The 57,671-nt window shown below is 54.2% G+C and carries 50 protein-coding genes and 1 pseudogene (2 of these 51 cut by a window edge); 19 read left to right on the forward strand and 32 right to left on the reverse strand.

The genetic code is table 11. From position 1 onward, the window contains the following. Both RT120_RS04225 and RT120_RS04230 read left to right on the forward strand, forming a co-directional pair. On the forward strand, nucleotides 1-235 hold the final stretch of the coding sequence (locus tag RT120_RS04225) for a fimbrial protein (RefSeq protein ID WP_312979833.1). 287 nt of this gene lie to the left of the window's left edge; 235 of the gene's 522 nt are visible here — the last part of the coding sequence; its start codon lies off the left edge, out of view; its stop codon occupies nucleotides 233-235. A 44-nt stretch (nucleotides 236-279) separates the two neighbouring features. Then, nucleotides 280-903, forward strand: coding sequence for a LuxR C-terminal-related transcriptional regulator (locus RT120_RS04230; protein WP_312979836.1), 624 nt, complete (start codon nucleotides 280-282; stop codon nucleotides 901-903). Nucleotides 904-931: 28 nt separating this feature from the next. On the opposite strand, the gene RT120_RS04235 is transcribed toward RT120_RS04230, so the two are convergent. Genes RT120_RS04235 through RT120_RS04245 form a run of 3 tightly spaced genes read right to left on the reverse strand, consistent with a single transcriptional unit; the run spans nucleotide 932 to nucleotide 2,689 of the window. Next, nucleotides 932-1,213, reverse strand: coding sequence for a heavy-metal-associated domain-containing protein (locus RT120_RS04235; RefSeq protein WP_312979839.1), 282 nt, complete (start codon nucleotides 1,211-1,213; stop codon nucleotides 932-934). After that, entirely contained in the window at nucleotides 1,210-1,566 is a 357-nt protein-coding gene (locus RT120_RS04240) for a mercuric transporter MerT family protein (RefSeq protein WP_312979842.1), read from the reverse strand. Before RT120_RS04240 ends, RT120_RS04235 begins: the two co-directional genes overlap by 4 nt. Further along, nucleotides 1,544-2,689, reverse strand: coding sequence for a transglutaminase domain-containing protein (locus RT120_RS04245; protein ID WP_312979844.1), 1,146 nt, complete (start codon nucleotides 2,687-2,689; stop codon nucleotides 1,544-1,546). Before RT120_RS04245 ends, RT120_RS04240 begins: the two co-directional genes overlap by 23 nt. Nucleotides 2,690-3,096: 407 nt before the next feature. Here RT120_RS04245 and nikA point away from each other — a divergent pair, with 407 nt between their 5' ends. From nikA to fdhF (RT120_RS04275), 6 genes are all read left to right on the forward strand, one after another. Continuing rightward, a complete protein-coding gene (gene nikA, locus RT120_RS04250) occupies nucleotides 3,097-4,617 on the forward strand; it encodes a nickel ABC transporter substrate-binding protein (RefSeq protein ID WP_312980378.1) in 1,521 nt (506 codons plus the stop codon). Beyond that, nucleotides 4,617-5,561 carry a nickel ABC transporter permease subunit NikB gene (nikB, locus tag RT120_RS04255; protein WP_312979846.1) on the forward strand — a complete coding sequence of 315 codons (945 nt, stop codon included), beginning with the start codon at nucleotides 4,617-4,619 and terminating at the stop codon, nucleotides 5,559-5,561. Before nikA ends, nikB begins: the two co-directional genes overlap by 1 nt. Continuing rightward, the gene (nikC, locus tag RT120_RS04260; RefSeq protein WP_312979849.1) at nucleotides 5,558-6,391 is read left to right on the forward strand and encodes a nickel ABC transporter permease subunit NikC; all 834 of its coding nucleotides are present in this window, start codon (nucleotides 5,558-5,560) and stop codon (nucleotides 6,389-6,391) included. Before nikB ends, nikC begins: the two co-directional genes overlap by 4 nt. Then, nucleotides 6,388-7,152: a nickel import ATP-binding protein NikD gene (gene nikD, locus RT120_RS04265; RefSeq protein WP_312980381.1), complete on the forward strand. Its 765-nt coding sequence runs from the start codon at nucleotides 6,388-6,390 to the stop codon at nucleotides 7,150-7,152. Before nikC ends, nikD begins: the two co-directional genes overlap by 4 nt. Continuing rightward, nucleotides 7,149-8,009, forward strand: coding sequence for a nickel import ATP-binding protein NikE (nikE, locus tag RT120_RS04270; RefSeq protein WP_312979851.1), 861 nt, complete (start codon nucleotides 7,149-7,151; stop codon nucleotides 8,007-8,009). Before nikD ends, nikE begins: the two co-directional genes overlap by 4 nt. Nucleotides 8,010-8,321: 312 nt before the next feature. Then, nucleotides 8,322-10,469: a formate dehydrogenase subunit alpha gene (gene fdhF, locus RT120_RS04275; RefSeq protein ID WP_312979853.1), complete on the forward strand. Its 2,148-nt coding sequence runs from the start codon at nucleotides 8,322-8,324 to the stop codon at nucleotides 10,467-10,469. Nucleotides 10,470-10,538: 69 nt separating this feature from the next. Here fdhF (RT120_RS04275) and RT120_RS04280 read toward each other — a convergent pair whose 3' ends face one another. The 10 genes from RT120_RS04280 to gatZ form a co-directional block, all read right to left on the reverse strand. Then, nucleotides 10,539-11,336, reverse strand: a complete 798-nt coding sequence (locus RT120_RS04280) for a DeoR/GlpR family DNA-binding transcription regulator (RefSeq protein ID WP_312979855.1) — start codon at nucleotides 11,334-11,336, stop codon at nucleotides 10,539-10,541. 24 nt (nucleotides 11,337-11,360) lie between these two features. Beyond that, a complete protein-coding gene (xylB, locus tag RT120_RS04285) occupies nucleotides 11,361-12,848 on the reverse strand; it encodes a xylulokinase (RefSeq protein ID WP_312979857.1) in 1,488 nt (495 codons plus the stop codon). A gap of 36 nt (nucleotides 12,849-12,884) precedes the next feature. Continuing rightward, nucleotides 12,885-13,904 (reverse strand): aldo/keto reductase, encoded by a 1,020-nt coding sequence (locus RT120_RS04290; RefSeq protein ID WP_312979860.1) that lies wholly within the window; start codon nucleotides 13,902-13,904, stop codon nucleotides 12,885-12,887. A 76-nt stretch (nucleotides 13,905-13,980) separates the two neighbouring features. Then, a complete protein-coding gene (locus RT120_RS04295; protein WP_312979862.1) occupies nucleotides 13,981-14,937 on the reverse strand; it encodes an ABC transporter substrate-binding protein in 957 nt (318 codons plus the stop codon). A 41-nt stretch (nucleotides 14,938-14,978) separates the two neighbouring features. Then, on the reverse strand, nucleotides 14,979-16,028 hold the full coding sequence (locus RT120_RS04300) for an ABC transporter permease (protein ID WP_312979864.1): 1,050 nt from the start codon (nucleotides 16,026-16,028) through the stop codon (nucleotides 14,979-14,981). Then, complete coding sequence (locus RT120_RS04305; protein ID WP_312979866.1) at nucleotides 16,029-17,552, reverse strand: sugar ABC transporter ATP-binding protein; 1,524 nt, start codon at nucleotides 17,550-17,552, stop codon at nucleotides 16,029-16,031. 31 nt (nucleotides 17,553-17,583) lie between these two features. Beyond that, a complete protein-coding gene (gene fucU / locus RT120_RS04310; RefSeq protein ID WP_312979869.1) occupies nucleotides 17,584-18,009 on the reverse strand; it encodes an L-fucose mutarotase in 426 nt (141 codons plus the stop codon). 37 nt (nucleotides 18,010-18,046) lie between these two features. Further along, nucleotides 18,047-18,916, reverse strand: coding sequence for a tagatose-bisphosphate aldolase subunit GatY (gene gatY / locus RT120_RS04315; protein ID WP_312979871.1), 870 nt, complete (start codon nucleotides 18,914-18,916; stop codon nucleotides 18,047-18,049). A gap of 3 nt (nucleotides 18,917-18,919) precedes the next feature. Further along, nucleotides 18,920-19,960, reverse strand: coding sequence for a zinc-binding dehydrogenase (locus tag RT120_RS04320; protein WP_312980383.1), 1,041 nt, complete (start codon nucleotides 19,958-19,960; stop codon nucleotides 18,920-18,922). Nucleotides 19,961-19,979: 19 nt separating this feature from the next. Continuing rightward, nucleotides 19,980-21,245, reverse strand: coding sequence for a tagatose-bisphosphate aldolase subunit GatZ (gene gatZ, locus RT120_RS04325; RefSeq protein ID WP_312979874.1), 1,266 nt, complete (start codon nucleotides 21,243-21,245; stop codon nucleotides 19,980-19,982). Between the two features lie 346 nt (nucleotides 21,246-21,591). Between gatZ and RT120_RS04330 the strand changes: the two genes are divergently transcribed. After that, complete coding sequence (locus tag RT120_RS04330) at nucleotides 21,592-22,161, forward strand: hypothetical protein (RefSeq protein WP_312979877.1); 570 nt, start codon at nucleotides 21,592-21,594, stop codon at nucleotides 22,159-22,161. 56 nt (nucleotides 22,162-22,217) lie between these two features. Further along, nucleotides 22,218-22,397, forward strand: coding sequence for a hypothetical protein (locus tag RT120_RS04335; RefSeq protein ID WP_312979879.1), 180 nt, complete (start codon nucleotides 22,218-22,220; stop codon nucleotides 22,395-22,397). Between the two features lie 48 nt (nucleotides 22,398-22,445). On the opposite strand, the gene RT120_RS04340 is transcribed toward RT120_RS04335, so the two are convergent. Further along, nucleotides 22,446-23,468, reverse strand: a complete 1,023-nt coding sequence (locus RT120_RS04340) for a LacI family DNA-binding transcriptional regulator (protein WP_312979881.1) — start codon at nucleotides 23,466-23,468, stop codon at nucleotides 22,446-22,448. A 379-nt stretch (nucleotides 23,469-23,847) separates the two neighbouring features. On the opposite strand from RT120_RS04340, the gene RT120_RS04345 reads away from it, so the two are divergent. Both RT120_RS04345 and RT120_RS04350 read left to right on the forward strand, forming a co-directional pair. After that, nucleotides 23,848-25,044 carry an L-talarate/galactarate dehydratase gene (locus RT120_RS04345; RefSeq protein WP_312979883.1) on the forward strand — a complete coding sequence of 399 codons (1,197 nt, stop codon included), beginning with the start codon at nucleotides 23,848-23,850 and terminating at the stop codon, nucleotides 25,042-25,044. A 108-nt stretch (nucleotides 25,045-25,152) separates the two neighbouring features. After that, nucleotides 25,153-26,466: an MFS transporter gene (locus RT120_RS04350; RefSeq protein ID WP_312979885.1), complete on the forward strand. Its 1,314-nt coding sequence runs from the start codon at nucleotides 25,153-25,155 to the stop codon at nucleotides 26,464-26,466. A gap of 104 nt (nucleotides 26,467-26,570) precedes the next feature. On the opposite strand, the gene RT120_RS04355 is transcribed toward RT120_RS04350, so the two are convergent. Continuing rightward, the gene (locus RT120_RS04355; RefSeq protein WP_409515024.1) at nucleotides 26,571-27,710 is read right to left on the reverse strand and encodes an ROK family protein; all 1,140 of its coding nucleotides are present in this window, start codon (nucleotides 27,708-27,710) and stop codon (nucleotides 26,571-26,573) included. Between the two features lie 173 nt (nucleotides 27,711-27,883). On the opposite strand from RT120_RS04355, the gene RT120_RS04360 reads away from it, so the two are divergent. The 6 genes and pseudogenes from RT120_RS04360 (at nucleotide 27,884) to RT120_RS04385 (ending at nucleotide 36,742) form a co-directional block, all read left to right on the forward strand. Then, nucleotides 27,884-31,159, forward strand: coding sequence for a DUF5107 domain-containing protein (locus tag RT120_RS04360; protein WP_312979891.1), 3,276 nt, complete (start codon nucleotides 27,884-27,886; stop codon nucleotides 31,157-31,159). 51 nt (nucleotides 31,160-31,210) lie between these two features. Beyond that, nucleotides 31,211-32,659: pseudogene (locus tag RT120_RS04365) on the forward strand (sugar porter family MFS transporter); the annotation flags it as partial. Beyond that, nucleotides 32,659-33,513 (forward strand): aldose 1-epimerase, encoded by an 855-nt coding sequence (locus RT120_RS04370; RefSeq protein ID WP_312979896.1) that lies wholly within the window; start codon nucleotides 32,659-32,661, stop codon nucleotides 33,511-33,513. The pseudogene RT120_RS04365 and the gene RT120_RS04370, both read left to right, overlap by 1 nt. Nucleotides 33,514-33,886: 373 nt before the next feature. Further along, entirely contained in the window at nucleotides 33,887-34,753 is an 867-nt protein-coding gene (locus tag RT120_RS04375) for a hypothetical protein (RefSeq protein ID WP_312979898.1), read from the forward strand. A gap of 187 nt (nucleotides 34,754-34,940) precedes the next feature. Then, entirely contained in the window at nucleotides 34,941-35,633 is a 693-nt protein-coding gene (locus tag RT120_RS04380; RefSeq protein ID WP_312979901.1) for an RraA family protein, read from the forward strand. A 323-nt stretch (nucleotides 35,634-35,956) separates the two neighbouring features. Further along, nucleotides 35,957-36,742, forward strand: coding sequence for a helix-turn-helix domain-containing protein (locus RT120_RS04385; protein ID WP_312979903.1), 786 nt, complete (start codon nucleotides 35,957-35,959; stop codon nucleotides 36,740-36,742). 3 nt (nucleotides 36,743-36,745) lie between these two features. Here the strand turns inward: RT120_RS04385 and mtr are convergent, their stop codons facing one another. From mtr to focA, 11 genes are all read right to left on the reverse strand, one after another. After that, a complete protein-coding gene (mtr, locus tag RT120_RS04390; RefSeq protein ID WP_312979905.1) occupies nucleotides 36,746-37,990 on the reverse strand; it encodes a tryptophan permease in 1,245 nt (414 codons plus the stop codon). A 203-nt stretch (nucleotides 37,991-38,193) separates the two neighbouring features. Then, a complete protein-coding gene (gene tnaA, locus RT120_RS04395) occupies nucleotides 38,194-39,582 on the reverse strand; it encodes a tryptophanase (RefSeq protein WP_312979907.1) in 1,389 nt (462 codons plus the stop codon). Nucleotides 39,583-39,704: 122 nt separating this feature from the next. Then, nucleotides 39,705-39,833 (reverse strand): tryptophanase leader peptide, encoded by a 129-nt coding sequence (gene tnaC, locus RT120_RS04400; protein ID WP_312979910.1) that lies wholly within the window; start codon nucleotides 39,831-39,833, stop codon nucleotides 39,705-39,707. A 208-nt stretch (nucleotides 39,834-40,041) separates the two neighbouring features. Beyond that, nucleotides 40,042-40,680 carry a formate dehydrogenase-N subunit gamma gene (gene fdnI, locus RT120_RS04405; protein WP_312979913.1) on the reverse strand — a complete coding sequence of 213 codons (639 nt, stop codon included), beginning with the start codon at nucleotides 40,678-40,680 and terminating at the stop codon, nucleotides 40,042-40,044. Then, a complete protein-coding gene (fdxH, locus tag RT120_RS04410) occupies nucleotides 40,673-41,560 on the reverse strand; it encodes a formate dehydrogenase subunit beta (protein ID WP_312979916.1) in 888 nt (295 codons plus the stop codon). The genes fdnI and fdxH overlap by 8 nt, the downstream gene beginning before the upstream one ends. A gap of 9 nt (nucleotides 41,561-41,569) precedes the next feature. Continuing rightward, complete coding sequence (gene fdnG / locus RT120_RS04415) at nucleotides 41,570-44,620, reverse strand: formate dehydrogenase-N subunit alpha (RefSeq protein ID WP_312979919.1); 3,051 nt, start codon at nucleotides 44,618-44,620, stop codon at nucleotides 41,570-41,572. A 165-nt stretch (nucleotides 44,621-44,785) separates the two neighbouring features. Beyond that, complete coding sequence (locus RT120_RS04420) at nucleotides 44,786-45,124, reverse strand: nitrous oxide-stimulated promoter family protein (RefSeq protein WP_409515021.1); 339 nt, start codon at nucleotides 45,122-45,124, stop codon at nucleotides 44,786-44,788. Nucleotides 45,125-45,136: 12 nt separating this feature from the next. Further along, the gene (locus RT120_RS04425; protein ID WP_312979922.1) at nucleotides 45,137-45,496 is read right to left on the reverse strand and encodes a DUF1971 domain-containing protein; all 360 of its coding nucleotides are present in this window, start codon (nucleotides 45,494-45,496) and stop codon (nucleotides 45,137-45,139) included. Between the two features lie 290 nt (nucleotides 45,497-45,786). After that, nucleotides 45,787-47,955 (reverse strand): formate dehydrogenase subunit alpha, encoded by a 2,169-nt coding sequence (gene fdhF, locus RT120_RS04430; protein ID WP_312979925.1) that lies wholly within the window; start codon nucleotides 47,953-47,955, stop codon nucleotides 45,787-45,789. A gap of 28 nt (nucleotides 47,956-47,983) precedes the next feature. Further along, nucleotides 47,984-48,535 (reverse strand): electron transport protein HydN, encoded by a 552-nt coding sequence (hydN, locus tag RT120_RS04435; protein WP_312979927.1) that lies wholly within the window; start codon nucleotides 48,533-48,535, stop codon nucleotides 47,984-47,986. A 423-nt stretch (nucleotides 48,536-48,958) separates the two neighbouring features. Then, nucleotides 48,959-49,813 (reverse strand): formate transporter FocA, encoded by an 855-nt coding sequence (gene focA, locus RT120_RS04440; RefSeq protein ID WP_312979929.1) that lies wholly within the window; start codon nucleotides 49,811-49,813, stop codon nucleotides 48,959-48,961. A gap of 267 nt (nucleotides 49,814-50,080) precedes the next feature. Here focA and RT120_RS04445 point away from each other — a divergent pair, with 267 nt between their 5' ends. Next, the gene (locus tag RT120_RS04445) at nucleotides 50,081-52,084 is read left to right on the forward strand and encodes a sigma 54-interacting transcriptional regulator (protein ID WP_312980388.1); all 2,004 of its coding nucleotides are present in this window, start codon (nucleotides 50,081-50,083) and stop codon (nucleotides 52,082-52,084) included. Nucleotides 52,085-52,150: 66 nt separating this feature from the next. Here RT120_RS04445 and hycI read toward each other — a convergent pair whose 3' ends face one another. The 6 genes in view from hycI to RT120_RS04475 are tightly spaced (at most 28 nt apart) and all read right to left on the reverse strand, a layout consistent with a single transcriptional unit that may run on beyond the window. Then, nucleotides 52,151-52,648, reverse strand: a complete 498-nt coding sequence (gene hycI, locus RT120_RS04450) for a hydrogenase maturation peptidase HycI (protein WP_312979932.1) — start codon at nucleotides 52,646-52,648, stop codon at nucleotides 52,151-52,153. Continuing rightward, complete coding sequence (locus tag RT120_RS04455) at nucleotides 52,645-53,061, reverse strand: formate hydrogenlyase maturation HycH family protein (RefSeq protein ID WP_312979938.1); 417 nt, start codon at nucleotides 53,059-53,061, stop codon at nucleotides 52,645-52,647. Before RT120_RS04455 ends, hycI begins: the two co-directional genes overlap by 4 nt. Next, a complete protein-coding gene (locus RT120_RS04460; RefSeq protein ID WP_312979940.1) occupies nucleotides 53,054-53,836 on the reverse strand; it encodes an NADH-quinone oxidoreductase subunit B family protein in 783 nt (260 codons plus the stop codon). The genes RT120_RS04455 and RT120_RS04460 overlap by 8 nt, the downstream gene beginning before the upstream one ends. Beyond that, entirely contained in the window at nucleotides 53,833-54,384 is a 552-nt protein-coding gene (gene hyfH / locus RT120_RS04465) for a hydrogenase 4 subunit H (protein WP_312979943.1), read from the reverse strand. The genes RT120_RS04460 and hyfH overlap by 4 nt, the downstream gene beginning before the upstream one ends. Before the next feature lie 10 nt (nucleotides 54,385-54,394). Continuing rightward, the gene (locus RT120_RS04470; protein ID WP_409515025.1) at nucleotides 54,395-56,104 is read right to left on the reverse strand and encodes an NADH-quinone oxidoreductase subunit C; all 1,710 of its coding nucleotides are present in this window, start codon (nucleotides 56,102-56,104) and stop codon (nucleotides 54,395-54,397) included. Nucleotides 56,105-56,132: 28 nt separating this feature from the next. Next, a protein-coding gene (locus RT120_RS04475) for a hydrogenase 4 subunit F (protein ID WP_312979947.1) crosses the window boundary here: on the reverse strand, nucleotides 56,133-57,671 show its 3' portion. 36 nt of this gene lie beyond the right edge of the window; only the last 1,539 of its 1,575 coding nucleotides appear in the window; the start codon falls outside the window, past its right edge; its stop codon occupies nucleotides 56,133-56,135.

The raw sequence follows: 57,671 nt of genomic DNA on the forward strand, positions 1-57,671 counted from the left end.
CGCAGATGATAACCAGCCCGAAGATGCGTATCAGAATAGCGGGACCGCAAAGAACGTCGCTGTGCAATTACGCAATATGCAGGGCGGACCGTTGGGCAATAATAAAACCCTGACGACAGATATTGTTAACCGCCAGGCCAATATTTATTTACTCGCTCGCGCCTTCAGTAAATATGGAAAAGTCACGCCAGGAACGGTGAGCAGCGTGGTGGTTGTGACGCTGACCTGGCAATAAATACCGGGTTTTGTTTCTTATCTTTATATTTATAGGTTTTATCTATGCTGCAAATAATCATTAACGATGACGACGCCATGTTTTATGCTGGAATGACCCATTTACTCAATGACCTGTTTCGGCGTGGTGGCAAAACGCCTTGTTATTCCCGTGAACTGAATAAATTTACGGTGGCGAAGGCAGATATCATTATTCAGCCCTTGCGACCCGGGGAAGCGTTTCTTTGCTATCCCGAATTATATTATCGTAAGCCCGGCCTGATTATTGGCCTGGTAGAATATGATGATATTACCGACCCTTATCCGCTGCCGTTATGCGTAAATGACCGGGTATTTATCAATCGCAAAGCGAAAACAGCCGTCATTCGACAAACGATAAAAAACGCCTGGGACAGGTTGCAGGCCAGTGCGAATCCATCGCGTCACCCGCACTGCTACGGCTGCAAACACCGCACGCTGACCTCTCAGCAGAAAAGAGTGGCTGCCGCCTTTATTAATGGCGAGTCGGTGGGCAGCACAGCCACAAAATTGGCGTTAAACAGTAAATCCGTTTTTGCCCATAAGCATTCGCTGATGCGCAAATTTCACCTGAAAAACGACCATCAACTGGTCATGTTTTTAACCATTCAGCAGGTCAAACAACAAATCGTCAGGCATGTTGGAGAATAACCGGGGTAAGCCCCGGTCGACATTCACCTTACTGCGCTTCGGTATGGTTGACCGTGGCGGTATAACCGGTTTTCTCCACCGCTTTTAATAGCGACTCGGTGGGGAAACCTTGCGGGACGATAACTTCGGTCTGGCGGGTTTTCAGGGACGATTTAGCTTTGATCACCCCGTCGGTTTCCCGCAACGCCTGATTCACGGAAATGACGCACAGCGAACAGGTCATATTTTCCACATCCAGCACCACTTTTTCATTTGCAGCCTGCGCCCACAGCGGGAGCATCAGGCACGCGGCGAGCGCGAGTCGTTTCATTCAAATACCTCATAAAACCAGCCGACAACTGTCGGGTAAAACAGGACAAGCAGCATAAACGGCAGCGCCAGCCAGTAAAGCAAACGCATCTGGCCCAGCGTCAGCCGCCCGGTACACCACAGCCGTTTCGAAAAATAAAGCCGCCAGAAGCCGCGCGCGATAAGCGCGAGAGAAATCACGATCATCGGGACGCGCAGAAATTCCAGCTTCGCCAGCCCGGCAAACCCCGCCGCCGAGATGCCAAACAACAGATACAACAGCGGGCCGATGCAACACAGACCGGCGGTAACGGCAGCCGCCGCTGCCGTCAGAAGCGTAAAGCCCGCGCTTTTAGCGCTGTTCGGTTGAGACATAGTGGTAAGAGAACACTTTCGGATCGTAGAAGTTAATCGGGTCGCCATCCACTTCGGCATACGGATAGCCAAAGTTGTTCATCGCGCCCTGCTCCGTCGCCGGATAAAGCTCAAAGTCGCGCCCGTAGTTAAAGCCGACCCAGTTCATTTCCCAGTTGCCAAACAGGTAAGAGTTAACCGCCTGCACATCGGCGTCTTCGTGGGCTTTTTTCTCCGCCAGACGCATTTTGGTGACGTCCGCCGGATCGCACGGCAGCCATCCGTAGCCCGCCAGATAAAACTCCGCGCGGCAATGCTGGCCGCCACTGACGTCCGCCACGCCCTGCTCATCAGCCTTGCCGAAAGCGCTTTTTGAGTAGCGTTCCAGCTTATTCGCTTTACCCAGGCGGATACCGAACAGCTCACGCGCCGGAATGCCGCTGGCGCGCGCCAGGGCCACGAACACCGAACTCATATCGGTGCATTTGCCGCTCAGTTTGCCACTTTTCAGGATCGCCGCCACATCGCCAGTACCGCAGCCGATCACGTCGTTGTCGCGCTCCATATTGCGGCTGACCCACTGGTAAATCAGGCGCACTTTTTTCAGCGGATCTTGCTCGCCGTGAGTGATTTTCTGGGCGGTTTCCCGTACCTGCCCGTCAACCGGCGTATGGGTGGTCGGCAGCAGGTACGGTTTCACGTCCAGCGGATAGATTATTTGTTCCGGCACCTGCCAGGTTTTCAGCGCGTCGTGCTTCAGCGGCTCCCAGTCGGCGGTTTCGATTTCAATGTCCACCTGCATCTGCAAATCACCTTCCGATTTCGGCCAGCTTGCGAACAGCGTTTTCGCGCCGTAAGCGTTATTGGTGGTGATGTACGCCTGCTGATAATTGCCGCTAAAGGCCAGATTAGTCATTTGCTGAAACGCGGTATCCACCGGCAGCGGGATCCACAGTTTCACCACGCCGCTGGAGCCCTGCGGCGGGTTCAGCTTATAGGTTTGCGATAACACAAAACGGCGGCGCGCAACCGGGGCCGGGGCGGCAGGTTCAGCGGCCTGCACCGTCTGGCTGACAACCGAAGGGCCGACGAGGCCGGCAGCAGAAAGAAGCACACTATTTTTGAGGAATTGTCGACGTTGCATAGTTATCTGTCTTTTATGAGGTAAGTGAAGCGGCGGCAGCGCGGGCCAAAACCGCAGAGGATCATCACAGCAGACAGGAACTGGCGGAGAAAGGCGGGTCGACAACTATTCATCAATAACAGACCTGTTAACTGTGAATGAAAACGCCGTTATTAAGCCGCGAACGATGACCTGTGTAAACCAGGGATATCAAAAAACCGCCAAATAAATATAAAAAACTGATGGCTTGCCGCTAAAAACGCCGACTAATTATCAGTTTGCCTAAGGTTGATCCAGAACAACGCCCGCGTATGCAGTTTTCATAAAATCATCATACTCATTTTGGGTCCCCCCCTTATTCCGCAAGGAGTAGTCCTTTGTTCACTTTACGGCGCTGTTTAACGGTATTGCTGGCGTGTGTTTCATTGATGGCTGGCGCGGCAACACCGCATGAAATCACCACCGCCTGGCCGGTCAACGTGGGGCCGTTAAATCCCCATTTGTATACGCCCAATCAAATGTTCGCCCAGAGCATGGTGTATGAACCGTTAGTGAAATATCAGGCTGACGGCAGCATTGCGCCGTGGCTGGCCACCGCATGGACCCATTCCGCCGACGGCAAACAGTGGATCTTTACCCTGCGCGATAACGTGACCTTTTCTAACGGTGAGCCGTTTAACGCCCGGGCCGCAGAAGCCAACTTCCGCGCGGTGCTGGATAATCGCCCGCGCCACGCCTGGCTGGAGCTGGCGAACCAGATAACCGGCGTGAAAGCGCTGGATGAACATCGCCTGCAAATCAATTTAAAAGACGCCTATTACCCGTTCCTGCAAGAGCTGGCATTGCCGCGCCCGTTCCGCTTTATCGCCCCGTCGCAGTTTAAAAACGGCGGAACCAAAGACGGTATTAACGCGCCGATTGGCACCGGGCCGTGGGTCTTAAAAGAAACCAAACTCAATCAGCACGATGTGTTTGTGCGTAACGACCATTACTGGGGCGAGAAACCGGCGGTTGATAAGGTCACCATTAACGTGATTGCCGACCCCACCAGCCGCGCGGTGGCGTTTGAAACCGGCGAAATCGACCTGATGTATGGCGACGAAGGGCTGCTACCGCTGGATACCTTTGAGCGGTTCAGCCATAACCCGCAGTGGAAAACTCAGCTTTCCGCCCCGGTAGAAACCGTGATGCTGGCGCTCAATTCCGCCAAATCCCCCACCCGCGAACAGGCGGTGCGGGAAGCGTTAAATTACGCGGTGGATAAAAAGACGCTGATCGACAGCGTGCTGTACGGCACCCAGCAGGTGGCGGATACCCTGTTCGCCCCGGGCGTACCCTACGCCAATATCGGGCTGACGCCGCGCCACTACGATCCGCAAAAGGCCAGGACGCTGCTGGAAAACGCAGGCTGGATGCTGCCTGCGGGCCAGCACATCCGCGAAAAAGCGGGCCAGCCGCTGCATCTGGAATTGGCGTTTATCGGCACCGACGCGCTGAATAAATCGATGGCGGAAGTGATTCAGGCCAACCTGCGCCAGGTGGGCGTTGACGTAAAACTGGTGGGCGAAGAAGAGAGCAGCATTGATGCCCGCCAGCGCGATGGCCGCTTCGATATGATTTTCAACCGTACCTGGGGCGCGCCGTTCGATCCCCACGCCTTTATGAGTTCGATGCGCGTGCCGTCCCACGCGGATTATCAGGCCCAGCTCGGCCTGCCGGACAAAGCGCAGATCGACGCAGAAATCGGCCAGCTTCTCACCGGCACCGATGAAACCCAGCGCAAAGCGCTGTACCGCGATGTACTAACCCGCCTGCATCAAAGCGCGGTCTACCTGCCGCTGAGCTACGTTTCCCTGATGACCGTGTCCCAGCCGCAGTGGGATGTGCTGCCCTTCGCACCGATGTCGTCGGATATTCCGTTTGAACAGATCAAACCGGTAACGCCCTGATGCTACGTTATATTTTGTGGCGCATCGCGCTGCTGGTCCCGATGCTGCTGGCCGCGTCGCTGATTATTTTCCTGCTGCTGCGCCTCGGCAGCGGCGACCCGGCAATGGATTACCTGAGGCTCTCTAACCTGCCGCCGACGCCGGAGCTGGTCGCCTCAACCCACGCGATGCTTGGGCTCGATCGGCCCCTGCCGGTGCAGTACGTCCACTGGCTGTGGAACGCGCTGCATCTTGATTTCGGCGTATCGTTCGCCACCCAGCGCCCGGTGCTGGACGATTTACTGCACTTTTTCCCGGCGACCTTCCAACTGGCGGGTTTTGCGCTGATGTTGATCCTGGCGACCTCGGTGCCGCTTGGCATCTGGGCGGCGCGCTACCGCGACCGGCTGCCGGATTACCTCGTGCGGCTGATTGCCTTTCTGGGCGTGTCGATGCCCAACTTCTGGCTCGCCTTTTTGCTGGTGATGCTCTTTTCCGTGCATCTGCAATGGCTGCCCGCGCTGGGTTACGGCGGCTGGCAGCACATCATTTTACCGGCGGTGTCTATCGCCTTTATGTCGCTGGCGATCAATGCGCGCCTGTTGCGCGCCAGCATGCTGGATGCGGCAGGCCAGCGCCATGTGACCTGGGCGAAACTGCGCGGGCTCAGCGACCGGCAAACCGAGCGGCGGCACGTGCTGCGCAACGCCACGCTGCCGATGGTGACGGCGGTCGGCATGCATATCGGCGAGCTGATCGGCGGCACCATGATTATCGAAAATATCTTTGCCTGGCCGGGCGTCGGGCGTTATGCGGTATCGGCAATTTTTAACCGCGACTATCCGGTGATCCAGTGTTTTACCCTGCTGATGGTCGGCGTGTTTGTTGTCTGCAATCTCGGCGTCGACCTGCTGAATGCCGCGCTTGATCCGCGTATTCGCCGCCATGAAGGAGCGCACTCGTGAATTTTCTTCGTACTGCGCGTTGGCCGGTGCGCCTGGCGCTGCTGTCTCTGGCGCTGCTGATGATTATCGCCCTGACCAGCCAGTGGTGGCTGCCGTTCGATCCGCTGGCGATTAACCTGCCAGAGCGGCTACTGCCGCCGGACGGCACCCACTGGCTGGGCACCGACCATTTGGGGCGCGATATTTTCTCTCGTCTGCTGGCGGCGACGCGGGTGTCGCTGGGCTCAGTGCTGGCCTGTTTGCTGCTGGTGTTAACGTTGGGCCTGGTGGTCGGCGGCAGCGCCGGGCTGATGGGCGGCCGTGCCGACCAGCTACTGATGCGCACCACCGACATGTTTATGACCTTCCCCACCTCGATACTGTCGTTTTTTATGGTGGGCGTGCTGGGCACCGGGCTGGTGAACGTGATCCTCGCCATCGCCCTGTCCCACTGGGCCTGGTACGCGCGGATGGTGCGCAGCATTGTGATTTCGCTGCGCCATCGGGAGTTCGTGCTGGCGGCGCGGATGAGCGGCGCAAACCGCTGGTATCTGTTTTTCGATCATCTCGCCGGTGCGGTGATGCCCTCGCTGCTGGTGCTGGCGACGCTGGATATCGGCCATATGATGCTGCACGTGGCGGGGATGTCGTTCCTCGGGCTGGGCGTCAGCGCCCCAACGCCGGAATGGGGCGTGATGATCAACGACGCGCGCCAGTACATCTGGACCCAGCCGATGCAGATGTTCTGGCCAGGGCTGGCGCTGTTTATCAGCGTGATGACCTTTAACCTGTTGGGCGACGCGCTGCGCGACAATCTGGACCCCCATCTTGCTATGGAGCATAGCCACTGATGTCACAGCTTGAATTACATAACATCACGCTGTCGGCGGACCGCCCGCTGGTGCAGGGCGTGTCGCTGAACCTGCATTCCGGGCGCGTGCTGGCGCTGGTCGGCGGCAGCGGCAGCGGGAAATCCCTGACCTGTGCCGCCGCGCTGGGCGTGCTGCCCGCCGGAGTGCGGCAAACTGCCGGAGAACTGGCGCTGAATGGCCACACCGTGACGCCGCAATCACTGCGCGGCAGGCAGGTGGCGACCATTATGCAGAACCCGCGCAGCGCCTTTAATCCGCTGTTTACCATGGCGACTCACGCTAAAGAGACCTGTCGGGCGCTGGGCAAAGCGCTGGATGACGCCATGCTTATCGCCACGCTGAAATCTGTCGGCCTCGATGAAGCCGAACGCGTGCTGGCGCTGTATCCGTTTGAGATGAGCGGCGGGATGCTACAACGCATGATGATTGCGCTGGCTGTGCTCAGCGATGCACCGTTTATCATCGCCGATGAACCCACCACCGATCTCGACGCGCTGGCCCAGGCGCGCATTCTGGAACTGCTGGAGAAGCAGATGCACCAGCGCGCCCCCGGGATGCTGCTGGTCACTCACGATATGGGGGTGGTGGCGCGGCTGGCTGACGACGTGGCGGTCATGGAAAACGGCAAAATTGTCGAACGGGGCGATGTGCATACGCTGTTCCACGCGCCACAGCATCCGGTGACCCGTAATCTGGTATCGGCGCATCTGGCGCTGTATGGCATGGAGTTAGCGCAATGACGCTGTTATCCGTTTCGAACGTTTCACACCGCTACGGGCGGATGGGGTTAACCGGCGCGCATTATCACCCGGTGCTAAACAACATTTCACTGGCGGTTAACGAAGGTGAAAGCGTGGCGCTGCTCGGCAGCAGCGGCTGCGGGAAAAGCACCCTGGCAAGGCTGTTAATGGGCCTGGAATCCCCGGCTCTGGGCGACATTTGCTGGCGCGGTAAATCCCTGGCGGCGCTGAAAGGGGACGAAATGCGCGCCTTTCGCCGGGATATCCAGATGGTGTTTCAGGACGCCATCAGCGCCGCTAACCCGCGCCGCACGGTGCGCGAGATTATCCGCGAACCACTGCGCCATTTGTTGAAACTCGCTACGGCGCAGCAAAATGAACGTATTGCGCGGGTAATGGCGGCGACCGAACTTGATGCCGGTTTACTGGATAAACGCCCGCCGCAACTGAGCGGCGGCCAGTTGCAGCGGGTGTGCCTCGCCAGAGCAATGATTGTGGAACCAAAGCTGTTGATTCTGGATGAGGCGGTATCGAATCTGGATTTGGTGCTTCAGGCAAACATCATTCAGCTACTGAAAAATTTACAGCAGCAGTACCACACCGCGTGTCTGTTTATCACCCATGATTTGCGTCTGGTGGAGCGGTTTTGCCAGCGGGTTATGGTAATGGAAGGCGGAGAAATCGTCGAAACGCTGGCGGTGACGTCGCCGGTCGCCTTTGCCAGCGCGCCAGGCCTGGCGCTACAGCGCGCTGTACTGCCTGCGTTCCCGACGCGCCGGGAACCGCGCGGGCCGGGGCTGACGCTGGTTAGCGATAATCCTTTGCCAGCATTGAAACCCCATTTGGTCAGTGCGTAACGACGCTGCTTTCGCCCCACTCCCCGCCGGGAGGTTTTAACCTCCCTTCATACCGCTCTACATCAAAGCGTCCCCTCTGGCGTCAGGGTTAGGATGCGGAGTCAGGCCGTCTGTCGATGCGGGTCAAAGTGATAATAATGACATGACACTTTTGTCGAACCCCGCTCGCCATCCGGCCACCTTTTTTATTTCTCTATCTATATCAATGAATTAAATAAACCATGCTACTGGCATGGAATATGCATTGAAAAGTCGTTGAGAAGGTAAAGACGTTTTGCGTTTTGCAAGAACACGATTAACTGGAGAGCCAGGATGAAAAAAGTCGTCACGGTTTGCCCATATTGCGCGTCGGGGTGCAAGATCAACCTCGTCGTCGATAATGGCAAAGTCGTTAAGGCGGAACCGGCGCAGGGTAAGACCAATCAGGGGGATTTATGCCTGAAAGGCTATTACGGGTGGGATTTTATCAACGATACCCAAATCCTGACGCCACGCCTTAAATCGCCTATGATCCGTCGCCAACGCGGCGGGAAGCTGGAAGCCGTTTCCTGGGATGAGGCACTGAATTATGTCGCCGATAAGCTCAGCACTATCAAAGCTAAATATGGCCCCGATGCCATTATGACCACCGGTTCCTCACGGGGGACCGGCAACGAAACCAACTACATCATGCAAAAATTCGCGCGCGCCGTTATTGGAACCAATAACGTCGACTGCTGCGCGCGTGTCTGACACGGCCCATCGGTTGCAGGTCTGCACCAGTCGGTCGGTAATGGCGCGATGAGTAACTCCATCGTCGGCATCGAAGATGCTGATTTAGTGTTTGTGTTTGGCTACAACCCCGCTGATTCCCACCCGATCGTCGCTAACCGCGTGATCCGGGCGAAGCAAAAAGGGGCGAAAATTATTGTCTGCGATCCGCGTAAAATCGAAACCGCGCGCATTGCCGATATGCACCTGGCGTTGAAAAACGGCTCGAACATTGCGCTGTTGAACGCCATGGGCCATGTGATTATCGAAGAAGACCTGTATGACCACGCATTCGTCGCGGCGCGTACCGAAGGCTTCGAAGAGTATCGCAAAATTGTCGAAGGCTATACGCCGGAGTCCGTGGAAGAGATCACCGGCGTGAAGGCCAGTGAGATCCGCCAGGCCGCACGGATGTACGCCAAATCTGATCGTGCCACCATCCTGTGGGGCATGGGCGTGACCCAGTTCTATCAGGGCGTGGAAACGGTGCGTTCGTTGACCAGCCTGGCGCTGCTGACCGGCAACCTCGGCAAGCCGAGCGTTGGCGTCAACCCGGTGCGTGGGCAAAACAACGTCCAGGGTGCCTGCGATATGGGCGCGCTGCCGGATACCTATCCGGGTTATCAGTACGTGAAATTCCCGGAACACCGTGAGAAATTCGCCAGAGCCTGGGGCGTGGCCGAACTGCCAGCGCATACCGGTTATCGCATCAGCGAATTGCCGCACCGCGTTGAGCATGGCGAAGTGCGCGCAGCGTACATCATGGGCGAAGATCCGCTGCAAACTGATGCCGAGCTGTCTGCGGTGCGCAAAGCCTTTGAAGGGCTGGAGCTGGTGATCGTTCAGGATATCTTCATGACCAAAACCGCCGCGCAAGCGGATGTGATTTTGCCGTCCACCTCATGGGGGGAACATGAAGGGGTGTATACCGCCGCCGACCGCGGATTCCAGCGCTTCTTTAAAGCGGTGGAACCGAAGTGGGACCTAAAAACCGACTGGCAGATCATCAGTGAAATCGCCACCCGTATGGGCTATGCGATGCACTACAACAACACCAAAGAGATTTGGGATGAACTGCGCGGATTGTGCCCGGAATTCTACGGCGCAACCTACGAGAAAATGGGCGAACTGGGTTATATCCAGTGGCCGTGCCGCGATGTGTCTGAGGCCGACCAGGGGACGGACTACCTGTTCGAGGAGAAATTCTCCACACCAAACGGCCTGGGACAATTCTTCACCTGCGACTGGGCACCGCCGCTCGATCGCGTAGATGAGGAGTACCCGATGGTGCTGTCGACGGTGCGCGAGGTGGGCCACTACTCCTGCCGCTCCATGACCGGCAACTGTGCCGCGCTGGCCGCGCTGGCGGATGAACCGGGCTATGCGCAAATTAACACTGCCGATGCTGCCCGCCTGGGCATTCAGGATGAAGCGCTGGTGTGGGTCAATTCACGCAAGGGCAAAGTCATAACCCGTGCCCAGGTGAGCGATCGCCCGAACAAAGGCGCGGTGTATATGACGTACCAGTGGTGGATTGGTGCCTGTAATGAGCTGGTGACGGAAAACCTCAGCCCGATTACTAAAACGCCGGAATACAAATACTGCGCAGTGCGCGTTGAGCCGATCGCCGATCAGAATGCGGCGGAGCAGTATGTGATTAATGAGTACAACAAGCTGAAACGCCATTTGCGGGAAACCGCAATGGGCTAAGTTTTACGCTGATGATAAAAAGCCGGTGAGTCACCGGCTTTTTTATGGGTGGCGTATAACACCACGGCATTAAACAATAATCACATCAATATTTCTGTTTTCCAGCAGCATAACCGTTTCGCGGCTAATACCGTCATCGGTAATTAACACGTCAATATCGCTAATCGGCAATACCGGATTAAAGCCAATGCGGCCAAATTTTGTCGAGTCGAGTACCGCCACCACTTTTTTTGCTGCCCGCGCCATCACTTTACTGATGGCATAACCTTCGTTAAACGTGGTGATGCCTTTATCGATATCAATTCCGTCTGCGCCAATAAACAAATAATCCGCCACGATGCCCTTTAATACCGATTCAGCATGCATGCCGTGAAAAGAGCGGGTTTTATGGCGGAACGTTCCCCCGCAAAGCACCAGCGTGATGTGCTGATTAATCGACAACACTTCGGCGGCAGGCAGATTATTGGTGACGACAATGAGATCCGACGCATCCGCTAACTGCTGGGCGATTTTTAACGTAGTGCTGCCGCTGTCGATAATTACGCTATTACCGGTTGAAACCAGGCGCGCCGCTGCGTTGGCGATGCGGGTTTTGGCATCGGCGGAAAGCATGGCGCGGTCTTCCAGCGTAATTTCGTTATGGCTATCGGTATTGCCATTGGGCTTTCCCGTCAGCGCCCAGTTATTTATTTGATTAGTCGCCCCGCCGTGAAAGCGAATAAGCAGCCCCTGAGTTTCCAGCTCGCGTAAATCATTGCGGATAGTTACTTCAGAAATACCAAACTTATTCGCCAGATGCGCTACCTGGACGCTGCCCTTTTCCGTCAGCGCGGCCAGGATTTGATTCCTTCGTTCCACCAGATGCATAGTTTTCGCGTCCTCGCGGGGTTTTTATTGAGGCATATTTTCATGATAGCGAGCATAAATGGACTGATAAATTTCCCGCTGCTGCGGACGCGGCAGTATAACGTCGCGCCCGACGTCGCACAGTGATGCGGGTAATACGTCGTGAAGTGGAATAAATTCGTGCGAATTATTGAGATTTGCGTGACACCATTGCGCCTGCAATGCCGCGCCTAACGCGCCGGCGTCGCTCACCGTCGGGCGTATCACCGCAATACCGCTGATATCGGCAATCAACTGGCACCAGGCCCGGCTATTCGCTCCGCCGCCAATCACCCGTAGCTGGTCGAAGTGTAATCCGCTTTGCTGGAAAATCTCGATGCCTTTACACAGCTTAAAGGTCACGCCTTCCACCACACTGCGTAACAAATTGGCTTTATTAAAATTGCGGCTGGTAATGCCGGTAACGCTGGCGGTAGCATCAGGGCGATTCGGCAAACGCGCGCCATTCAGCCACGGGTAGCACGTCAGCCCCTCTGCTCCCGGCTCGCTGTTATCCAGATAACGTTCAAACTCCGTCAGCGGAATATCCATCACCTCGCGAAAGGCATTGATGGCGTTGGTGACATTCATGGTACTGACTAACGGCAGCCAGCCACCGGAGGAAGAACAGAACGCATTGATATCCGGGTGCGGCTGGGTGTCGATTTGCTGCGCGGCATGGGTAAACAAGGTGCCCGACGTGCCCAGGCTCATGGTCAGGATGCCCGGTTCGATATTGCCGGTGCCGATGGCGGACATCATATTGTCGCCGCCGCCGCTGGAAACCGGAATGCCTTCCGGCAGGCCCAACTGCGTGGCGCTGGAGGCACAAAGATAACCGGCGGGCTGATGCGCCTCAATCAGCGGCGGCAGTTTGGGCATCAGTTGCGGATCGATGGCATCCACCACCGCGTGACACCAGCGGCGGTTAAAGGTATCGAACCAGCCGGTGCCTGACGCGTCGCCGTATTCCGCACAGTACTGGCCGGTCAGCCAGTAGTTAACATATTCATGAGGAAGAAAGAGTTTTGCGATGCGCTGATACGCTTCAGGCTCATGCTCTTTCACCCACAGTAATTTGGCGAGCGTAAACGCCACGGGAATGTGGATGCCGGTGAAATGAGACACCGGCGCCCCCATTGCGGCGTTAAACCGCGTTAAAAATGCATTGAGTTCCGGCACCGTTTCGGTATCACACCATAACTTTGCCGGGCGGATGAGCGCATCCTGTTCGTCCAGCAGCACTAAACCATGTTGCTGGCCGGATACGCCAATCGCCGCAATGTGCTCAGGCGCAATCTCCGCTTTCGCGATGACCGCCTGAATGCCTTTTTTTATCGCATCCCGCCAGGCGGCGGGATGCTGTTCTTTTTGCCCTGGGCGGTCGCTGATGAGTTCGCAGGTGTGATAACTGGATGCCACCACCCGTTCTTTTTCAGCATCCCACAGTAAAACCTTGGTGCCCTGCGTGCCACAATCGATGCCCAGATACATAGTTAATTCCCCGGTGAAGAGTCAGTTTTGCACTGGTTATTTGACGATAACGCCGTCAAGATCCCACAGGTCTTCCCAGCCTTTGGCGTGTTCCCACAGGAATACCTGGCCCTTAATCAGACGGTTATTACGATCGATGCCGGCAATGGCCGCCATCTCTTCATCGGTTAACGGATCTTCGGTAATGCAGGTAATGTTGCCGTAGATCTGATCTTTGTGAACCGAGAACGGGATTGGAATATGCCCACGCTGCACCGCCCATTTGATGCAGACGATCGCCGGGTGCACGCCAAGACGGTTAGCAATCTCAACAATAACCGGATCCTCAATATCGCAGGTATCGTCTTCGGTGCGGTCGCGATCGGGACGCATCGGCGAACCAATCGGGCAGAAACCGATCGGTTGGATCTCATTAGCGACCAGGAAGTCATACAGTTCCTGCTGCTGGAAATGCGGGTGTATTTCCATTTCGTTGGCCACCGGGCGGATCTTGCAATCGCGCAGCAGCAGCTCCATTTTTGGAATGGTCATGTTGGAAGTGCCGATGCTTCTGACCAGCCCCATTTCGACCAGTTGCTCCATCTGCGCCCAGGTTTTCATAAAGCGCTCGTGGGAATACGGGGTGGCGTCCGGGCTACGGGAATCTACGGTGCAGCCAGGCGCATGATAGTTAGAGAACGGCCAGTGCACTAAATACAGGTCGAGATAGTCGAGCTTAAGATCTTCCAGCGACTTCTTGCATGACGCAATGACGTCGTCGTGCTGGTCGTTCCAGACTTTGGAGTCGATAAACAATTCAGAGCGGCTGACGCCGGTTTGCATGATCCTGGCAAACACCTCACCAATCATACTTTCATTGCCGTAGACCGACGCACAGTCAAAAAAACGGAAACCGGCTTCGGCGGCGTGAAACACGCCATCGGCAACTTGCTCTGCGGTGAAGCGGTCGGAACCAAAGGTCCCCATGCCAATACCGGGGATCTTATAGCCATTCGCTAACGTTTTATACGGAATGGCATCCTGCGAGGGTGCGACTAAGTTTGATAATTTGCTCATTTCTCACGGCTCTATGAAGAAGTTATCGCTATTCCCTTTCATCGGGCTGCCGAAGCAACCCGATAAGTGGGGTTAATTAATACAGAACAGCCTGTGCTTCAGGGGAATCGATATTGTTTTTATCGATATACACCACACCGGTATCGATAAGTTTGTCGACTTTCTGCTGGTTCAGAATATGGTCGATCGTCTCAACGCCTTTTTTACCCATTTGATAAGAGGATTGAACGATAATACCGTTCAGGGTTCCGTCACGGACAAAATGCTGAAGCGCGGCGTTACCGTCAAAACCCACTGCCACAACTTTGCCGCTGTAGCCCAGTTGTTTAATGGCGCGTGCCATACCGACAGCGGTCGGCTCATTCGCACCGAACAGCGCGGTAATATCTTTATTCGAAGAGAGCGCATCGATGGTCTGGTTCAGCGCCGTCGCCATATCCGCCTGCGAATAGAATGGGCCAATCATATTTAATTTTGAATCAGCCTTAATCACGTCGGTAAAGCCGCCGACACGTTCAATGGCGCTGCCCGCGCCTGGCGTAAATGACATTACGCTGACTTTGCCTTCCTGGCCGTTGGCTTCAATTAATTTCTTTGCAGCCAGCGCGCCCGCTTTACGGTTATCGGTAGACAAGAAGGACTGATAATATTTCGCGCCCTTTTCGCCGAGTGAAGAGTCAATCAGCACGACCGGGATGCCGTTTTCCCAGGCTTTTTTCACCGCCGGGATTAACGCATCGGGATCGGACGGCGCAAGAACAATACCGGATACGCCACGGTTAATGGCGTTATCCACCATATTCACCTGTTCGGCGACCTGGGTTTCTGCTTCCGGGCCCTGGAAGGTCACTTTGTATTTATCTTTAAATTCGCTTCCCGCGTCCGTAGCGCCTTTATTCACGTTTTGCCAAAAGTTAGAGTTAGCCGTTTTAACGATAACCGCAATCTCGTTTGATTTGGCGAAAGCAGCCGATGTGCTCATCGAAATTGCCGCAGCCAAACCCAGCATTGCAAATGTTGCTAATTTCTTCATGAACGTGTTCCTTATTATGTGTAGGGGTACAACAGTTAATGTCATTTCACCGAAGGATTAACCTGTGGCTTTTTATTACTGACTTTTTGCTTTACGGATTTTTTTGTAGCCGGACGCTGACGGATTTGGTCATAGGCTACCGCCAACAGGATCACGCTGCCGATAATGATTTGCTGAACAAAGAACGATACGCCGTTCATATTCAGGCCATTACGCAACACGCCGATAATAAAGGAGCCGATTAAGGTGCCCGGAATGGTGCCGACGCCGCCCATTAATGAGGTGCCGCCCACAACCGCACTGGCAATTGCATCCAGTTCATACATCATCCCGCCGTTCGGCTGCGCGGTGACCAGGCGAGAGGCGATAACCACCCCGCACAGCCCGGCAAAGGTGCCGCTGATGATGTAAGCCACTAATTTGACCTGATTGGTTTTAATCCCGGATAAACGCGCCGCTTCTTCATTAGAGCCGATAGCGTACAAATAACGGCCCATGCGCATTCTGGTTAATGCGAAGGTAAACAGCACCGCCGCGACAATCATTAAAATCACCGGGTAAGGAATACCAGGGAAAATCACCTGCGGTAGACCATTGTCCCCTTCCTCAACGATGCGGAACAACGAGCCGTTACCTAAATCGCCGAATGAATCGGGCATACCAGAGACCGGGGCGGCATCGGTCACATACAGCGCCAGGCCACGCAGGATCATCATAGTGCCGAGGGTGGCGATAAACGGCGGCAGACGGAACGTCGTGACCAGAATGCCGTTGACCAGGCCGCACGCACTGCCGGTGAGTACGCCGAGCAGCAGCCCCAGGCTAACCGGCATCCCGGCGTTCACCGCTAAACCCGCCGCCACGCCCGAGAGCGCCACAATAGAACCGATACTCAGGTCAATACCGCCGGTCAATATCACGCAGGTTACCCCAATGCCGATAAAGGCAATGGTCGAGGTCTGCAGGCCAACCGTCATAATGTTATTGACGGAGAAGAAGCTGTCGCTGGTGAAGGAAAAGATAATAATCAGTAGCAGTAAACCGCCCAACGCAGTCAACTTCTGCAATAAAAGTTTTCTTTTATCGTTCATTTAAGCTAACTCCTGTTCGGTGACGTACATATTCTTCACTCCTGTCGCGTACTGCATGATCTCCTCCTGGCTGGTTTCTTTGGTTTTTAATACCGCCGTCATCTGGCCTTCTTTCATGATTACTACGCGATCGGTCATTCCTAATATTTCCGGCAGTTCCGATGAGATCATAATCACGCCGATCCCCTGGTCCGCCAGTTCATCCAGTAATTCATAAATGGCATATTTCGCGCCGACGTCGATCCCCCGGGTTGGCTCATCAAAAATCATGATCCTGGCGTCACGGAATAACCATTTGGCAATAACCACTTTCTGCTGGTTGCCGCCGCTGAGGTTTTTAACTATCTGCTCAATGTGCGGTGTTTTAATGCTTAATTTTTTTATGTAGAGATCGCATGCCACTTTTTCTTTGATGCCGGATATCACGCCCCACTTACTGCACACTTTATCCAACGCCGCCATCATGACATTGCTTTTTACCGACATGTCCACCGCCAGACCATTTAATTTACGGTCTTCGGATAAATACGCGATGCCGGCTTTAATGGCGTCATTCGGGTTCGTGATGGTAATTTCTTTATCAAAAGAAATAATTTGCCCATCGTCCAGCGTTTCTGCGCCAAATATTGCTCGCGCCAGTTCGGTTCGTTTTGCACCAACCAAACCGGTAATACCGAGAATTTCCCCTTTCATTAAATCAAAGTCGATACCTTCAAATACGCCAAAACGGCTGGCATTTTGAATCGACAATATCACTTTGTCTTCCGCCTGGGATTTGCGCGTCGGGAAATGGTTATCCAGCGAACGCCCAACCATTTTGGTGATAATCTCGTCCATGGTAATGTCGGCAAAAACATGGTCGGAAATATAAGTACCATCACGGAAAATAGTAATATGATCGCAGATGCGCTTTAATTCTTCCATGCGGTGAGAAATATAAACAATACATACATCGCGGCTTTTTAATTTCTCAATCAACTGGAAAAGCTTATCAATTTCTTTTTTAGTTAACGCCGAAGTGGGTTCATCCATAATCAACACTTCGACATCAAAAGAGAGCGCTTTGGCGATTTCCACCATCTGCTGTTTCGCTACCGACAATGTATTGACGATATCTTTCGGCGAAACATCGATATCGAACATTTCCAGCAATTTAGCGGATTTTTCTTCCATTAAGGCAAAGTCAACCAGCCCGTTTTTTAACGGCTCGCGCGCCAGGAAAATATTTTCCGCCACGCTGAGATGGGGAACTAAGTTAAGTTCCTGGAAGATCATACTGATTCCGCTTTTCTGCGCTTCCAGCACAGAATCAAACGCAATTTCGTTATCTTTATAGTAAATAGTCCCTTCATCTGCGGTATGTACGCCAATCAACACTTTCATTAATGTTGATTTACCCGCACCATTTTCACCCATTAAGGCGTGAACTTCCCCTTTACGCAGCTGGAAATTCACATTTTTAAGTGCGTGAACACCGGCAAATGATTTGGATATATTTCTCATTTGCAATATGGCTTGCTTCATGAAAAACTCCAGAAAAAAGAGAATAAGAGACTTAACATTCCACCGGCGTAACGCCTTTCTTCAGAAGAATGTTTCCATATTTCCGTGTTGAAGACGTGATCACCACGCAACTGGCTTTTTTCGCTCTATCATAAAAGGCAAAGCGGTCGATAAAGGTAATTTCCTGCTTTTCCGGCAACACCAATTTATAATCATCAATTAACCCTGGCGGTAATTCATCACCCGCACTTGCGGACATCATTACGACAGCATCAGTAACATAACTGTCCAGTTCAAAAAGCGGCATCATTGCCTTAAGTAATTGTTCCACCTGATTACCATCAGCACGAATAACATTTTCATTCACCGAATGGGCCGGGAAATGCGCATCGCTCAAAACAATTTCGTCGCCATGACCCATGCAATATAGCGTATATAGCAATTCAGGAGAGAGACGGGGATCAATATTTTTAAGCATGATTGCTCCAGTATTAATAAAAATCGTAAATATGTTTTTATTCGAAAGAGTAAATACGCCCGGCGCTGCCGCAGGTCATAATTTTATGGCGTACCACATCGGCCATTGCCGCTTTCGCCAACTGGTTATATTCTCGCGGATCGGTTGAACCCGGTTTTTCAAGGAAAAAGGATTTTAAAGTTTCAGCGAAGGCTAATTTAAGATCGGTTGCCACATTGACCTTACTTACCCCAAATTCAATACATTTTTTGATATCGCTATCGGGAATACCGGATGCACCATGTAATACCAGCGGAATATCCACCAGTTTGGCAATTTTCTGGAGCCGTTCAAAATCCAGTTTTGGTGTGGACTTATAAAGCCCGTGCGCGGAACCAATCGCCACTGCCAGCGAGTCAATATTCGTTTGCTCAACCAGCAAGCGTGCATCTTCCGGGTTGGTATAAGGATCGGCCACGTCGTCGATAATCAAATCATCTTCCTGACCGACGAGCTGGCCAATTTCTGCTTCCACGCTGCAACCGTAGTAATGACATAACTCGGTGACTTTGCGCGTAATGGCGATATTTTCTTTCAGCGGCATGGCGCTGCCGTCGATCATCGCCGAGCGAATACCGGCGCGGATTTTGCCATGAATATCGTCAAAATCATGATGATGATCGAGATGCACAACTACCTGCTGATTATTCTCCGCCGCCATAGATTCAACGATGGCGATAATTTGCTGTACGCCCGCATAGCTGTAGGTGCCCGGCGTCCCGGCAAGAATAACCGGTGATTCCAGCTCTTTGGCAATGGTTAATACCACCTGAATAGTTTCCAGGTTATGAATATTAAACGCCGGTACGGCATAGCCAAATTTACGTGCATGATTAAGCAAATAACTGCTGTTAATAATATGATTCATCGGTTACTCCCAGTGCAGTAAAATTTTGCCGTTTGCCGGGCCGCCCTGTAATGCCATCACCTGCTCGATATACTCATTTTCGTTAACGATGCAGTTGATAAGCGGGTCGATTTGAATTTGCCCATTACGGAACATGTCAATGGTTAAACGCCATTCGTCTCCGGGGAACGGAGCGGAATAATTCATCCAACTGCCGAATACCAATAATTCTTTGCGTAAAATTTGTTCATACTCGGTATAGGTCATCGACAGGTCTTTATGCAGCGTACCGATTAATGCCACCTGCGCCCGTGGTCCGGCAATTTTCAACGCCAGCTTAAAGGTCTGCGGCGTACCGGCGGTTTCCAGGATCAGCTGATCGAAATTTATGTCAGCCAGGAAGGCGGCTTTCTCCAGCGCATTCTCTTCCGCCACGTTGATGACGTGATCCGCGCCGAGCTGCTTCGCCAGATCTAAGCGCTCGTTATTAATGTCCACTGCCGTGACGGATTTTGCACCCAGCGCTTTGGCGCTCTGCATCGCCAGCAAACCGATGGTGCCGACACCCAGCACGATCACATTTTTATCCTGGCAACCGCCCGCCATTAATATCGGATGCACACCCACGGTAACGGGTTCGAAAAATGCGCCCTGCAACGGCGTCACGCCTTCTGGCAATAAAAAACAGCTGCTCTCCGGCATGGTGACGTATTGCGCATTGCCGCCCGGCAGGCGAGAGCCGACAAACGAATACCCTTTGCCTAATGAGTAAAACCCGCGCTGGCATTCCGGCGCTGAAAAATTGGGGATCAGCGGTACGCAACACACGTTGTCGCCCTCTTTTACCGAGCTGACCTTACTGCCCGTGGCCACAACACGTGCGGAAAATTCGTGGCCTAAGCGCACCGGATAAAAATGCGCGCCGTGGTGGAAAATACGCGGAATATCGGAACCGCACAGCCCGGAATAGATCACTTTGACCAGCACATCATATTCGCCGTATTCGGGAATATCGGTTTCACGTATTTCCAGTTGGTTATTTTCCGGGATAACAATTTCTTTCATGGTCGTCATGATGATGTCCTTATTCCGGGTCACAACCATAGGCATACAGGCGCAGGACATCCTGAATACGGAACAGCACCAGATTTTTCGGCGTCAGCGGGATTTGCTTTGCGTTAATACGCTGGAACTGCTCCGGGAAATACTGGCTAATGACACCCAGCGGCAGTGTGGCGTTTTCCAGGTTAGCGAACATCTTATTCACGGCTTTATTGATGGTCGGATGCGGCCAGTAGTAACGCAGACGGTCAGACAGGCTGAAGTGCAGGTCAATCATCGCTTTCGAATGCAGGGTGCTGTAGTAATTTTTCCAGTAGCCCGGCTCATCCTGCATGACATTGTCGATCACCGAGACCAGCTCGCTGCGTTCGCCGGGTGCCACCAGGGTGTTTTCAATCATCGCCAGGGCGAACATAGCCTCACGCAAAGCGAACGTTAACGCCGGGCCGACTTTCAAAATCGCAAAGTGATCGCGTACCAGCGCTTTGTAAGCCTCGGCGGTCTGGTAATCGGTTGAGTGGGCTTCATAGACCAGGCTGGTGCTTTCGATCGCTTTCGTTAAATCACGCGCCAGTTCAGGCTGGTAATGAACAATGGAGGAGTGGTCAAACTCTACGCCCGGTTGAACCACAATGGCGATGATACGTTCAATCGCATCATGCAAATCCAGTTTGGCGAAAGCATCATAATGGGTCTGGATGGTTTCCATCGCTGCTTGCGGTGTGGTGATATGCACCGACTGGATCGCCTCTTTTTCACCGCCCGGGACCGGCACTTCGGTACCAACCACATAGGTGATGTGCTGTTTTTGCTCGTCAGTCGCCACGCGCTCCGCCACCTGGCACAGACGCGCCGCGCGCTGGGCTACCGTGACCGGCAATAACGGAACCGGGTCATCCGCGCAGGACATGGAGGTATCAATATGAATTTTGGTAAAACCGGCACGGACGTACTGCTCGATCAACACTTCCGATTTCAGTAACGCGCTTTCTGCATCTTCGCCTTGCCAGCAGTTGGGGCCGAGATGGTCGCCGCCGAGGATCAGCCGCGCGTGCGGGAAACCCACTTTATCGGCAATGGCCAGCACAAAATCGCGGAACTGCTCCGGTTTCATACCGGTATAGCCACCAAACTGATTCACCTGATTTGAAGTCGCTTCAATCAGTACTTTGCGCTCGCTATTCAGGTCGAAAAGCAGCGCCGCTTCAATCACCAGAGGATGGGCAGAACAGACTGAACAGATACCAACAGGTAACCCTGATTTGTGTTTATGTATGATATCTTTCATTTGATTTCCTTTATGTTGCTAATTTGAAATTGAATGACTCACTGGTTTCTATCATTACCGTTTTACTTTCTTTTGTTTGCGATAGGCATCACAAAAACGGTCAAAGCGAAAAAAGAAAACGAAAGTGAAACGTTTCACCCCAGCCTGGGTTTCGATTCATTTCGGTTAAAGCGCAGCAGAAGCGTAAGTCAGGAGTGAAAGAGGCGTTGGCAGGTTTTTACGAGAAGGAGTCCAGCATTGAAAAATACAAGCCGCAGCGGTTGGGATTTGCGCTAAGGGTTATTAACCTACAGGCCTCATAGAAATACGTTGGGTCAGGCTAAATAGCCAACCAGGGATGCCCCGAATGGATGAAGTTTCAATTACAGAAATCCATCAACTCTGTATCAGTATGGCTAATCAGGTTATTCAGCGTCTTGGCTGGAAAAACCTGTCCGTAACACCTCTGCATAATAAACAAAAGCAGCAACTTGCCGCTGGAATAGCAAACAGTGTTCTTAACTGGAAATGGGCGATGGAGAGATACAGAAGTAATTTTGTCGATAGCATTCTTGGTTTATCCGTTAAAGTTAACCATCATGCGGACCAGGACACACTACATGCGGTAATTCTTTGCAAATATGATAGCCGCCGCCTGCTATTTTCTCTTTGTATGCTGGAGAATTTTGTTCAGCGCCAGGAGCCAGCGTTGTCAGGCAAGATTCTTAAAATTGCGCTGATTTACTCAACGTTTTTTTGCGAAATTATCGGGCTGGAAGAGATGTACATTCAGGACCCGACTACAGAAGTCCGGCCACGCTATACGGCTTATAGCTTCGCACAGGTATGGCATGACCACGATAAAATTTCTGCTGACGTGGCTGATGTCCTTCAATGCCTCAGAGTCAAATTAGCACACACAGCACTGATTGTTTAATGTACAGCCCGGATCAAGAATTCTGTGTCATGAATTATTTCTTTCTGGGGAAACATATGAACGAACCCACTACTAAAATAAAAATTGATGCCGAGTCTTTGCAAGCTGCGATAAAACGAGTCTCCGATTTTTGGGCAACCATTGATGGCGATAAACTTGCTCAGCTCTGCCTTGAGGAGAAAGACATGGATCTTATTGGACGCAAGAAAGACCCGAAAAAGTCACAGCACGATTAATTTTTTCTTTTCATGGATATGAAAAGGCTCCTATCGGGAGCCTTTTTGCTATGCCGATTCCCTTTCCATTAGCGTAAATCCAATATCCACAATCCCTTCCTCAACCGGCAGTCCTTCAATCTTGTCAGCCAGCAGCGTGGCGGCATCTTTGCCGATTTTCCAGCGGTCGATATTGACGGTAGTAATTGCCGGAATATTGCAGGCGGCGAAATCCAGATCGCCGAAGCCCATCACGGCAAGATCCTGCGGAACGCGCAACTGGTGAGTCTGGGCTTCGAAAATAGCCCCCTGCGCCAGGGTGTCCGAGCTGCAAATAATCGCGTCAAACGTCTGACGGGTTTTCAACAGTTCGGCAAGCCCGCTGCGCCCCAGCGCCATGGTCGCGGGTAGCGGCACTAACGCATCCTGCCACTGGCAATCGCCGTGGCGGTTAAGCACATCCAGCACACCCTTTTTACGCAACATGGCGCGTTTATCATCGGTCCAGATAAAACCAAACCGGCGGTGGCCTTTGTTAAGCAAGTATTCACCCATCGCGTTGCCGATTTTTTCGTGAGAGAAACCCACCAGCATATCAATCGGCGTGGGGGTTAAATCCCAGATTTCCACCACCGGCAGTTCGGTGTTGATGATGGCTTTTTTGAGTTCGTTATTGTGATGAATGCCGGTTAGCACAATACCGTCAGGGCGGCGGGAGAGCAGCGTCGAAACAAGTTCGGTTTCGCTTTCATGGCTGTACCCCGCCACGCACAGCAGCATGTGATAACCCCGCACCGCCAGCTCATCGCTTAACGACTGCACGGTATCGACAAACATATTGTTATTGATTTGCGGCACCACTATGGCAATCAGTTTGCTACGCCGTGAAGCCAGGCTGCCAGCTAACAGATTAGGGATATAACCGGTTACTTTCACCGCTTCCATGACTTTCGCCACGGTGGCCGGGCGAACGATGTTTGGCGTATTCAACGCGCGGCTTACCGTCATGGGAGACAGACCTGAGGCGCGGGCGACATCTTCGAGCGTCGGTGCGCGCGAAGCCGTTTTTCTGGCGTTTCGTTCACTTTTCAATTCAACAACCGTCCTCTGATGGAGCGTGAAAGCGCCGGTCATTATCGGCCAATTATCGCCCCGTATCCAGAAAGGATTCCGACCATACCGGGCGCATGAACTCGCTGATTATGCTCGTTTTTCACTCTTAACCTTATCACTCCTACCGCCAGAAATTTCATCAACGACCTTTCGCCCAAAATGATTGCGCAATCATTTAATAAAATCATCTACATTATTGATGGTTAAAATTCTCGATAAACCTCACAAAAAACGATCAGTTAAGTGGCTAATTGCGATCTGAATCGCATTTCAACCCGCAAAAGATAGCGCTAACATGCGCTCAGGCATACAAATGTTAGCGCAAACATTTTAAATCACCGGGTTAATGGAGACTCTTATGATCGATAGTGCTAACTCCCAGGCCGTGACCTACGCCAAAGTGACGAATGCGAAAACTGCCGCCGAGACCGGCGACCGCATTGCATGGGTAAAAATTTCCCTCTCTTTCCTGCCGCTGGCTACGCCGGTGAGCGACGCAAAAGTGCTGACTGGCCGTCAAAAGCCGTTAACCGAAGTGGCGATTATCTTTGCCGAAATCCGCACTCGCGACGGCTTCGAAGGCGTCGGTTTCAGCTACTCGAAACGCGCAGGCGGCCAGGGGATTTATGCGCACGCCAAAGAGATCGCCGATAATCTGCTGGGCGAAGATCCAAACGATATCGACAAGATCTACACCAAACTGCTGTGGGCGGGCGCGTCCGTGGGCCGCAGCGGCATGGCGGTGCAGGCGATCTCCCCGATCGATATCGCACTGTGGGATTTGAAAGCCAAACGCGCCGGGCTTCCGCTGGCGAAACTACTCGGTTCGCACCGCGATTCTGTGCAGTGCTACAACACCTCCGGCGGCTTCCTGCATACTCCGCTGGATCAGGTGCTGAAGAACGTGGCGATCTCCCGTGAAAGCGGCATTGGGGGCATCAAACTGAAAGTGGGCCAGCCGAATACGCAGGAAGATATCCGCCGCTTAACCGCCGTGCGTAAAGAGTTGGGCGATGCTTTCCCGCTGATGGTCGACGCAAACCAGCAGTGGGACCGCGAAACCGCTATCCGCATGGGCCGTAAAATGGAAGATTTCAACCTGATCTGGATTGAAGAGCCGCTGGACGCCTACGACGTGGAAGGCCATGCCGCGCTGACTGCCGCGCTGGATACTCCTATCGCCACCGGTGAAATGCTCACCAGTTTCCGCGAACATGAACAGCTGATCCTCGGCAACGCCAGCGACTTCGTCCAGCCGGACGCGCCGCGCGTCGGCGGCATCTCACCGTTTTTGAAAATTATGGATCTGGCCGCCAAACACGGTCGCAAGCTGGCACCGCATTTCGCTATGGAAGTGCACCTCCACCTGGCGGCGGCCTACCCTATCGAGCCGTGGCTGGAGCATTTCGAATGGTTGAACCCGATGTTCAACGAACAGCTCGAACTGCGCGATGGCCGGATGCACGTTTCCGACCGTCATGGTCTGGGCTTCTCTATTAGCGAGCAGGCCCGTAAATGGACGGTGCTGGAATGCGAATTCGGTAAGCAACCTTAATTTTTCCGGGTGGATAAATAATAACGGCGTCAGACCGGGCATTATCCACCTGGAATAAATACCATCCTCTCGTTCACAATTAATAACCCTACGCAGGAGTTATCTTCCATGGATAATTTCAAGGCCAAAACCCATGTTCGCTATACGATTTTAATTTTTTTATTTTTAGCTACCGTATTTAATTATGCCGACCGCGCCACGTTATCCGTAGTGGCTCCGTTTATGAGTAAAGAATTAGCTTTCGATCCGGAAATGATGGGGCTGGCGTTTTCCTCATTTGGTATTTCCTATGTGATTATGCAAATCCCCGGCGGCTGGCTGCTGGACCGCTACGGCTCCCGGCTGGTCTATGGCGTGGCGCTGATTGGCTGGTCGCTGGTGACCATGTTACAGGGTACGATTTACCTGTTTGCCACCCCGCTGATGGCGCTGGTCACGCTGCGTTTACTGATGGGCGCGATTGAGGCACCGGCTTTCCCGGCCAACAGCCGGTTAAGCGTGCAGTGGTTCCCGAATAAAGAACGCGGATTTGTCACCTCGGTTTACCAGGCGGCGCAGTATATTTCTTTAGGCATCGTTACGCCGTTAATGACCATTATTTTGCATAATTTAAGCTGGCATTATGTGTTTTATTATATCGGCGGTATCGGCATTATTCTTGGCATATTCTGGCTGAGTTTTGTTCAGGACCCGTTTAAGCACAAGAAAATTAACCAGCAGGAACTCGATTATATTAAGCAAGGCGGCGGCGAGCCGGAATTAGGCAAGCAGGAGAAGAAACAAAAAATCTCGCTGGCGCAATTAAAACAGGTCTGCGTGAATCGCATGATGATCGGCGTGTATATCGGCCAGTTCTGCGTCACGTCCATCACCTGGTTCTTCCTCACCTGGTTTCCGACCTATTTGTACCAGGCCAAAGGGATGTCGATCCTTAAGGTGGGGTTAATCGCCTCTATACCGGCAATTGCCGGGTTCGCGGGCGGTTTAATCGGCGGGATGTTCTCGGACTCTTTGCTGCGTAAAGGCCACAGCCTGACTTACGCCCGTAAAGTGCCGATCATCTGCGGCATGTTGCTCTCTTGCGTAATTGTGAGCGCTAACTACACCCAGTCGGAAGTGATTGTGGTGGCGGCGATGAGCATTGCGTTCTTTGCCAAAGGCTTCGGCAACCTGGGCTGGTGTGTGCTGAGCGACACCTCGCCAAAAGAAGTGCTGGGCGTGGCGGGCGGTGTATTCAATATGTGCGGCAACCTGGCGAGCATCATCACTCCGCTGGTGATCGGCTACATCCTGACCACCACCCACTCTTTTGATTACGCCATTTTATACGTCGGCTCGATGGGGCTGATTGGCCTGTTTTCTTACGTATTTATTGTCGGTCCGCTGGATCGCATTAAATTGCAGCCACTGGCGGCTGCGTAATTGGTGTTTTAAATAGCACACGTGCTGGACGGCCCGCACTCACTGCCGCCAGCACGTTTTTTCAACACTGTCTGCAACAATAACGCCTAATGAAACCGTTTTGTCTAAAAATTCTCCAGCGCCTTCTCCACATACAAATAGCCAATCCCCATAATCTGCTGCGCCCGGCTTAACTGCCCAAAGGCGACTCGCGTGGCGTTGACACGCGTTGGGTCCGCCGGATCGAACGGGTTAGTGCTTATTTGCCGGGTAATAGCCGCCAGCCAGCGCTCGCCAAACTCGCAGCAGCGTCCGTAAAACCAGATCTGGTTGATATTCAGGATATTGAGAAAGTTATACAGGCTCAGGCCAATCGTGGTGGCGCCGTTTTCCACCCACTGCGCCACCATCGGATCGTGCTGCCGCCACAGGGTCAGCAAATGTGCCGTGGTGAGTTTGTCGATATCCTGATCGCCCATCCCCGGCTGGCTTTTAAACCACACCCGCGCCTGCTTTTTTAACGCCGTCAGGGAAGCCACCGTCTCCAGGCAGCCGTAGCGCCCGCAGGTGCAGGCCATACCGTCCGGGTCGACGATGGTGTGGCCAATCTGGCCGCTGCCGTACAGGCTGCCGCGATAAATCTGCCGGTTAATCACAAACGAAGATCCAATTCCATAATCGACGTTAATCACGCAAAAATCCTGCTGGCGGCTGGGGTTCTGCCACTTTTCCGCCAGCGCCAGCATCACGCAGTCGTTATCCACCAGCACCGGCCATTTGAGCTTTTCTTCCAGCAGATATTTGATTTCCACCGGTGCTTTCCACGGGGCCTGCGGCATGGTTTGCGACACGCCGGTGACCGGGTCCACCTGCCCGTGGATGGCGATGGCAAGACGGAACGTATTGCCGCTCCAGGTTTTGGCGTATTGATGGCAAATCCTTAACATCGCCGCGAGCAGCGCTTCCGGGTGCGGCGCATCGACATGGGTTTTTGCGTATTCGCCCAGCGGTGATAGCTGCTGATCCGCCAACTGGCTTTCGATGGTGGTCGGCGTCACGTTCAGGCACAGGGTTAACGGCCCGGTTAACGGGATCTGGTAGCTGCCGCTGCTTAATCCGCGTTTACTCAACGTGTGCTGTGAATGAGCCAGATGCCCCTCCTCTACCAGCTCGTCGAGAATATTACTCACGGCAGGAATCGACAGGTCGGTCTGGCGCGCCAACTGCGATTTGCTGACCACTTTTTCCTGCCAAATCAGCGTCATTAACGCCTTTTTATTGTACTGCCGCACCCGCTGATTATTCAGTCCAACGATCGTCACTTCACTAAACTCCGTTAACTGTATTCCGTGACCACTGCGTGTTACCGCCACGAATTTGTTGTCCAGAATGACAGCATACCTTATTTCACTGTCATTTTTTTACTGGAGAGATGCACATGTACGGCAACGTGAAGGTCTGGCGAGAGAGCATTTCCTTACCGACATGGACCACGGGTCAGGAAGATCCGAACCCAATGTTTCTCGAAAAACGCGTTTACCAGGGGTCATCCGGCGCGGTCTATCCGTATGGCGTGATTGATACGCTCACCGGTGAGCGCGAAGACAAAATCTATCAGGCAGTCTGGCTGGAAAACGACTTTATCAAAGTCATGTTGCTGCCTGAGCTGGGCGGGCGCATCCACCGGGCGTGGGATAAAGTGATGCAGCGCGACTTCGTTTACTACAACGACGTGGTCAAGCCCGCGCTGGTCGGCCTGGTTGGCCCGTGGATCTCCGGCGGGATCGAGTTTAACTGGCCGCAGCACCATCGCCCCACCACGTTTATGCCGGTGGATGTGACGATTAAAGATAATGACGACGGCTCGCAAACCGTCTGGCTGGGTGAAGTGGAGCCGATGCGCGGCTTGCAGGTGATGACCGGTTTTACGCTCTATCCACACAAAGCGCTGATTGAAATTACCGGCAAAGTCTTTAACCCCAACGCCACACCGCGCCACTTCCTGTGGTGGGCTAACCCCGCCGTGAAAGGCGGCGACGATCACCAGAGCGTCTTCCCGCCAGACGTCACCGCGGTATTCGACCACGGCAAACGCGACGTCTCCTCGTTCCCGATTGCTCATGGCACCTATTACAAAGTGGACTACTCGGCGGGCGTGGATATCTCGCGCTACAAAAACATCCCGGTGCCCACCTCCTACATGGCGGATAAATCGGATTACGATTTTGTCGGTGCCTGGCACCACGGGGAAAACGGCGGGCTGCTACACGTGGCAGATCACCACGTATCGCCGGGCAAAAAACAGTGGAGCTGGGGCTATGGCGATTTCGGCCAGGCCTGGGATCGTAACCTGACCGATGAAAACGGCCCGTATATTGAGCTGATGACCGGGGTCTTCACCGACAACCAGCCGGACTTTACGTGGATTGCGCCGTTCGAAGAAAAAGTCTTTGTGCAGAACTTCCTGCCGTATAGCCATCTCGGGACGTTGCAGAACGCCAACACCGACGCGGCGATCAAGCTGGAGCGCCACAGCGGGCAACTGCATCTCGGCGTCTACGCTATTGCGCCGCTGACCGACGTGACGCTGGAACTGTCACAAAACGGGGACGTTGTCTGGCAGCAGCCGCTGACGTTAACCCCGGCTCAGGCCTGGCAGGAAACCCTTGCCGATAGCTTCCCGGACCGTCTGACTTTACTTCTTCGTGACGCCAGCGGCCAGCCGATGCTGGATTACCTTGAGCATATTGCTGAAGAAACGCCGCTGCCCGATGCCGCCTGCGCCCCGGCGCTGCCTGCGGACATCACCAACGGCGATGAACTCTATTTCATCGGCCAGCATCTGGAGCAATACCTGCACGCCAGCCGTTCCGCCTTCGATTATTATCTGCGCGCGCTGGAACTCGACCCGAACGATTACCGCTGCAATGTGGCGCTGGCAACGCTGGAGTTTAACCGCGCCCGGTGGCCGCAGGCACAGGCGTATGCCGAAGCGGCGCTAAAACGTGCGCACCGCCTGAATAAAAACCCGCAATGCGGCCAGGCCAGCCAACTGCTGGGCGCGGCGCTGGAGAAACAGGGCCAGCTTGATGCGGCTTACGATCACTATTTCAAAGCCAGCTGGAGCGGCAACTGCCGGGACGCGGCATTCTATGACCTGGCCCGTCTGGCCCTGCGCCGTGGCGATAGCGCCAAAGCGCTGGCGTTCTGCCAGCAAAGCCTGCGGTTCAACGCCAGCAACAACCTGGCAATGGCGCTGAATGCCCTGCTGATGGCGCAAAACGGTCAGCGCGACGCGGCATTAACTTACGCTGAGCAGCAGCTTACCGACTACCCGCTGAGCTACGCGCTGCACTACGCCCGCTATGCCATTTCGAAAAGTGAGCAAGCGCTTACTCAACTGCGTGACGTGACCAACCAGCGCGGCGTTAACGCTTCGGTGCTGGCGGGATGGCTGGTGAATCTGGGCATGAAAGCTGAGGCCCGCGAGCTGCTGGCATTGCTGGATAACCTGGAGACGCTGCCGCTGCTGTGGCGTGCGACGCTGGCAGAAGACGCCGCGCAGCGCCAGCACTGGCTGGATCAGGCCAAAGCCAATTTTTCCATCAAAGTACGCTTCCCGAACCTGGTAGAGGAAGTAGAAATGCTGCGCCAGCTACCGGAAGACGGCTTCGCGCAATATCTGCTGGGCTGTTTCTGTTACAGCAAAAAGCTGTATCCGGAAGCGGTGGCCTGCTGGGAGTTTACCCGCCAGCAACTGCCTGACTTCGCCGCCGTTCATCGCCTGCTGGGTATTTGGTCCTGGAACAAACAACACGATGCCGCGCAGGCGGAAGCCTCGCTGCGCAAAGCGGCAGAACTGGAGCCAGGAAACCCGCGCCTGCTGTTCGAGTTGGATTACCTGCATAAACAACTGTGCCGCCCTGGCGCGCAGCGCCTGTCTCTGCTGGAAAAACACCAACCTGTGGTACTGATGCGTGACGATCTTACCGCCGAATTGCTCAGCCTGTGGCATATCCACGGCAAAAACGCCGAGGCTCATGCGGTGCTGGCAGAACGCACGTTCCACCCCTGGGAAGGCGGCGAAGGAAAAGTCACCGGCCAGTATCTGATTAACCAGCAGCGCCGCGCATTAGAGGCGATCCACCACGGCGATTACCGCCGCGCGCAAACCCTGCTGAAAGAAGCGCTGCACTACCCGCTTAATCTCGGCGAAGGCCGCCTGGCCGGGCAAACCGATAACGACATCTGGTATCTACTGGGCTGGTGCGCCGAACAGCAACAGGAAACCCAGCAAGCCGATGCAGCCTGGCGGCAGGCCACCCAGGGCGACGCGGGCCTCGATGCCGGACGCTACTACAACGATCAGCCGGTGGATTACCAGTTCTGGCAGGCCATGGCACTGAAGCGCCTCGGTGAGCACCAGCAGGCCGACGCCCGCTTCCGCCAGTTTATCGACTGGGGGCAGCAGCACCAGAACGACCCGGTGGAAAGCGATTTCTTCGCGGTCTCCCTGCCGGATCTGGTGGTGCTGGACAGCGACCCGCAGCTGCGCCAGCGCCAGCACTGCCTGTTTGTCGAAGCGCTGGGCTATCTGGGGCTGGGCGAGCGCCACGCCTTTAGCGAGCGCATCGACACCCTACTCACGCTCAACCCGGCGCACGATAAAGCGCATCTGCTGCTGGCCCTGAGCAAGAGTCCGATCCTTGGTTAACTAAACGGGGGGAGCAATCCCCCTACCCATAACAACTTCTCTCAACGGGAGAGGAACATCATGCATAACACTCAACAACTCCGTATGGGCTACATATGGATGATTTGCCTGGTCGCCGCCTGCGGTGGCCTGTTATTTGGTTACGACTGGGTGGTGATTGGCGGGGCGAAACCCTTTTATGAGGCCTATTTCAATATTACCGATCCGGCGGTGTCCGGCTGGGCGATGAGCTCCGCGCTGGTAGGCTGCATTTTCGGCGCGTTTATCTCGGGCTGGTGCGCCGACAGGCTGGGCCGCAAAATCCCGCTGATCATTGCGGCAATCCTGTTTACGCTTTCGGCGTGGGGCACGGCAGTCGCCACTCACTTCGATCTGTTCGTGGTGTTCCGTATTGTGGGTGGTATCGGGATTGGCCTGGCAGCGGCAGTAAGCCCGATGTATATCGCCGAAGTCAGTCCGGCGGAAAAGCGCGGCAAGTTCGTGGCTATCAACCAGCTGACAATCGTGATCGGCGTGCTGGCCGCGCAGTTGATTAACCTGGCGATTGCCCAACCGGTGGCCGCTAACGCCACACTGATGGAAATCCAGCAGAGCTGGAACGGTCAGATGGGCTGGCGCTGGATGTTCGCCGCCTGCGGAGTACCGTCGTTCCTGTTCCTGGTGATGATGTTCTTTGTGCCGGAATCTCCGCGCTGGCTGGCCTATGCCGGGAAAACCGAACGCGCCCGTAAAACGCTGCTGAAAATCGGTTCGCAACACTATGCCGATACGACTCTTGCGGACATTAAGCAGACCCTGAGCGCTGATGCCAGCGCCCAGAAAGTGAGTTATTCCGCCCTGCTGGAGCCAAAAGTGAAGCCGATTATCATCATCGGCATGGTGCTGGCGGTGTTCCAGCAGTGGTGCGGCATTAACGTCATCTTTAACTACGCCCAGGAAATTTTCGCCTCCGCCGGTTTCGATATTAACAGCACGCTGAAATCGATTGTCGCCACGGGCTTAATCAACCTGGTGTTCACCCTCATCGCGCTGCCGCTGGTCGATAAACTGGGCCGTCGCAAGCTGATGCTGATTGGCGCGGCGGGCCTGACGGTGATTTATGCGCTGATCGCCGCCGCCTACGGCCTGGGCATTCTCGGCTGGCCGGTGCTGGTACTGGTGCTTGCCGCTATCGCCATTTACGCGCTGACTCTCGCGCCAGTTACCTGGGTGTTGCTGTCGGAAATCTTCCCCAACCGGGTGCGCGGCCTGGCCATGTCGGTCGGTACGCTGGCGCTGTGGGTGGCCTGCTTTATTCTCACCTACACCTTCCCGCTGCTGAACGCCGGGCTGGGCGCGGCGGGTAGCTTTATGCTCTATGGCGTGATTTGCGCGGCAGGTTATATTTTCGTCCTGCGTAAAGTGCCGGAAACCAAAGGCGTCACGCTGGAAGCACTGGAAAAACAAATGGCAGACGGCAATCCGCTGCATGCCTCCTCCGCGCATCGCGTAAGCCAGTAATGGAGATCTTCACGCTACAAAACCCGCATCTTCAGATGCGGGTCACCTCACAAGGCGCGGCACTGCTGGCGCTGGAAACCGCCACTCAGCAACCGATACTCCGTCCCTGGCAGGGCGATACTCCCTTTCATGCTGGCGAAAGCTCGCTATTTCCGATGTTACCGCTGGCAAACCGGGTAGCAGGAAACCGTTTTGCTCAACGTGGTAAAACGGTTAATTTGCCCGCCAGGCCTGGCGATCGGGACGGATTTTTACATGGCAATGGTTGGTTAACACAGTGGGAAGTCTCTGAAATCAAAGAGAACGCCATCACCCTGCAACGGCGTGCGAAGGAGACATGCGGCTTCGACTATCATGCACAAATCACTTATACCCTTGCAGAGACCCGGTTTATCGCGCAGTTAGTGATTACTCACTGTGGCGCTACACCAATGCTTTATGGGGCGGGGTTTCATCCTTTCTTTGCCAAAACGCCGCAAACGCAGCTGCAATTTTCTGCCAGCGGGTACTGGCCTGAAGATGAACGGCATTTACCGCTTGAATGGGCCTCTGTCATACCCGCCGCGCTGGATTTCATGGTGCCGTCCAGGCCTGGCGCGCAATGGATGAACAATGCATATTCCGGCTGGAATGGCGTTGCCCGGCTCATCAACGATGAAAGTGCAATTATTCTCCGTAGTGATACTCCGTGGCTGATGGTTTATCAGACGCCGCAAAGTGAATTTATTTGCCTGGAACCCCAGACGCATCCGGTAAACGCCCATAATCAGCCAGGGCAGCCGGGATTGCGGTTATTAATGGCGGGAGAGCATTTGGCATTTACCCTCCACATTGAGGCGCTGCAACAGTTGTGAAATTTTCCAGACCCTTTCAGAATAATGAAAAGGGTCTGAGCATTTTCTTAATCTCTCCGTATTTTCGCCCCTGAAATTTTGTGACGCACTTATCAAAACAAGAACAAATTTATCAGGTCAAAAGTTTCACCTATGAAAAGTGTTTATTTGTATAATTAATGCAACATCTTGATAAAAAACAACATTAATCTTTAACATTTATATAAATGCTTTCCTTTTTTACCAGTAAAAGCTTTTTTTGTTAAAACCGAGATATATATCTTTGTTTAACCCTAAGGTATTAAAAAACCGCGCAGGCCGAACCGTTGATCAGTGGGCGATATTTAATATTATATTAACCAGACCCCTGCTTGATCTTGTTTAAGGCCTATCGATGAAACAACTTCGCAGCCTAAAATGGTTTGGACGCAAAGAGAATTCAGTTTCTATCGCAAGGACTCGCCCGCAAAATCAGGAATTACCGAATGATGAGTCAGATCATTCTTTGCATACTCACATTTATTATTTCTGGATAAAGTGGTCATCTGGCAAGGTATACCTGCGTGCAGCGTTAACGACACCCACGCCAGGAATTTTACATAATGTACCCGGCCCGGGATATCAACAAACTATCAGGAACAATTCACTTAACGGATTAGCTCTTCTAAAAAAGTGGAATACCCCATCGCCTGGATACCTCAGAGGCGCGATAAACATGCGCTCAGTTGCCATGACAGGGGAATTTCACAATCATTTTCGTACAGGTATTATTTCAAATACATACCACGCTTGCCTCACAAACACGACGCCCAGCAACCCGCAACCCTCGTATGTTCAGCGATTCTTATCAGCTCTCTCAGTAGACTCGTTAATAGCCAGCGCCTCGATCTCGCTTAAGGCATTACGTGACCAGAATCGGAATATTCCGTTACTGAAGGATTTGAAGCATCGGGGCAAATACTTATCCGAAGATTTTGATTATGCTGGCGGGAAAAGTTTTGCGATTAATCGGCGAAGGAATAAGCGTTACTCTCGTGCCTTCACCGCGAATTCACAAAAATCATCAGGGCTTTATTACGGGCGTCGGGTTTATGGTGACAGGGCTTATACATTGTTGCTCCGATCAGAATGGAATAATACCCGTACCCTTGCAGTAATGGATAGTCTGTGGCTTGATAGCGCAAACATTAAACATTTATCTGCTACCTACCCGTTGAAAAATCAAAAGGCCAAACAATGTGCATTCGAAAATACCGAATAATATAACCATAAAATCAACGCAAGTGATTCTATGGTTATAACTTTTAACGCATGATCAGCGCATACATCCACATTGGTAACCAACCCTACTGAAGGCTAATTCAGAAGCCGGGCTTGACTTACTTAAGGAAGGGTCAAGTTCATAAATAAAATTCGAATCTCATCCGGCATAAGCAGAGGAGTTATTGATGAGTCAATACTGGTCAGACGACAATATGCTTTTTTCACTGGTAAAAGAAAAACTCTTTGTTGCTTTAGTCGGCGATGTTATGGATACGATGGGTTTACAACATCAATTCTTGAATCCGCAACTTAAACCTATTGATCCCAATATGGTGATTATTGGTCGCGCTATGCCGGTACTGGAAGCCGATTTTTTTCAACAGCAGGCAACGGGTCATAATGAAATAAGCGAAAAGCCGTTTGGTTTACTGTTTCATGCATTAGACGATCTTAAGGAAAATGAAATATTTATTTGTGCTGGAGGGTCGCTGCGTTATGCCCAGTGGGGTGGCTTAATGACGATGCGTGCGCTTCAGTGCGGCGCTGCGGGGGCGGTTATTCATGGCTTCCATCGCGATACGAATGAAATCCTGCGTCTTAACTTTCCCGTCGCGTCTTTTGGCAGTTACGCCCAGGACCAGGGCCCGCGCGGCAAGGTGGTTGACTGGCGCGTGCCCATTGAGCTTGATGGCGTACGTGTGGCACCCGGCGATGTCATCTATGGCGATCGGGATGGCGTATTAGTTATCCCCGCCCAGGCCGTGGATGATGCCTTCCACGGCGCATTCGAAAAAGCCGAAGGGGAAGGCAGGATATTAGCCGCACTTAAGGAAGGTATGACGACGGTTGAAGCCTACAACAAATTCGGAATTATATAAGTCGTCCCGATCCTTAACATTATTTATGGGGTTTCAAATGAAAAATATCGTATCGAAACGAAGCCAGTTTATGAGACACCCGGTTTCAATATTATTTCATTTGAAGCTATTTTAATGCCAGGCCTCACTTCGCGCGTTAAAGCATCAATATTACCCATTAAAGAAGGGTTGAAAGTCCGAATTAAGTTGAATTAGCTGTAATTGAGAACCCTGATAGATTTTATTACTTCTTTTTTTTGAAATGGTCAACACCCTGTTAAGCGATAAGCGCCCCGCCTGTCGTCGGCACACTTTACTCATCTTAATATTTTCTGGGAGGCAGAATGTCTAATCGCACCGCCGCGTACCGCGCCCCGGCATTAAGTCGGGGGCTTCAGGTGCTCATGCATCTGGCTAACTGCGGTACGCCCAAAAGCATGGGACAGTTAGTGATCGAACTGGAGTCATCATTCAGTCAACTTTTCCGTATCGTCGTCTGTCTGGAAGATGAAGGGTATCTTTCTCAGGATGCACAGCGCTATTACCACCTGACGGATAAACTCTTGTTGCGCAACAGCCCTCACTGGATCCGTGAGCTGGCGACGTCGCCGTTTTGCATCGATCAAATGAGAGACTTTAGCTGGCGAACCAATCAGCCCTGCCATCTTGCAGCCTGCCATGACAACGCGATTCGTATCTGCGCGCATGCCCATCCCGATTTCACGCCGTCAATCAGCGCGCGCGAAGGGTCGGTGTTGAATACGGTTAAGTCCAGCTCATCGCTGCTTTTTCTCGCCATGGCGAACGATCATGACGCATGGTCGCTGATGCGTAACTACAGGCTTGACCACACGTTACGTGGCGTGCTAACGGAACAGCTCGCTGAAATCGCGTTGCAGGGATATGCGCAAATTGTGCACGATCACATCGTGGGGTTGACCTCTATTTCTTATCCGATAAAGGGGATTGATGGTTTTGCCAAAGCGGTAATTACCTGTCCCTATTTCGAACGGGTACCGGGCAATTTTCAGGAAGTGAAACGGGCGCTGGAAACGCTGGCCCATAGCCTGAGTGAGGAGCTGTGCCGGTTAGTATTCAGGCCTGAAGCGCAAGCGCTCAGGCCTGAATAACGGTTATTTATAAACTGGCAGCAGATTCATGCTAAACAAAATATGGATTAACGCGTTGGCGGCACCGAAGAGCAGGATCAGTGCAATCATCGCGTTGCCACCCCACACCCGGTAGCGCGGGCTACCGAAACGTTGCCGGGAAGCGCGCGCCAGCAGTGCCGGAACAATCGCCGCCCACACCGTGGCGGCAAGCCCGGCGAATCCGATAGCGTATATAAACCCGTTCGGCCAGATTAAACCACCGAGGATTGGCGGTAAGAACGTCACCAGCGCGGTTTTAAACCGCCCCTGGCGGCTGTCGTCGAATTTAAACAGGTCGGCCAGATAGTCAAATAAGCCTAACGTCACGCCCAGGAAGGAGCTGGCGACCGCGAAGTTAGAGAAAACGGTTAATAGCAGATCGAGGGTTGAGCTGCTTAATAAGCCGCTCAGGGTTTGCACCAGTACGTCAATATTGCCGCCCTTTTCGGCGATGTCGATAAACGCCGGGCGCGGAATATTGCCCATAGTGCCTACCAGCCAGATCACATACAGCACCAGCGCCATTAACGTGCCTAATAGCAGGCAGCGGCGAATGGTTAACGGATCTTTGCCGTAATACTTCATCAGGCTCGGTACGTTGCCGTGATAGCCAAACGACGCCAGGCAGAACGGCAGCGTCATCAACACATACGGCAGATATTGCGGGGCAACCTCCGCTTCATTCAGCAGTACTGCTGGCTGGACGTGCCACAGCAGGCCGCCAAAGGTCATAAAAAAGGTAAGGATTTTGGCGCCCAGAACGAGGGTGGTCATCCGGCTCACCGCCCGGGTGCTTAGCCAGACGATAAACGCCACCGCTAAGGCAAACAACAATCCCCCCAGCCTGGCCGGGAAATCAATATTCATTTGCGAGAAAGTGTGATGAATAACCGATCCGCTGGCAGAGATATAGGCGTAGGTTAATATATAAAGTACAAACGCAACGGTAACGCCATTAATAATATTCCAGTGTTTACCTAGCAGATCTTTGGTAATGGTGTCGAAGCTTGCCCCTATATGATAATTAAGATTCGCTTCCAGGATCATTAATCCGGAATGCAACATACAAAACCAGGTAAAGACTAATGCCAGCAGTGACCAAAAAAACCAGGCGCCGGACATAACAACCGGCAATGAAAACATGCCTGCGCCAATAATGGTTCCACCAATAATCATCGCGCCGCCAATTAACGACGGGGTACTATTTGTAACCGATAATGTAGCCATGTAGCGTTTTCCTCGCGAGGCTAAATACACTTCACCATTCAAGCTGTATCTGCGTTGGCTGCCTTCGTTCACCCCAGTCGCTTATTTATGTAAGATCCTGGGGATTCACTCAGTTGCCGCCTTGATACAGCTCGAATAGTTTTGTGTATTCTTTATCCTGGAACAAATATTGAGCGCTCCTGTTGCGGGAGCGCCTGTTTATATTATTTAACGGGTTTCAGGCGAGCGACAAAGTGGCGCAGCACAGGCGGCTCATAGGTGAAGGTCAACCCTTTGATGGTGGACGCGCGCGCTTTCACGGCAATTAACGCATCGGCGATGTAATCCATATGGTCATTGGTATAAACGCGGCGCGGTATGGTCAGACGCAGCAGTTCCATTGGCGACGGTTTCTGCTCGCCGGTTTCCGGGTCGCGGCCCAGCAGCAGTGAACCAATCTCTACGCTACGGATGCCCGCTTCGAGGTACAGTTCGTTATTCAGCGCATGCGCCGGGAACTGTTCCGCCGGGATGTGGGGTAGCAGCAGTTTGGCGTCGACAAACACCGCGTGACCGCCGGTCGGGTACTGAATTGGGATACCGCCTTCGCGCAGACGTTCGCCCAGATATTCCACCTGGTTGATACGGTACGCCAGGAAGTCTTCATTGGTGCCCTCTTCCAGGCCAATCGCCAGCGCTTCCATATCGCGCCCCGCCAGCCCGCCATAGGTGACAAAGCCTTCCATCGGCACACAGCGGATTCGAACTTCGTTAAACAGGTCTTCGTCGTCGCGGAAGCAGCACAGGCCGCCAATGTTCACCAGCGGATCTTTCTTCGCAGACATAGTCAGCATGTCGCCGTACTGGTACATCTCGCGGATAATCTCTTTCACGCTTTTACTGGCGTAGCCTTCTTCGCGCTGCTTGATAAACCAGGCGTTTTCGCAGAAGCGCGCGGAGTCGATGACTACCGGAATATTGTGCTGTTTGGCGATGTCATACACTTCGCGCATATTCGCCAGCGACACCGGCTGCCCGCCAGAGCTATTACAGGTAACGGTGGTAATGATTGCCGCTACGTTTTCCGCACCGTGTTCCGCAATAGTTGCCTTCAACTGCGGGATATCGAAATTGCCTTTCCAGTCATACCAGGAGGTGGTGTCGAACGCTTTCGGCGTCACCACGTTAATCGCTTTCGCGCCGTTTAACTCGACGTGCGCGGCGGTGGTATCAAAGTGGAAGTTGGAAATAAACACCGGGCGTTTGGATTTGCAGCGCGCAATCAGGCTGGGGAACAGGATCTGCTCCGCGCCACGGCCCTGGTGGGTCGGGATGGTGTAGGGATAGCCGATAATCTCCTGCACTTTTTCGCACAGATTGAAGTAGTTGCGTGAACCGGCGTAGGCTTCGTCGCCCATCATCAGGCCAGCCCACTGGCGGTCGCTCATTGCCCCGGTGCCGGAGTCGGTCAGCAGATCGATATAGACATCTTCGCTTTTTAGCAGGAAAGGGTTATATCCCGCTTCTTCCAGCGCTTTAACGCGATCGTCAAAGGTGGTCATGCGAATGTTTTCAACCATTTTAATGCGGAACGGCTCAGGAATGCGTTTCATAATATATCCTCCAAAAAATTACCCTGCTGCGCGGAAAATATTTACGGCGGATCAATGCGCAATAAATATCATCCAAACGCAGTGTTCAGATTGTCTGTTTTAATAAGGGAATAACCGGAGAATTAACGAGGAAAATCGTTGGAAATGCGCGGGTCGAGATTATACCAGGCGTTTAAGCCACCTTTCGCTATGAGGCGATAACACGCGGTGTGTTTCATTACATCGTCCTCTGTCTGGTTAAAAAGAATCATAAAGATAACCAGGTTTTAAAATTTGTCCGTGATTAAATGCACAATTTAACTATTCGCTATAAGACTATTTATTTCTCTCACTTTTAGTAACGAATTTATTAACCAGCATCACGAAAGGATATATCTGAGAGGCGGTATTACCCGTAATCGAAAATGTGATAAATGCCTCAGGCGGATAATATACCTGAGGCAGTGTCGTTTCAGGCAATTAGCCCTGGCTGTTGCGTCGCGCCATCAGCTTACGATACCAGCGCGGATGGTGCTTGCGCGCCCACCTCTGGCTGACGCGGCCTTCGATCATGCCCTTAATCGACCCTTTAACCCAGAACGCCATATAGATGTGGATCAGGATCGCGTGAATCAGCACGATGGCGACCACCGCGTGGATCAGCAGGCTATAGCGGATCGCCGGGATCGGGAAAGAGTCGGCGAACCAGGGCCGCCAGATGATCACCCCGCTCACCAGCAACACGAAAATCATGCTCATGATGGTCCAGAACATCATCTTCTGCCCGGCGTTATATTTGCCGACGTCCGCCACGTGGTGCTCGTTGCCCTTCAGCACTTCAACAATATTCTTCACCCATGAGATGTCTTCCCGCTCCGGCAGGTTGTGCTTTACAAAGCGGAAAAACATAAACATCAGCATCACAAAGGTCAGCACGCCGAAGAAGGGATGCAAAATGCGCCCCATCTGCGGGGTGCCGAAGGTTTGCGTGAGCCATTGTAAGGTTGGGAAAAACAGCGCGATGCCCGACAGCGCCACCAGGAAAAAGCAGATCACCACCGTCCAGTGAACGGCGCGGTCAATAAAACGGGTGCGCAGGATGTTGGGTTCGTTATTCATGGATGTCCTCCGATTTCTCTTCCGTGGATTCGGTATTCGGACCCACGCCGATGTAGTGGAAAATCAGCCCGGCAAAGGTCGCCAGGAAGCCGAGGGTGGCCAGCGGTTTTAACGCGCCCTTCCACAGGTTGATGGAGGTATCAATGTGCGGGTCGGCCTTCAGTCCGTGGTATAGCGCCGGATTGTCGGCGTGATGCAGCACATACATCACATGGGTGCCGCCTACGCCCTGTGGGTCATATAGCCCGGCGTTGGGGTAGCCGCGCGATTTGAGATCGGCGATACGCATTTCGGCAACCTCAATCATCTCCTGTTTGGTGCCGAACTGGATTGCGCCGGTCGGGCATGTTTTTACACATGCCGGCTCCTGGCCCACCGCCACGCGATCCACGCACAGGGTACATTTGTATACCCGGTTATCCTCTTTATTGAGGCGCGGAATATTGAACGGACAGCCCGCGATGCAGTAACCGCAGCCGATGCAGTGTTCAGACTGAAAATCAACGATGCCGTTTTTGTACTGAATAATCGCCCCTGCCGCCGGGCAGGCCTTAAGGCATCCCGGATCGGCGCAGTGCATACAGCCGTCTTTGCGGATCAGCCATTCCAGGCGGCCATGCTCTTTGGTTTCGCTAAAGCGCATCACCGTCCAGGCTTTAGCGTCCAGATCGATGGGGTTATCGTAAACGCCAATGTTTTCACCCACGTCGGTGCGGATGTCGTTCCACTCGGAACACGCCACCTGGCAGCCTTTACAGCCGATGCAGGTCGACACGTCGATAAGCTTGGCGACCTCCTGCTTAAAATCGCGCGCCTCGGGGGGCGGTGTTAATCCGTTAGTCGCGGAAATGTTAATGATGTCCTGAGATTGCATAGACACAGGCGCTCCTTACAGCTTTTCAATATTGACGAGGAACGCCTTGAACTCCGGCGTTTGCGAGTTGGCGTCACCGACGCTCGGCGTCAGGGTATTGGCGAGGAACCCTTTGCGCGTGGTGCCTTCAAAACCCCAGTGGCAGGGAATGCCGATAGTAGAGACCGGTTTTCCGTCCACGTTCAGGGTATGCAGGCGCGCGGTCACCACCGCTTTGGCTTTGATAAACCCACGGCGCGATGACACTTTTACCCAGTCCCCGGCGCTGATGCCCTTCTCTTTCGCCAGTTGCTCGCCCACTTCGACAAACTGCTGCGGCTGGGCGATGGCGTTGATCAACGCGTGCTTGGTCCAGTGGCGGAACAATTCGGTTATGGAATAGGTGGTCGCCACATACGGGAAGTTTTCCGCCGTGCCGAGCATTTTTGCGTCGCGCTCGAAAATGCGTGCTACCGGGCTGTGCACCACCTTCGGGTGCAGCGGATTGGTGCCAATCGGGCTTTCCATCGGTTCGTAGTGCTCCGGGAACGGGCCATCGGCCAGTTTTTTGAGCGCAAACAGATGGCCGAGACCGTCCGGCAGCATGATAAACGGACCAACTTTGTCCTCTGGCGCGGCGGTTGGCGGGTAATCCGGTACGTCAAAACCCTGCCACTGTTTGCCGTTCCACTGCATCAGCGGGCGTTCCGGGTCCCAGGCTTTGCCCTGTGCATCGGAAGAGGCGCGGTTATACAGGATGCGGCGGTTCATCGGCCACGCCCACGACCAGTTGTTGACCGCTCCCAGGCCGGACGGATCGGCGTTATCGCGATTCGCCATCTGGTTGCCCTGCTCGGTCCAACTGCCGGTGTAAATCCAGCACAGGCTGCTGGTCGAGCCGTCGTCGCGCAGATGGGCGAAGGCGCTTAACTGCTGGCCTGCTTTGGCGATCAGCGTACCGTCTTTGTCATACACATCCTGCCAGGCGCGGCCGTTAGATTCCCGGGCGATCTCTTCCGGCTGGGGATCGTGCGGATCGGCATAGTTCCAGTCGATAGCCTGAAGCGGCTCCGCACCCACCCCGCCCTCTTCGCGATACAGCTCGCGCAGGCGCAGGAACAGATGGGCGAGAATTTTGCTGTCATGCAGCGCTTCGCCCGGCGGATTGGCGGCGGCGTAGTGCCACTGCAACCAGCGTGAGGAGTTAGCCACCGAGCCGTTTTCTTCCGCAAAGCAGGCGGTGGGTAAACGGAACACTTCGGTCTGGATGGCGCTGCTGTCCACGGCATTCATTTCGTCATGGTTTTGCCAGAAGCTGGCGGTTTCGGTGGCCAGCGGGTCCATCACCACCATGTATTTCAGCGTCGAAAACGCGTCTACCGCTTTATTTTTATTGGGAAACGACGCCAGCGCGTTAAAACCCTGCACCAGCAGACCGTTGAACTGGCCGTCTACCATCTGGTTGACCATGCTCATCACATCGTATTTTTTGTCCCATTTCGGCAGGAAGTCATAGCCCCACTGGTTGTCGGCAGTGGCGGCATTGCCGTAAAAGCCTTTCAGCAGGCTCACCATAAATGCCGGGGTGTTTTTCCAGTAATTCACCTGGCCCGGCATCACCGATTTCGGCGTGGTTTGCTCAAGAAAGGTTTGCAGCGAGGTTTGCTTTTCACTCGGCAGCGGCAGATACCCTGGCAACGAGCCGTCCAGCAGGCCGAGGTCGGTATAACCCTGCACGTTGGAGTGGCCGCGCAGCGCGTTGATGCCGCCGCCCATCATGCCAATGTTGCCCAGCAGCAGTTGCACGATGGCGGCGGTACGGATGATCTGCGCGCCGTTGGTATGATGCGTCCAGCCCAGCGCGTAGAGGATCGAACCGGCTTTGTTTTTAGCCGCGGTTTCGGAAAGGGTTTTGGCGATGCTCAGAAAATCGGCTTTCGGCGTACCACAGAGCGTTTCTACCATCTCCGGGGTGTAGCGGCTGACGTGGGCTTTCAGCAAATTAAACACGCAGCGCGGGTGGCTCAGGGTGTCATCGCGTTTAATCTGGCCCTGGGCGTCCAGTTCGTAGGCCCAGGTGCTGCGATCGTACTGGCGGGTGGCCTCGTCGTAGCCGCTAAACAGCCCGTCGGTAAAGCTGAAGTCCTCGCGTACGATCAGCGCGGCGTTGGTGAATTCACGCACATATTCATGCTGGATTTTGTCATTGGTCAGTAGGTAATGGGCGATACCGGCCAGAAACGCCACGTCGCTGCCTGGGCGCAGCGGTGCATACAGATCGGCCACGGCGGCGGAACGGTTAAAGCGCGGATCAACCACCAGCAGCTTGGCGCCACGGCGTTTTTTCGCTTCCACCACCCATTTGAAGCCCACCGGGTGCGCTTCGGCGGCGTTACCGCCCATAATCAGGATCACGTCGGCATTGCGGATGTCGATCCAGTTGTTGGTCATCGCCCCGCGACCAAAGCTCGGTGCCAGCGCCGCTACCGTTGGGCCGTGACACAGGCGCGCCTGGTTTTCTACGGCGACCATGCCTAAACCACGCGCGAATTTATTATCGATAATCCCGGTTTCGTTACTGGCGGCAGAGGAACACAGCATGCTGGTAGTGGCCCAGCGGTTCACCGTCACGCCCTGTTTATTGGTGGTGACGAAGTTGGCATCACGGTCCGCCTTCATCAGGCGCGCGATGCGTTCAAACGCCTCGTCCCAGCTAATGCGCTGCCATTTATCGCTGCCCGGCGCGCGGTATTCCGGGTACTGTAAACGCTGTTTGCTGTGAATAAAGTCGATCAGACCCGCGCCTTTCGGGCACAGCGAACCCCGGCTCACCGGATGATCGGCATCGCCTTCGATATGAAAAATACTGGAAGTGCTGTTTTTTGCGCCGTCGCCCAGGCCGTACATAATCAGCCCGCAGCCCACGGAGCAGTAGGTGCAGTTATTTCGGGTCTCTTTGGCGCGTAACAGTTTGTACTGACGCGGCGCGGCTGAGACATCAAACGGCGCGAAGCCCAGCGCGGTCAGGGTGGTACCGGCCATCCCGCCGGCACACATTTTGAAAAAGCCCCTACGGTTAACTTGCATTTCTTCACCACTGTTGTTGTTTTCGTGGCGAAAAAATAGCAACTCAGCAAGTTCAAAAATTGCCTCAAATCAAGCCGCTAGCGCGACTACCCCTAACATTCCCGTGGGTTTATAACCCCCCGTCCGCAGAGGGTTAGGGTTTTGTGACACCAGCGGGGTAGAAAGCTATTTCTTGCGATACTTCTCGGGGATTTCCGGCACCGGCGCACGATCGTCAATTAAGTGATGGAGGGTTAGAATCGGGTGCCGCCATAACATTTTCGGCCCGGCCCAACGCATAATCTGCTTCATCTCTTCACGTTTTGCCGGTTGATAACAGTGGATCGGGCACTGGCGGCAGGCGGGTTTGTTTTCACCAAAGGCACATTTATCGAGGCGCTTCATGGCATATTCATACAGCGCCTGATAATGGGCAGGCTCTGCCAGTGCCTGCGGGCTTTTACGCTGATAAAGCGCAATCATTTTCTGGATGGTGAGTTTTTCACGATCGAGACGCGCGCCCATTATCTTCTCCTGTCAGTTGCTGCTCTTCGTCTGCACCACCTGGCCAAACCCTTTGCCATCCAGTTCTGCATCCGGGGCAGCGAAAAAGTCGATGTTGAAATAAGTGTCCGGCGTAAGCAGTTCAATGCGATGCCAGTACTGCGGCGGGCTGACGCCAAACTGCCCTTCGTTAATGATCAGCTCAATTTCCGGGGTCTGATCGTGCTCGTTTTTAAAACCAATATATTTTACCGCGCCGCGCATCACAGAAAGGCGACCGTAGACATCTTTTTTGGTGTTGTGATGGGTTAATAACGCCTGAGGAACGGAGGAACTGTCAAAGAAAGCGGTGGAACGGGTGTGTTTATATTCTACAGGAATGCGATGAGCCATTTGTCTTACCTCGAAAGTGAAGTTAGTTAACTATTGCTCTGCATCTTCCATGCCAAAAATAAATATCAATAAAATCAAGACGATGAAAATTATAAATCAGAGAAGCTGTCATTTCAATAGTGTCTAAATGACTGTTTATTGTCTTAATGACTGTTTGTGCATGAATAAAACCGCTTGCGCCAGAGTAACCTGGCGCAAGGAGAGCGTCATTCATTAACTGACTGGAATGAGGCGCGTTAAGGTATAACGCAATGAAACGGAAACAAGGCGGACGCGTGTCCGCCTTTCATTCAGGCTATCGCGCGAACCGCGCCGTCAACATGCTGACGCAACCGGGCTTTCATATCGTTATACGACTGGCTGGCGAAGTTCTCGGCCCATTTCTGATCGTCAATCGCCTCAACCCGCGCCGCGCAGTACTTGGTTTCCGGCGTTTTTGATGTGGGGTCGAGGTTGTCCTGCGTCAGTTCGTTACAGGCTCCAATCCACCACTGATAGGTCATATACACCGCGCCACGGTTGACCCGCTCGTTGTAATTACAGCGCGAGATCACCTTGCCACGCCGCGACATCACCCACACCAGCGCCTGATTGGCGACGCCAAGTTGGCGGGCATCGTCCGGATGCATCTGCACAAAGCCCGGCTCATCGGCCAACGTGACCAGCGCCCGGCAGTTGCCGGTCATCGAGCGGCAGCTGTAGTGGCCGACTTCCCGCACGGTACACAGCACCAGCGGGTAACGTTCATCGGGGATTTCCGCTGGTGCGCGCCAGGCGGTGGCAAACAACTGCCCTTTGCCGCTCGGCGTGGCGAAGGTATTGCCCTGATACAGATACGGCGTGCCGGGGTGTTCCAGCGTCGGGCACGGCCACTGCACGTGGCCCAGCCCGGCCATTTTCTCCCACGTCACGCCGTAATAGAGCGGGCACAGTTCGCGCAGTTCGTTCCAGATGGCCTCGTTGTTTTCGTACTTCATCGGATAGCCCATGGCGGTGGAGATCAGGCTGATGATCTCCCAGTCGCGTTTGACGTTCCCTTTGGCGTCGATGGCTTTTTCGAACCGCTGGAAACCGCGATCGGCGCAGGAGAACACCCCGCCGTGCTCGCCCCAACTGGTGGCGGGCAGGATAACATCGGCCTGTTCAGCGGTTTGGGTCATGAAAATGTCCTGCACCACGACGAATTCCAGGGCATCAAACCCACGGCGCACCAACCCTAAATCGGCTTCGGTCTGAAGCGGATCTTCCCCCATGATGTAATAGGCTTTGACCTTACCTTCCATCGCCAGGTGGGGCACTTCGGTGATGCGATACCCCGGTTCAGGATCGAGGGTTTGCGGATCGATACGCCAGGCTTTGGCGAATTTCTCCCGCACCGCCGGCTCGCTTACCGACTGATAGCCAGGGAACAGATCCGGCAACGCACCCATATCGCAGGCACCCTGCACGTTGTTCTGCCCTCTCACCGGGCCGACGCCCACGTTCGGGCGGCCCAGATTGCCGGTGAGCAGCGCCAGGCCTGAGAGCCCTTTCACCACGTCAACCGCCTGACCAAACTGCGTCACGCCCATGCCCCACATAATGGTAGCGGACGGCGCAGCGGCGTAGGTGCGCATCGCCTGGCGGATTTCCTGCGCCGGGACGCCCACCAGCTCCTCCACCGCTTCCGGGCTGTAATCCGCCACAATACTGCGGTACGCCTCAAAGCCTTCGGTGAAGTTGGCAACGTAAGCTTTATCGTAGAGATCTTCTTCGATCAGTACGTGGGCGAAGGCATTAACCAGCGCCATGTTGCTGCCGTTTTTCATTTGCAGATGCTGATCGGCGATACGCGCGGTTTCGATTTTACGCGGGTCGCAGACGATAATTTTCGCGCCCTTCTCTTTGGCTTTCACTACGCGCCTGGCCACGATGGGATGAGAGTCGGCGCAGTTGTAGCCGAATACCAACAAGCACGCTGAATTTTCGATATCAGAAATTGAGTTGCTCATCGCGCCGTTGCCGAGGGTCTGGCGCAACCCCGCTACGGACGGGCCGTGGCATACCCTGGCGCAGCAGTCGATGTTGTTGTTGCCAATCACCCCGCGGGCAAATTTCTGCATCACATAGTTGGTTTCATTTCCGGTGCCGCGCGACGATCCGGTTAGCATGATCGATTTCGGGCCGTATTTGGCCTTGATCTCCTGCAAGCGGGATGCGGTAAAGCGGATCGCCTCCTCCCAGGAGACCACTTCAAATGGCCCTCCTTTCCGGCGACGAATCATCGGTTCCTGAAGGCGTGGCGTCAGCAACCGGGTGTCGTTAAGAAAATCCCAACCGTAATAGCCTTTAAGGCAGAGTTCGTTCTGGTTGGTAACACCGTTTGCCGCTTCAGCGCGGACAATTTTGCCGTTTTCCACACACAAATTGAGTTTGCACCCTGCACCGCAGTACGGGCACACAGAAATGATTTTTTCCATTGCGTAACCTTTTCCCCTGACCAGGGAGTCAAAAGTTTAAGAAGGATCCTGAGACTGACATATCGAGCGCCGCGCGACGGCGTTTTTCCTGCACCATGTTTTCGACGGCATTTCTGTCCATCACCACCAGCGCTTTCGTCGGGCACACCTCAACACAGGCGGGACCGAGATCGCGGGTATGGCACAAATCGCATTTATTGGCCTGAGCGCGGGTATTCAGGCCGCTGCTTAACGCGTGGTCATCGTTGACCATGACCTTTGTTACGACTTCCATGGTGCCGTAAGGGCACGCCACCACGCAGGTTTTACAGCCAATACATTTTTGTTGATCGACATAAATGAAGTCGTTCCTGCGCGTAATGGCGGCATTGGGGCACACCGTCGCACAAGGGGCGTCTTCACACTGGCGGCAGATCACCGCTGTACTGACGCTAAAGCCTTTCACCACATGGATACGTGGCGAAAACTGATACTGCGTTATCTGCGCGATATCGCCGTCTCCGTGCGCCATTACACAGGCAATTTCACACGTCCGGCAGCCAATACATTTATTGGGATCCGCAAAGATGAACCGGTTCATCAGCTCACTCCTGAGTCTTCGTTATTGTTAACCGGGCAAAGCCGGTCACTCACATTGCGAAGTAGATTTAGCAAACAACGTGCCAGAATGGGGTTGTAGCCATCTTCCTTTTAAATCAACAGGTTATTCATATGGCGATGTGGCGGCATCGTCTCAAAACGGGTTTTCGGCAGAAATGTCGAACATATTTCTCAATAAAATGCCTGACAGCCGCGCGCAGTTGACCATCGGAAAAGCGGATCCCGATAATCTTCCCGCAAGGATGCCAGGACAGATATTTATGGCTTATCGAATATATGAATTTTGCAGTCGATCACAAAAGCCAGGTTAATCACTGAGTGAAATAATCAAAATATATTCTTTGCGACAAAACTGCTGATATTTCAAACGACACTTTTGTCTGCACACGATCGAAAATCTTATTTAATGCCGTTGATTGGCTGGGTTAAGATAAATTATCCAGTAGGTAATCCCCACTAAAATGCCGCCGCCAATAATATTACCTATCGTCACCGGTATTAAATTATTAATGATAAAATCATGAATAGTTAAGGCTGGAAATTGATCGGCGTTCATGCCAATTGAATGCCAGAAGGCATCAGGGGCGAAATAGCGAATAACAATGCCCATAGGGATCAGGAACAGATTGGCAATGCTGTGCTCAAATCCACTGGCAACAAACATGGCGACAGGAAATAACATTGCTACAACTTTATCCGTCAGCGAGTGGCCGGAATAACTCATCCATACCGCAAGGCAAACCATCAAATTACACAGTGTCCCCAGGCAAACCGCTTCGATAAACGTATGGTGCAATTTGTGGTCCGCCGTGCTGAGTACGCTTAACCCCCACTGCCCGCCGATGGCCATGTGCTGCCCGGCACCCCAGATCAGCGCCACCAGGAACAGTGCGCCCGCCATGTTGCCGAGATAAACAACTATCCAGTTTACAATCAGTTGCCGCCAGCTAATAAGCCCGCTCGCTTTGGCGACCACGGTTAATACCGTTGAAGTAAACAGGTCGGCTCCGCAAATCACCACCAGAATTAATCCCATGGCGAAACATAATCCCCCCGCTAATTTGGTTAATCCGTTCGCCGGGCTCGCGGTAATTACCGTAATATAGAAAACAAATGCCAGACCGATGAAAACACCAGCGGTTACCGCCAAAAAAAATGATAAAGATTTCTTTTTTGTCGCTTTATAGCAACCAGCCTGTTCAGCTACTTTCGCCATTTCCGCTGGTAAACGTAAATCGAAAAAATTATTGTCGCTCATGTTGATCACCATCAAATCAGATTAAAAATAGAGACAGCATCAGACTCTTCTTATGCATAATCTGTACCACTCGCTTTTTAGGGGGTCGGAGTTTTGAACTGGTTAGCAAATGAGTGTAAAAACAAAGCAAATGAGAACAGTTATCAACGTAACTGAAGAATAACCTGACATGGCACATTCAAAACAATTAGTCATGAAGGTATAATTTTTTAACGGTGAAATTTATAGGGCTTATTTTCACCTGACACTATGGTGATAAATGTGACAATGGCTTCTGACAACGTGACGACATCTTCTTCAGTGCAAGAAAATATTCTGCGGATCTCGCAAGCACTTTATATGCAAAGCGATATTCCCGGTCTGCTGCACACGCTGATCCGCCACCCGGCGTTGCCGTACCTTCCTGCGGCGCTGGAACTGCGGTTGCCGCACGTTCGCTGGCATTGCAGCGCTGATGGCAACGTCGCAAAGCAGGATAATCTGTTTTCTACCGCCCAGGATGAGCCTAAAGACGCTGTAATTCAAAATCTTACCGTTAACGGCAACGTGCTGGGACGGTTGCTGTTTATTCCTTCGGCGCAAAAACTCTTCACCGATAGCGCGAAGCTGTGGTTCAGCCAGCTTTGTACGCCCGTCGCCGCTCTGTTGCAGCATTTGCTGACCCAGGAGGCGTTGCAGAATGAATGCCGACAACTGCGTGACGAGCGCGATCACTTTCGCATTCTGGTGGATACCACCAACTCGGTGATCTCACATCTCGATATGCATGCGCTGGTGTCGGAAGTCTCAAAGGAAATTCATCGTTTTTTCGGTATTGATTATATCGGCATGGCGCTGCTGGATGCCGATTCGCGCCATGCCCGTTTCGATCTCTATTCTACCTGGTATGCCCCCGGCGCACCGCTGGTTTGCGAACGTGAGTACATCGCCATGCAGGATACGCTGCTGGCCCAGAGCGGCGCGCAGCCGCAACTTTGCGTAATGCAGCTTAATAACGAAGATAAAAAGGTTCGTGAAGACGGCCTGCTTACCCGCGCCACCCGCAACGGGCTAAATAATGTCTGCCTGCTGCCGCTCCAGTTTGGACATGAGCCGCAGGGCGTATTGATACTGGCCCATCGCAGCGGCGGGATGTTCCAGGGTAGCCACCTTCATTTGCTACAGCAGATCGCCGCGCGTATCAGCATCGCCGTGGATAACGCCAGCGCCTATAGCGTGATCAACCGCCTGAAAGAAACGCTCGAAATCGAGAATATCTGGCTTAACGAGCAGATTGGCGGCGAAGAACACTTTAGCGAGATCATCTACCAGAGCCAGGCGATGAAAGAGGTGCTCACCCAAATCGAGATGGTGGCGCAAAGCGATTGTACGGTGCTGATCCTCGGTGAAACCGGCACCGGCAAAGAGCTGGTGGCGCGGGCGATTCATAATTTAAGCCAGCGCAAAGGCCACCGGATGGTGAAAATGAACTGCGCCGCCATCCCCGCCACGCTGATTGAAAGCGATTTGTTTGGTCATGAAAAAGGCGCGTTTACCGGCGCGACCTCGACCCACATTGGCCGCTTTGAGCGGGCGGAAGGCGGTTCGCTGTTTCTTGATGAAGTGGGCGATATGCCGCTTGAGCTACAGCCGAAGCTGCTACGCGTCTTGCAGGAGCGTGAAATTGAACGCCTGGGCAGTAACCGGGTGATCCCGGTAAACGTGCGGCTGATTGCGGCGACTAACCAGGATCTGCACCAAAAATCGCTGGATCGTGAATTCCGCAGCGATCTCTATTATCGATTAAACGTGTTCCCGATCCTGATCCCGCCGCTGCGCGAACGCCCGGAAGATATCCCATTACTGGCGAAGCATTTTACCCAAAAAATCTCTCGCCGCATGAACCGCACTATCGACAGCATTTCTGCCGAAGGGATGCGACTGCTCAGCCAGTTGCCGTGGCCGGGCAACGTGCGCGAGCTGGAAAACGTGATTGAGCGTGCGGTGATATTAAGCCAGGGCAATACGCTGCATTTACCGCTGGAAAAACTGCGCCATTATTTACCTGCCGAACCGCCTGCCCCGGTACGCACGCCGCGCGCCGCCCCGGCGATGATCACCCCACCGGTGCCGGAGCACGACGACGCCGAACGTGAACGAATTATTCAGGTACTGCGGGAAACTAACGGGATTGTCGCTGGCCCACGCGGCGCGGCGGCGCGGCTGGGGTTAAAGCGCAGCACACTGCTTTCAAGAATGCAAAGACTGGGGATATCGGCACGGGAGATTTGAGTAAAAGACTTTTAAGACAATAATGCCGGGGAATCTCCCCCGGCAAACGACCTTTTAAAAACAAACTTATATTCCTTCAGATTCCCTTTCTACCACCAGCGCCTCAATCCCCTCCGGTCCCTGCCAGTTTTCCAGTTGCTGATACAACCGCTCCACCGCATCATTCACCGCAGGAGTAATGGGAAAATAAAACGCGACAATATCCGGCTGAATGCCGATAAACGTCACGTCCGGCACATCGTCCTTCAGGCTGTCGATAAGAAACGTCAGCGGCATAGTGTGGGTGCTGACGATAAACATCTCGGCGATATCATTCGGATCGACCACCCGGATTTCGCCGGGATTGAGTCCCATATCAGTGGCATCCACCACCACCACCCGCGGCGGGGCCAGTGCACGTACCTGGTGCACCACATTTTCCGGGGCTGAACCGCCGTTGACCACGGTCCAGCCAGGGATCGGGTCGCGCAACATTTTCTCGCCGAGCATTGGCCCTGCGCCGTCGTCGCCCATCATGCTGTTGCCGACGGTTAACACCACGCCGTTGATTTCTGAAGGCTTCATGATTTCCTCTTCACAATCAGGTAGATGGCTGGCTCGCGAACAATATCGCCTATCAGGCGGATCAGCGTAGCGCTCCAGTGGTTAAACGGCTCGGCCGCGGTATCGCGCAGCGGCGCAAGGGCATTTGCCAGCAACGACGTATGCGTGGAATCAATTGTGATCTCGCCGAAGGTCAGCAGCCCCTGCAACTTGCGTCTGGCCTCCCCTTCCGGCAGCCGTTCCAGCCACTGTTGATACTGCGCCAGCGGGCACACCAGTTCCGTTTTCAGGCAGTCGATCATGCCGACGTGATGGCCAATCGCCAGCGAGTAGTACATCACCTGCTGCGCTTCTTCCGGCACGTCGTCATCGCTGTCGACGAATTTCTGGCGCAGCGACCAGAACACCACTTCCGGCGGACGAGTGTTAGCCATGCTGGCCTCCCTGCTGTAACAGCCCGGCCAGACGCTGGACGATTTCCCGCAGCCGCGGATCGTTTTCCTCGCTGAGCCACTGCGACAAACGCGGCGCCACTTCGCTTACCGACGCGCCGTGCAGGCGTTTTAAGAACTCATCGCTTATCAACCGCCCCTGCCAGTAACCCCCCATGCGGCGGGCCTCACGCTCGATCATCACGCGGGTCGCCAGCGGCACTTCCGGCAGGATCAGCGCCGCTTTTTCACCGATGGCTTCGATATGCTGTTCGCCCTTTAGTTTTTGATCGAGCAGACCCAGCGCCACCGCAAAGCCGTACAGCGTGGCGGCAGGGGTCGGCGGGCAGCCGGGGATCCACACGTCGATGGGCACGATGGATTCGCTGCCGCTCCACACGCAGTACAGATCGTGGAAAATTCCCCCGCCGCAGCCGCAGGCGCCATAGGAGATGCAGATTTTCGGGTCAGGCGCGGACTCATAGGCGCGCAGCGCCGGGACGCGCATCGCACGGGTCACCGCCCCGGTAAACAGCAAAATATCGGCATGACGCGGTGAGGCGACGACTTTGATGCCGAAGCGCTCGGCATCAAACAGCGGGGTAATCGCCGAGAAAATCTCGATTTCGCAGCCGTTACAGCCGCCGCAGTCCACGCGGTAAACATAGGCCGAGCGCTGAATATCCTTCAGCAGCGTGCTTTTCAGCTTCGCCGCCTGTTCATCCAGTTGGATCGGCTGGCTGACGTGGTGGTTCACCTTAATGTCCGGCAGGCTCATGATTTTTCTCCCACAGCAATCTGGCGCATACGCAGCGAACCGTTGGTGCTCAGGTTGTATTTTTGACGGCAGCCCGGGCAGCATTCGTACACGCCGCGCAACGCGTCTACCGTGTCAGGGTCGCCGCTGGACTGGGCCAGTAAATCCAGGGTCAGCGCCAGCGCTTTTTTGGTAGTGAACGGCTGGTGGCACTGCGGGCAACTGTGCAGCGCGAAGGTCGCCGTGGTGTAGAGATCGGCTTTGTTGGTCACCGCCAGTTCAAACTCTTCCGACAGCACAATGGCGCGGGTCGGGCACACCTCCTCACAGCGGGCGCAAAAGATGCAGCGTCCATAGAAAATCTGCCATACCCGCTCGCCGGTGGTGGTGTTGGTTTCCATGGTTAACGCATTCGCCGGGCAGGCGACCGTACAGGCCCCGCAGGCGATGCACTGTTCGGCGTCATACACCGGTTTGCCGCGAAAGCCTGGGCAGACTTCCAACGGCTTAAACGGGTACTTAACCGTGGCTTCGCCCGTTTTGAGGATGGTTTTAAACAGTTTCAGCATCGTTTAGTCCTCACTTGAGCGGCGACTGGGTGCGCTCAATCCCGTAGCGTTCAATCTCCTGATACGGCACGGTTTTGACGCTGCGTTTACGCACATCCACCAGCGTGACGCGGTCGGTACAGGAGTAACAAGGGTCAAGGCTGCCGATAATCAGCGGCGCATCGGAAACGGTGTTGCCCTGCAACATGTAGCGCAGCACCGGCCAGTTGGCGTAGGTCGCCGCACGGCAGCGCCAGCGGTACAGTTTCTGGTTATCGCCCAGCATGCTCCAGTGAATGTCTTCGCCACGCGGCGCTTCGGTATAGCCCAGCGCGAATTTATGCGGTTTATAGGTAAAGCCTTCGGTGAGGATGTCGCCTTCCGGCAGGTTGTCCAGCGCGTACTCAATCATCGCCAGAGAATCGAACACCTCTTTTACGCGCACCATCACGCGGGAGAACACGTCGCCGCCATCCATCGTAAACAGGGTTTTCGGCAGGTTGCCGTAATCGGCGAACGGGTGGTCAAAGCGCACGTCGCGGGCAAAGCCGCTGGCGCGGATCATCGGCCCTACCGGGCTGTGGTCACGGGCGACTTTACGGTCCAGTACGCCGACGCCCACGGTACGCTGTTCGATATTCGGCGTCGTGAGCAGCATATCCACCAGGTTCTGGAATTCGACGCGCATTTCGCGCACCAGCTTCAGGGTGTTCAGGCGCTGGGTTTTATTGATGTCGCGACGCACGCCGCCAATCAAGTTCATACCGTAGGTTTTCCGCGCCCCGGTCAGCAATTCCGCCATGGTCATGGATTTCTCCCTGATGCGGAAAAACTGCATAAAGCCGGTATCGAAGCCGACGAAGTGGCTGCTCAGGCCGATGTTCAGCAGGTGGCTGTGCAACCGCTCCACTTCCAGCAAAATACTGCGGATGGTGTGGGCGCGCTGCGGCACGTAAATCCCCAGCGCGTTTTCCACCGAGGTGGTATAGGCCACGCTGTGGGTAAAACCGCAGATACCGCACACCCGGTCGGACAGGAACGTGACTTCGTTATAGCCCATGCGGGTTTCCGCCAGTTTCTCCATGCCGCGATGGACATAGAACAGGCGGTAATCGGCATCGACAATCTGCTCGCCGTCGACGAACAGCCGAAAGTGACCCGGTTCGTCGGAGGTGATATGCAGCGGGCCAATCGGCACCACGCGGGTCTCCCCGGTGGCTTCATTGACGAACGGATAGGTTTCGGTTTCCGTAGTCGGTGCCGGGCGCTGGCGGTAATCCATCGTGTCTTTGCGCAGCGGATAGAGATCGTCCGGCCAGTCGTCCGGCAGCACCAGACGGCGTTCATCCGGCAGCCCCACCGGTTTCAGGCCGTACATATCGCGCACTTCGCGCTCGCCCCAGACCGCCGCAGGCACGCGCGGCGTCACGGACGGGTATTCCTGGGTAATCGGGCTGACAAAGGCCTTGACGGTGATCCAGCACTTCTCTTCGCCTTCCAGAGACAGCACGTAATACACCGCAAACTGCCCGTTGAGCGGGCGCTCGTCATTGCCGAATAACACCGGCAGCCAGCCGTTCAACTGGTAATAAATGAATTCCACGACTTCCGGCAGCGCGTCAGTTTTAACCGTAATGGTGAGCTGATCCGCCGTTTGCCATTCCTCGTCCAGCACCGCCGCCGGGAACTTCTGGCGGATTTGCGCCAGATAGCCCACGCCGCGCCTGGCGCTGTTTTGCATATTGTTGACGAAATTTTCGTAGCTCACGTTACTTCTCCTGACGATGAGTTGTGGCGGTAATGGATGCGTCGTGGGTGGCCCACGGCCACGAATAGCGCTGTTGTGAATCGGGCTGGTTCAGGACGATGGTGGACGCGCGCTCCAGCATATGGGTAACGGGTTTCGGAATATGGGTGCCCATTACCAGCATCAGCACCAGCAGGATCAGCAGCGGCAGCGTGGTCAACAGCCCCAACTCGCCTTTGGCGACCGCCTGTGGCGCTTCGCCGAAGCACACTTTGGCGACCATGCGGATCAGCCCGCCCAGCACTACCGTTAACAGCAGTAGCAGCACGATAGTGAGCCACAGATGCTGGCCCGCCAGCCCGGCGGTCACGGTCATAAACTCGCTGAGGAACACGTTGAACGGCGGCATCCCGCCGAGGGCCAGCGCGCCACCTGCCAGCAGCACCGCGCTGAACGGCGCGACGCGCATCATGCCGCGCACCACGTCGAGATCGCGAGTGCCGTATTTCAACAGCAGGTTGCCGGAGCCGCAGAACAGCAGCGCTTTCGCCAGGCTATGGTTGAGGGTGTGCAGCAGTCCGGCCAGCACGCCGAGCGGACCGCCGATGCCTATTGCCACCGCGATCAGGCCCATGTTCTCCACGCTCGAATAGGCCAGCAAGCGCTTCACATCGCGTTGAACCAGGATAAAGAACGCCGCGACCGCTACCGACAGCATCCCGAAGACAATCAGCAAGGTGTTAGGGAACTGTGGGCCAATCGCCGCACTGATCAGGATGTAGTAGCGCACGATGATCAGCAGCGCGCAGTTCAGCAGCACCGCAGAGAGCAGCGCACTGGTCGGGCTGGGCGCTTCACTGTGCGCATCCGGTAGCCAGGCGTGCATCGGGAAAATCCCCATCTTGGTGCCAAAGCCGATCAGCACAAACACAAACGCCAGGTGCATCAGCGTCGGGTCCAGCAGATCCGGGTGTTTCATCACTTCGGTCCAGAAAATAGCGTCGCCCGGATTCGGCAGGACGCCCGCCGCGTTGGAATAGACCAGCACCGTGCCGTAGAGGCCAAACGCCACCCCAACGGTACAAATGATGATGTACTTCCAGGCCGCCTCCAGCGACGAACGCTGGCCGTACAGCCCTACCAGGAAAGTCGAGCTGAGGGTAGTGGCCTCGATGGCCGCCCACATCAGGATCAGGTTATTACTGGTCACCACCAGCAGCATGGTGAAAATAAACAGGTGGAAGAAGCCGTAGTAGTTACACAGGCTCTTCACGCTCAGTTCACCGCTGTTCACCTCGTGGTTCATATACCCGATAGAGTACAGCCCGGTTAAAAACCCGACCACGCCCAGCAGCCCGAGGAACAGACCGCTCAGGCTGTCGAGATGTAGCCACTGGTGCGCCGCCAGTAAATCCTGGTGCTCATAGACCAGCGCCACGCCCCACAGGCTGACACCCAGCAGCGCGGTGATAGCAACAGCATGCAGCGCCGTCACCACGCCGCGCGCGCCGTCGCCGAGCAAACGGCAGGCGAACGCCAGTAGCGCGACCACCAGCGGTAT

It is taken from the genome of Atlantibacter sp. (assembly GCF_032062175.1).
In the GTDB taxonomy this organism is placed as follows: domain Bacteria; phylum Pseudomonadota; class Gammaproteobacteria; order Enterobacterales; family Enterobacteriaceae; genus Atlantibacter.

Bases quoted from the DNA above. Each gene is read 5' to 3' on its own strand.
- RT120_RS04425 (WP_312979922.1), bottom strand. From the start codon at position 45,496: ATGGCTCATCGCATTCCTGTAGAATATAAACACACCCGTTCCACCGCT.
- hyfH (WP_312979943.1), bottom strand. From the start codon at position 54,384: ATGCTGAAACTGTTTAAAACCATCCTCAAAACGGGCGAAGCCACGGTT.
- RT120_RS04230 (WP_312979836.1), top strand. From the start codon at position 280: ATGCTGCAAATAATCATTAACGATGACGACGCCATGTTTTATGCTGGA.
- gatZ (WP_312979874.1), bottom strand. From the start codon at position 21,245: ATGAAAGATATCATACATAAACACAAATCAGGGTTACCTGTTGGTATC.
- tnaC (WP_312979910.1), bottom strand. From the start codon at position 39,833: ATGATTCTTTTTAACCAGACAGAGGACGATGTAATGAAACACACCGCG.
- fdnG (WP_312979919.1), bottom strand. From the start codon at position 44,620: ATGCAAGTTAACCGTAGGGGCTTTTTCAAAATGTGTGCCGGCGGGATG.
- RT120_RS04380 (WP_312979901.1), top strand. From the start codon at position 34,941: ATGAGTCAATACTGGTCAGACGACAATATGCTTTTTTCACTGGTAAAA.
- RT120_RS04335 (WP_312979879.1), top strand. From the start codon at position 22,218: ATGAACGAACCCACTACTAAAATAAAAATTGATGCCGAGTCTTTGCAA.
- RT120_RS04420 (WP_409515021.1), bottom strand. From the start codon at position 45,124: ATGGGCGCGCGTCTCGATCGTGAAAAACTCACCATCCAGAAAATGATT.
- RT120_RS04360 (WP_312979891.1), top strand. From the start codon at position 27,884: ATGTACGGCAACGTGAAGGTCTGGCGAGAGAGCATTTCCTTACCGACA.
- RT120_RS04375 (WP_312979898.1), top strand. From the start codon at position 33,887: ATGAAACAACTTCGCAGCCTAAAATGGTTTGGACGCAAAGAGAATTCA.
- fdhF (WP_312979925.1), bottom strand. From the start codon at position 47,955: ATGGAAAAAATCATTTCTGTGTGCCCGTACTGCGGTGCAGGGTGCAAA.
- gatY (WP_312979871.1), bottom strand. From the start codon at position 18,916: ATGAATCATATTATTAACAGCAGTTATTTGCTTAATCATGCACGTAAA.
- xylB (WP_312979857.1), bottom strand. From the start codon at position 12,848: ATGTATCTGGGCATCGATTGTGGCACGCAGGGCACCAAGGTTTTACTG.
- fucU (WP_312979869.1), bottom strand. From the start codon at position 18,009: ATGCTTAAAAATATTGATCCCCGTCTCTCTCCTGAATTGCTATATACG.
- RT120_RS04445 (WP_312980388.1), top strand. From the start codon at position 50,081: ATGGCTTCTGACAACGTGACGACATCTTCTTCAGTGCAAGAAAATATT.
- RT120_RS04280 (WP_312979855.1), bottom strand. From the start codon at position 11,336: ATGCATCTGGTGGAACGAAGGAATCAAATCCTGGCCGCGCTGACGGAA.
- RT120_RS04300 (WP_312979864.1), bottom strand. From the start codon at position 16,028: ATGAACGATAAAAGAAAACTTTTATTGCAGAAGTTGACTGCGTTGGGC.
- hydN (WP_312979927.1), bottom strand. From the start codon at position 48,535: ATGAACCGGTTCATCTTTGCGGATCCCAATAAATGTATTGGCTGCCGG.
- nikE (WP_312979851.1), top strand. From the start codon at position 7,149: ATGACGCTGTTATCCGTTTCGAACGTTTCACACCGCTACGGGCGGATG.
- fdnI (WP_312979913.1), bottom strand. From the start codon at position 40,680: ATGAATAACGAACCCAACATCCTGCGCACCCGTTTTATTGACCGCGCC.
- RT120_RS04355 (WP_409515024.1), bottom strand. From the start codon at position 27,710: ATGACGCTGATTTGGCAGGAAAAAGTGGTCAGCAAATCGCAGTTGGCG.
- RT120_RS04385 (WP_312979903.1), top strand. From the start codon at position 35,957: ATGTCTAATCGCACCGCCGCGTACCGCGCCCCGGCATTAAGTCGGGGG.
- nikB (WP_312979846.1), top strand. From the start codon at position 4,617: ATGCTACGTTATATTTTGTGGCGCATCGCGCTGCTGGTCCCGATGCTG.
- RT120_RS04240 (WP_312979842.1), bottom strand. From the start codon at position 1,566: ATGTCTCAACCGAACAGCGCTAAAAGCGCGGGCTTTACGCTTCTGACG.
- RT120_RS04455 (WP_312979938.1), bottom strand. From the start codon at position 53,061: ATGGCTAACACTCGTCCGCCGGAAGTGGTGTTCTGGTCGCTGCGCCAG.
- RT120_RS04345 (WP_312979883.1), top strand. From the start codon at position 23,848: ATGATCGATAGTGCTAACTCCCAGGCCGTGACCTACGCCAAAGTGACG.
- RT120_RS04235 (WP_312979839.1), bottom strand. From the start codon at position 1,213: ATGAAACGACTCGCGCTCGCCGCGTGCCTGATGCTCCCGCTGTGGGCG.
- hycI (WP_312979932.1), bottom strand. From the start codon at position 52,648: ATGAAGCCTTCAGAAATCAACGGCGTGGTGTTAACCGTCGGCAACAGC.
- RT120_RS04295 (WP_312979862.1), bottom strand. From the start codon at position 14,937: ATGAAGAAATTAGCAACATTTGCAATGCTGGGTTTGGCTGCGGCAATT.
- RT120_RS04350 (WP_312979885.1), top strand. From the start codon at position 25,153: ATGGATAATTTCAAGGCCAAAACCCATGTTCGCTATACGATTTTAATT.
- tnaA (WP_312979907.1), bottom strand. From the start codon at position 39,582: ATGAAACGCATTCCTGAGCCGTTCCGCATTAAAATGGTTGAAAACATT.
- RT120_RS04470 (WP_409515025.1), bottom strand. From the start codon at position 56,104: ATGCAAAACAGCGCCAGGCGCGGCGTGGGCTATCTGGCGCAAATCCGC.
- nikA (WP_312980378.1), top strand. From the start codon at position 3,097: ATGGCTGGCGCGGCAACACCGCATGAAATCACCACCGCCTGGCCGGTC.
- RT120_RS04290 (WP_312979860.1), bottom strand. From the start codon at position 13,904: ATGAGCAAATTATCAAACTTAGTCGCACCCTCGCAGGATGCCATTCCG.
- RT120_RS04370 (WP_312979896.1), top strand. From the start codon at position 32,659: ATGGAGATCTTCACGCTACAAAACCCGCATCTTCAGATGCGGGTCACC.
- RT120_RS04245 (WP_312979844.1), bottom strand. From the start codon at position 2,689: ATGCAACGTCGACAATTCCTCAAAAATAGTGTGCTTCTTTCTGCTGCC.
- RT120_RS04320 (WP_312980383.1), bottom strand. From the start codon at position 19,960: ATGAAAGAAATTGTTATCCCGGAAAATAACCAACTGGAAATACGTGAA.
- RT120_RS04330 (WP_312979877.1), top strand. From the start codon at position 21,592: ATGGATGAAGTTTCAATTACAGAAATCCATCAACTCTGTATCAGTATG.
- focA (WP_312979929.1), bottom strand. From the start codon at position 49,813: ATGAGCGACAATAATTTTTTCGATTTACGTTTACCAGCGGAAATGGCG.
- RT120_RS04460 (WP_312979940.1), bottom strand. From the start codon at position 53,836: ATGAGCCTGCCGGACATTAAGGTGAACCACCACGTCAGCCAGCCGATC.
- mtr (WP_312979905.1), bottom strand. From the start codon at position 37,990: ATGGCTACATTATCGGTTACAAATAGTACCCCGTCGTTAATTGGCGGC.
- RT120_RS04305 (WP_312979866.1), bottom strand. From the start codon at position 17,552: ATGAAGCAAGCCATATTGCAAATGAGAAATATATCCAAATCATTTGCC.